Here is a 56927-nt window from a genome sequence, read left to right as displayed (position 1 = left end):
TTTGGTATAATTTGAATACTTAAAAGTGCGTTTGCCATCTCTAAAACCTCCATTTTGATTATGATTCGGGTAAGAATTGATTAGTAAAAGCTTTATCTGAATCTAGTGGCTTTTCCAAAAGCTTGTGCTCGGTCAACCAATTTGCATAATTGTCCCAAACCGTCTTCTTCTGCTCACCCCAACGCGGCGCATCTGCTTGGTACTGCGGACTCAACCATTTCTGGCTGGCTCTCACTAAATCCTTATTAATGTCTGGAACAGCTTTGATTAGTATCTCTGCGGCTTCTGCAGGGTGGTCTATTGCGTATTTGTAGCCCTTTGCAGTTGCTGCGACGAATGCTTTTACTGTATCTGGATTATCTTTAATCATCGTTTCATTCGTAATTAAAACCGGTGTGTAGTAATCCAATTTCTCATTGAAATCCTTAAGATACAGCATATCCAAAGGCTCCTTGCGCAATTCCGCTTCAATCCCGGTCCACGCATAGAAAATCCATTCAAAATCAATATCTTTCTTGATAGCCGTGAAGTAATCCGCATCACCGACGCTTACGCTTTTCAGCTTGCTATAATCAGCTTTAGCATCCTCCATCATCGCTTGCAGCACTGAATTCTCGAATGGAGAGCCAAAACCGCCATAGGTTTTACCTTCATAATCCTTGGGAGTTTTAATATTCTTACTTGCAGGTGCGGCAAACCCTGAAGTGTTGTGCTGGATAATCGCAGCAATTGAAACGACAGGTACATTCTGTGTTCTAGCTTGGGTAAGGCCATCCTGACCGCTTATCCCAAACGGCACCTTGCCGGATGCAACCATTGTATCAGCCCCGCTCTCATTCGGTTGAATGATTTCAACATCTAGACCGGCATCCTTGTAGTAACCTTGATCCAGTGCAGCATAAAGTCCGGTATGATTCGTATTCGGCGTCCAATCCAAGACTATTTTCACTTTATCCGATTTACCACAAGCCGTTAAAACCAATATCATTAACATTACAACTACTAATCCTTGCAAATAAAACTTCTTCATTTCTCTTCCCCCTCCAATTTTACAAACAAAAAAAACGCTCCCTGATCAAGGAGCGGATAAATTAAAGACCACAACAATTAGAGTTGTGGCCCACGTAGGTTAGGTGTAAATTCCCTCCGCCGGCATTATCCAGATCAGGTTCGGTCGAAAGCGATTTAGCTTTCCTCTCAGCAAAGTTTCCTAAGCTCCCGTATTAATATTTAGTTTTCGTAATCAATATACTGTGATTAGTAAATTAAGTCAACACATTAACTAAGTAGATGGACTATTTTTCTCAATCTTTCTTTTTTGTGAAAGAGAACTTTCGTAAACCTTTACCACGTTTCTAACCCCTTCATCCAGCGACCAATAAGCCATCCCCCACTTTTTAGCATTAGCTCCGAGCTCTTTTCTATAGGCTTTATCTCCTAGCAATATATCTAAATTGTAGCATAATTTCTCAACATCTCCTGCGGGCGATATTATCCCTGTAACTCCATGCTCCACCATTTCAGGCAAGCCGCCAGCATCACTAACAATTACAGGCTTTCCGGCAATTTGTGCTTCTATTACGGATAAAGATTGGTTTTCGAGGAGACTCGGTAATACAAAAATGTCTGATCTAGCTAGAATACGAGGAATATCATCTCGTTTTTCGTAGAAAAACACATAATCCGTTAACTCCAAGACCTCACTCTGGACTTTCAGCTCTGCATATTTTTCTCCCTCTCCAACAATCCAGCACACCCAATCCTTACGGATTTCCTTTAACTGACTGAGTGCAGATAATAGGTGATGAACACCTTTGAGCTCAACGAGCCTACCTGTATAAAGAATGACTTTCTTATTTGCTGGACGGACGATTGGACGTTGCAGCTGAATGGCCGATTTATCAATCATTTGACTCAGAAAGGTCTCCACATCATAGCCATAATGCAATATTTTGAGCTTTTTATCCGGAACTTTGAACTCATCCATCAGAATATTCTTTAACCATTGGTTAGCGACAATCGTATATTTAGCAGAAGTAGCACCAATATACTCCAGCTGATCAAAATAAGCCTTTGCCATTTCAAAAGTAGGCGAATTCATTATTTGATGGCGCATCTCATGTGATACACAACCATGGAGAGTAGCTACCAATGCAGTTCCGCTTGGTTTAACACGCTTTAAACATACGGTTGAAAGTACATCTTGAGTATGAATGACTTCATATTTATCTAAACCCAAATAAGCTGCAGCTAATTCAAAAACACGGCTTTCTACTTCACAATATTTCACTACTGGATCTGCGTAATTCTCTGGATATGGTTTTTTGCCTTGTTTTTTTTCGACAAGAGGGATTAACTTGCTTCTTTTTACCTTGCGGTGTTCATTTACGATATAAACATACTTGTTCCCCTCGCCAAAACCAAGGATATCGACTTCGTGACCTAGCAGCTCAAGCTTTTTCTTAAGCTGCCCCATGTAATTCCATACTCCACCAACATGTGGAATAATCCAAAAGGTAGCAAGCAATATTCTCATAAATCTATCTCCTTCTGTTAATGGCTTAATAGTAACGATTCTATGCTCCCTATATAAGTATTAAAGTTATGCTGATATGGTATGGACGGCTATCTTAACCGTTAAGAATTACTTTTTTATATCTTTCTACTATTTTTCAAACTATTAATTATTCTGTCCAATCAAAGGTTGCTAGATTGAATACTATAAGATATGTCACAAGGTGGCATAATACATTTAACAGGAGGTAATTCAAATGCCATTAGCCTTACAAGATTTTACTAGCCCCACTAATACTTTGGTAATAGCAGATACAGCAGCAGGGCCAGGGACACTGCCAACACCTGCAGTTTTCGTAGCTCCAACTACACCTTTTATTGATGGAGTTAACGCGTACATTTGGTCGCCTAATAATGCATCGGGACAAATAGTTACGTTGCGTACTGATTTTTTTGTTGTCGGTCTGCCTATTCTCGCAGTTATCCTGCCCGTGAGCGTTTTTTATGCATATGCAGGTAATGAAACAATTACAGTAACAGCAACACTTGATGTCATTAATATATTAGGTATCATTGTTCTAAGTATTCCATTATTCGTAGATAACAATCTTGGCAATCCCGATAATGTCGCGATAGCTTCGGCGGACGCTTTGCTTGGAGTTGGAATCTTAACTGGCAATACTGTACGTATTAGAGTTGATGCTGTAGGAGTAGCACCGGTAACTCTTCCATATGCACCACCAAACACAGGCCGTTACCTTGGCGAAATCACTGTACGTACTGTCATCTAATTTCAATGAATTTACAGGATATGGGATGTTATTCAATCCCATATTTTGTTTTACATAGTTCAAAATAAACATTTAAACTGGATTTGTTTTAATAACCTATCCATTGGGTAAACACTATTAAGATTTTTTTTAACTGGAGGTTACTAATATGTCTGAATATAATCTATCATTCGATGAAGCCATAGAAAAATGCTTTGACAATGAAGGTCTAATTAGAGGAGAAAACTTTTCAAACGGTAATTATGTAAAAAACATTGATGGAATGTTAGTTTTGATTAATGGAAGCTACTCCCATAAAATGATTGATGATTTTCTGCTAACCAAATCCGTATATTCACAAAAGTATAAATTGTTTTCCTATCCTAACTCGAACCCTGAGCATCCATCTAACATATAATAACGCCTAGATCCTTTAAGGCAGGCGATAATCATGTTGGAAACAATCAACTACAAGCTGGCACTTTTTTTAATCTGCTCCTGTCATCAAACTTATAATCAGTTTCTCGATTCTGCAGGACGCTTTATTGTTCCTGCCGGCTATCGATATATGACCTCTTTCTCAGCTGAAGCTTATGGATTCGCCCAAGAAACATTTGGGTATTTAATCGAGTCCGATGATACAATTGTCCTTGCTTTTCGCGGAACAACATCAGCAGCAGATACTGTATCGGATTTAATCGCACGTCAAATGCCTTATCCTTGGTTTGCCAATGGCGGGAATACTCACCGCGGTTTTACTGAAATATATGCTTCAGCAAGAAAACAAATCCTCGACGCATTAGCTAAAAGTGATTCCCACAAAAAACTAATCATTACCGGACATAGCCTAGGTGGCGCTTTAGCTACCTTATGTGCGCTTGATTTGGCTTATAACACCAAATTTGCATCTCCTATAGTCTATACTTATGGAGCACCACGAGTTGGCGATCCGACATTTGCTGCAGCTTACAATCAAAAAATTGCATTTAGCCACAGAATTGTCATTGAAAGTGACTTGATCCCTCTAATTCCTCCACCCCTTTACAAAATCCCTTCCCAATCCAAAATTTATCATTATCGTCATGTTAAAGGTGGTTTTACTTTACATTTTCTGACGGATTCCTTCTCTAAAAATCATGCGCTGTTTAATTATTTTACTATGCTCGCTAAATATGAGTCGGCCTATGCCATTCATCTCTGCAGTCAGCTCCCTTCAATCTGTCCAATTTAATTTATTATGTGGCAAATCTTAAGATTTGTGAGATAATAAGTTGCTTTGTGCTAAAATTAGGAAGGATTGGTATACCTGCAGAACATCATTAACTTCGAGCTTCATTGTGTGCTATATGTTATGTGTGCTTGCTTGGTCTATTTAATTATTGCCCCTTTATTTATGAATACCAATCTTAAACGCAAACTGCTATTTGTTTACATAATGATAGTTATCACAATACTTTATGTCCTTTTGAAAAAATAGATTCGACTTTATTCGTCTATCATTCGATATTTATTTGTTATATCTATGACCATGTAAAGCGGCAAGAGAAGATGAAAGAAGAGCTCATAAACGCCGATAAATTTCAATTGATTGGTCAATTGGCCGCTTCCATTTCACATGAAATTCGTAATCCATTAACGACCACTCGTGGCTTTCTGCAATTAATGGCACGCGACAATATTACAGCTGAGATTAGAAATAAATTTGTTAACCTTGCAATAGAAAGCATCGTTAGCGCCAATACGATCATTACCGATTATTTGAATTTCGCCAAGCCAAATGTGGAAAAAATTGTTCCGATAGACATTAAAACAGAAATCTCGAATAGTATACCTTTAATCAATTCTTTATTGACCATATCCAACATTGAAATGCATATCCAGCACGCCACAGATCAACCCTTGCTCATCTTGGGTGAATCTAAAAAGCTCCAGCAATGTCTGCTGAATCTGCTGAAGAACTGCATTGAAGCCATGCCCGGTGGTGGTAAAATAATGATACATACATCACTTGAAAGTAATTTGATCCTTATGTCTATCGAGGATACTGGAGAGGGAATGACTCCTTTGCAGATTAAATCATTAGGCTTACCCTTCTATACGACTAAAGATAATGGCACAGGATTAGGTCTTATGGTGGTTACAAGCCTATTAAAAGCGATGAATGGCCGAATATCTTTCTTGAGCAAACCTAACAAAGGGACGACCTGTTTAATAGAATTTAAAAGAATCAGCTAATAATGTTGAGATGGGCTTCATATCATACGAAATACATGGTACTATTAAAGAATAGACTGTGAACGATAGGAGGATTATCTATGAGCTATGCGGAAACAAACTTAGTCAAATTATCACTGACAGGAGATCGTTCTGCTTTTGGACAATTGGTTGAATTGTACAAAGGTAAGATTCATCGACTCGCTTATCGCATGACGAACAATCCGCATGACTCTGAAGATGTCGTTCAAGAGACGTTTATGCGCGTGTATATGAATTTAAACCGCTATGATGAGAAACAGAAATTCTCAACTTGGATTTATCGGATTGGCAAGAACCTTTGTGTAGATCTATTGCGAAAGAAGAAAACGACCTATTCATTGGATGCCGAGATCGCCGGTGAAGATGAATTGAACCACTACGGTATTCTATCCAGTGAAGATAAAAGCCCCGAAATGGCTTTAATGGAAACCGAATTGCAAGATCAGCTTACGCAGGTCATCAATAAAATGTCGGATAAATATAAGGCGATTGCTACTTTATATTATGTCCATGATTTATCTATTCAAGAAATCAGCGAGAGGCTTAGCATGCCGATCACAACAGTTAAGACCCGGCTTTATCGTGGACGTGAATATCTCCAAAAGCGTTGGGGTATGTCGTTCTTAATTAGCCTTATGACCTTCTTTAATTTCATCATTTTATAGATCCGCCATATAATATCTGACTAAGCTGTAGAAGCCTTTGGCTATCTGCAGCTTTTTCTGTTGGCACATGTTGTCCTATATACACCTTTTCTAGCATAGTCTATACTGTATGAATGCTAATCTCTATTAAAGGAGTCTTGTGTATTGCGAACAACTATCTATAATACCAGCCTCTATTTTATCTTCATTTGTGCCCTTATCTATATCTTTCTATTGCTGACGAATCAGCATTTACCCGATATGTCGTGGATCAGCAGCGCCAATATGCAGAACTTCAAAACTATGTTTCTAAGCATTATCTTGGAAGCACTGCCGTTTATTCTACTAGGTGTTCTAATATCATCACTCTTACAGATTTTCGTATCTGAACAAACCATTACACGAATTATTCCTAAAAATCCATTCTTAGCCATTCTATTTGCTTGTTTGATCGGAATTATATTCCCTGTGTGCGAATGCGGCATGATTCCGATTGTTCGCAGATTAATTAAAAAAGGCATGCCCGTTTATGTAGCCGTTGTTTTCATCCTCACTGGACCCATTCTTAATCCTATTGTGTATGCTGCTACCTTTATGGCATTTCGTTCAAGACCTGAAATTGCTTATTCCCGTATGGCATTGGCTTTCGTCGTTGCCTCTGTCATTGGTCTTATCATTTATCGCTTCGTGAAAGGCAACGTTCTGCGTGTCACTGCCGAAGTTCTACATTCACATGCTCACTCTGGCGAACAAGCTCATGTACATGACCATACACATGATCACAGCCATGAGCACGGACAAAGCCACAGCAACAAGCTGTTTTCTTTGTTGGGTCATGCATCGGATGAGTTTTTTGAAATGGGCAAATATTTAATGTTTGGTTCTTTAATCACGGCAATTATTCAAACCTTTGTGGCCCGCGAAAGCTTGGTTTCCATCGGTCATGATGGATTGGGCTCTCACATATTCATGATGGGCTTTGCTTATATTCTGTCACTCTGCTCAACGTCGGATGCTTTTGTAGCTTCTTCTTTTGTTAACACTTTTACGACAGGCTCGCTGCTGACTTTTCTCGTGTTTGGTCCTATGTTGGATTTTAAAGGTACCCTTATGCTGCTCTCTGTATTTAAAGCTAAATTTGTGCTTCTCTTGTCGGGATTAATCGTCATCACCGTGCTCATCGGTTCCCTAATATTTGAACGCTTAATTTTCTAAAAGAAAGGCGGATGCGCCGTGGAACAAAAACGTAGTTTGACAGGCCATTATTGTCTAAGAGCAGCCATCTTAACTGGCTTTGCCATGTATATTCTTTATTTAGTCAAGTCCGACAACATTCTCTATTATATTGCTCCAAGAAATATAATTTATGTAAAGCTGTCTGCGATTGGATTCTATGCCATCGCTGTTTATCAGATTTTTCTGGCAATTAATTCCTATATGGGGCGAAAAGTGGACTGCGAGTGCGATCACCCGCCTTCTCGTTCGATAATTAGGAATACTGCGGCATACAGTCTATTCATTCTACCTTTGTTATTAGGCTTTCTACTGCCAAACAGTGCGATGGGCAGTGCTTTAGCTGCAAAAAGAGGTGTTAATCTAAGCAGCTCGCTAACTAGCAGCAACAGCGTCACGCTTAATAAACCATCGGTTATTCCAACCGCGGCTGAGATAGATCCTAAATTAAAAGCACTGTTTAAGTCTGATAAATATGATGAGGGCTTTGCTCAACTTGGGATGAAGTTATATAAGAAGGACCTAATTCAGGTTAAAGAGGAAGGCTTTATTGAGACCCTCACCTCTTTGGATATGTTCATGAATAATTTCATTGGCAAAAAAATCGAGATTAGCGGTTTTGTCTATCGCGAGGATGATATGCAGGATAATCAATTTGTTGTTGCACGTTTTTCGATTCAATGCTGTACAGCAGATGGCTCGCCTTTTGGCATGATGGTTAAATTCGACCAAGGTCAAAAGCTCGCGAAAGATACATGGGTCAAAATTACCGGAACCATCAATAAATCAACTTATCGCGGCAATGAGATTATGACCTTGGTTGCTGATAAAGTCGAGAAAACCACCCCAGCTAAATCGCAATATGTGTATCCGAATTATGATTACGTCGGCGATTAAAGCTGGAACCGATAGCCTGCGCCCCAAACCGTCTCAATGTATTGTGGATTGGAAGGGTCAAGCTCGACCTTTTCACGTATTTTACGAATATGGACGGTGACGGTGCTAATATCGCCAAACGAATCCATGCCCCAAATGCGATCAAACAATTGATCCTTACTGAAGACCCGATTTGGATTTACAGCCAGAAAGCTTAGCAGTTCAAACTCCTTGGTCGTAAAAGCAACCTCCTCTTCATTCACATGAACTCTGCGTGAGGTTTTGTCAATCAACAAGCCGCGCACACGAATTTCGTCATGCTTATGCTCGCGATTGCCAATAAATCGCTCATAACGAGCCAGATGAGCTTTAACGCGTGCCACCATTTCACCTGGGCTGAATGGCTTGATCATATAGTCATCTGCCCCTAAGCCTAGACCACGAATTTTATCAATATCTTCTTTTTTCGCAGAGATCATGATGATTGGAGTATCCTTCTGACTACGAATTTTGCGACAAATCTCGAAGCCATCTACCTTGGGCAGCATTAAATCGAGAATAATTAAATCATAGGATTCGTTCAATGCTCTCGCTAAGCCCTTATCCCCGCTGTGCTCCATATCCACTGAATATCCATTGATCTCAAGGTAATCCCGCTCCAGCTCAGCAATGCTTAATTCGTCTTCAATAATTAGAATTTTGCTCATATTCATCATCCTTCTCTCTTCTCAAGCTTTTTTTACCGTGAAGAAAATACTTGTTCCGTTACCCAGCACGCTAGTAGCTCTGATTTCACCGCCATGCCCCTCAATGATCTGTTTAACGATCGCTAAACCTAGGCCGCTGCCACCCGTTTTTGAGTTTCTTGAAGGATCTGCCCGATAAAAACGTTCAAAAATATGCGGTAAAGCTTCGTCTGCTATCCCCTGTCCGTTGTCTTGAATCTGGATTAGCACCCACTCCTCTTGATCCGTTAATCTTATCGTAATCAGCCCCTGCGGCTGTTCCATATATTTTACAGAGTTTTCGAGAATGTTCAGCACTACTCGCTTTAGCTTCTCTCTGTCAACCGCCACCTGAAAAGCGGCATTCTTCGGTAAATCCAAAGAAAGCAAAATGCCTTTTTCATTGAAATCAAACTGCAGCTCCTCTGTACAATCCTCCAAGAAACGAACCAGATCCACCTTTTCAAAATGAAACGGCACATTGTGTAAATCGAGTTTGGAGAATAAAAAGAGCTCGTCAATTAAACGATCCATATCTGTAGCTTTGGCATAAATCGTTTTAATGTATTTATCAAGCTTATCGGGTGTATCGGCAACTCCATCCAGAATGCCTTCAACATAGCCTTTAATGCTGGTTACGGGTGTCTTTAGGTCATGGGATATATTGGATATTAGCTCTTTGCGATTCTCTTCATATTGTAATTGCAGATCAACTGAATACTTCAGCTTACCGCGCATTTGTTCGAAGGCCATGAATAATTCTCCGATTTCATCCTTGGAGTTCGATTTGACCACATAATCTAAATTGCCCTCTTTAATTTGTTCTGCCGCTCGTTTTAAAGCTTTCAAAGGGCGGACAATACTACGTGATACGAAGTAAGTCAACAAACCATTGGTAATCAGTAAAATCAATAATAAAGAGATGACTAGAATGAATAAATATTTACCTGCGAATTTCCCTAATGGATTCACATCTGTGACAATAAAAACGCTGCCTTTGCTCTGATCCGCATATTTAAAATCGTAGTGGCTCGAAACAAAAAATTGTTCAATAAAATTTCGTGTGAGCTGGCTCTCATCTGCTTTTCGCTCGCCCATGCTCTTTACAGCCTCTAGGAAAGCAGGTTTATTAATCGAAGGTGAGGAATAAACTACTTCATCATTCTTCTCTACAACCATCCCCATATTAATTTCCTTTAATCTACGGTTCCAGCTAGCCAGCTTAGTTTCATTGCTAATCAGAGATTCGGGATCAAGTGAAGCCAGCTGCTTAATTTCTGTGAAAACCTCTTCCTGCTGCTGGATAAATGTTGCTAACGGATTTTGCTGACGAAAATCAAAATGATATAAGCCGCGCAAATCACCGAAAAAAGCAACGACCACTATCACTACACCAATAATCAATAAAAATAAGGGAATCAATAGCATAGCCAGATAGGATAAAAGTAACCGAACGCGAATGGACATACATGTGCTCCTTAGACTTCTTTTTTATCAAAGAAATAAAATCCAGCCGTAAAACACAATATACTACATGCCGCTATAAACATAAAGATACTTATTAATTTCCCCAGTGCAACTGAGCTGCTCAACCATAGTACATGCCAATCCGTATAGGAGGTTAATGAATATAAGGAAACTTGCGGCAAGAAAAATGAAGCAGCTTTTATCCCCATGTAAAGAATGATACAAATGATTAACGCACCGCTTCCACTGCGGGTAAATTGAGCGATTAAAACCGCAATACAGGTTAAAGCAATAAACGGGATGACCGCTACGATATAAGCAAGAAGTGCATCCAAAATCCCTTGTGGCATCCCGGCTTTCACACTAAAGAACAATCCGGACAATATCGAAGAAATTCCTGCAGCAATTAAATATAACATAGTATAGATACCGAGTGAGATATGCTTGGAAGCATAGATTTTAAAGCGTGAAATCGGGCGTAATAAGACAATTTTTAATGTGTTTGAGGAAGCTTCCCCGGCAAAAGAATCGGCTGCTGCCATAAATACAAACAGCGGTAAGATAAAGCTAGTGAATAAGCCTAGTACTAAGATAGGATAATCAGCAGCCGTTATCGATGCAATTCCTAGCTTACTCTGGAAACTAGCGATTAACAACGCTCCAACAAGAGGTATGAGCGCAGATAAGATCAGAAAGAACACGGTTTTCTTCTTCCAAAACTGTTTCTCGGTCTCATTAACAACATTAGCCACTAAACTATACATAAGAAACACGCTCCCGCTCTTCGGCAATCTGGGCTAAGAAATATTGTTCTAAGGATTCATGTGGACTTTCCAAGAGATCACTTCGGCTAGCTTCCTTTAGAAACTTACCCTGATTGACAATGCCGATTCGACTGCACATTAACTCCATCTCGCGGATTAAATGACTGGAAATAAAGAAAGTAATTCCTTGCTCCCTTGCTAGCTGAATAATCGTTTCTCGTACATCAACCATACCTTCAATATCCATTCCATTGGTTGGCTCATCGAGGATGACTAGCTGAGGTGAAGAAAGCAGGGCAGAGGCTAATCCTAGCCTCTGTTTCATCCCAAGTGAGTAGTGGCCTACCTTTTCTTTGGCAAAGGGTGCTAATCCAACTAGCTCGAGTACTTCATCTACACGTTTACGCGGAAGGCTTGGATAGAATCTAGCTGCGAGCACCAGGTTTTGATAACCGCTCATATACGTATAGGCATCGGCTGTTTCGATCAAACAGCCTACTTGTGCCATGGCCAGCTCAAACTGTGAAGAAATATCATAACCGAATAATAAGGCCTGACCTTTATCTGCTTTACATAACCCCGTGAGGATTTTCATAAGCGTAGTTTTTCCCGATCCATTTGGACCAAAAAAGCCGTAAATCTCACCTTTGGCTACGTTAAAGCTCATATTCTCTATGCCGCGATTATTGCTATATTTTTTGGTGAGTCCGCTGACTTCGATTACATATTCCATGCCTTCCACTCCTTCTTGGTTTAGTTATTATCCTGATTTGCTAATTCTTTCAGGCTCAGGTTTTGCACCTGTTTACCCGTTAAATCTATTACATCTGGCACAGTATTATCTTGATTGCTCAATGTAATGTCGAAATCAAATTCAAGCTCATGCCCAACGCCAGCAGCATCCTTACCATAAATCGTTAACTGTGCGTTCTGGTGATCCAAGCTGTCATCAGCCGTAATATCACCGGTTAATTCTATGGAACGAATGGAAATGTCTTTCACAAGCTTAGGCAGCTCGTTAAGGAAATCTGTATTCAAGAGACCATGTAAATCTTCCTTATGCGCTGCATTCTCAGCAAGGCTTTGACCACCATTTTTAATTAAAATAGAAGTAATTGAATTGACGATTGTCGGTAATTGCGTACCCTTAAGCTCTACCTTAATTTGTTTGGATCCATCTTCATTAGTCTGCAAATTAACTTCATTACGAAGCTTGCCAACCAGTGAATCAATCACATTCTCAGCTTCATTGGCGATTTCGCTGTTCGGCTGATGCTTCTTCCATTCCTGGCGTTTATTGTGCTTGTTATCACCCATATTCAAGATAGTGTAAACCTCGCTATCCCCACGTTTGATGATCTCTTGATTGTCTTGGTTGTATAACTCGAATTGTTGAAGACTGTTTGCGCTCTTCACTTCAACCTTACCACTCGAATGTTGATTCACAGAGTCGAATTTAAGTGTAGATTTAAGCGCTACAATTGACTTATCGTTGTCGGTTACCGATAGATTGAACGCCCCGGTAACACTCTGTGCCGTGCTTGTGTGCTTTAATGCTGTTTTGTAAGCATCATAGCCGGCGTAATCCCCTACCCCTGCATATACAGAGGTTACTAACAAAATACTACCTGCGACACCACCAAGACCCATCCAAACCGTTTTCTTCTTCATTGCGATTGCCTCCTTAGATTAAGTGAGAGCATTACGAATATTAAGCAGTTAGCTTGATGCTATTCGCTCTTCTCCGAGTTTGTTCTCTACCTCTATCATCTTACCTCCCAGCTATTAAGCGCTTCTCAAGCAAATCTAAAGCCCATCTAAACATTTCTAAAATTCCGCTAAACAATTCTAAAATTTTCCTTAAGAAAATAGTTCATCGATTTAATAATTGGCTTTCTAGGCCTCACACATCTAGGTAAATGCACATACAGTGGTAAAGAATACTCATATTGAATTCCATGATAAAATGTAAACCCATATGGAGAGATAAGGTGATTGCATGTCAATTGATCAACGTCCCATAGGAAGGCCGCCGTTTCATCCTTTCCAGCCTTTTCAGCCTTTTCATCCCTATCAGCCCTTTCATCCTTACCAGCCCTTTCATCCAGTTGAACCATTTTACCCGCCTTTTTTTGGTTATCCCCTATATCCCTATTATCAGCAGCCTTATTACCCTTACCAGCCCTATGGCCCTTATGAGCCCTACGGCGATGGATATGGTCCTTACCCTGCTTCACCGCCGCCTTATGTGCCAGGGTACTAAAAAGCAAAAAGGATAAAGCAGCCAAAACATCTGGCGCTTTATCCTTTTTGCATTTAATGACGGTCTAGCTATTAATAAGCTCCGTTATTCTCAAAAAAGCATCTTCAATAGATATAGCTATTTTATCAGCAGGTGTACGGCGCTCTTTAAACTCAACAAACCCATCACCCGCCAGCTTCCCTACGATAACCTGAATAGGAATACCGATTAAATCAGCATCTTTAAACTTCACTCCCGGACGTTCATCACGATCATCAATCAGGACTTCGATTCCTGCACTAATCAAACGTGAGTATAATAATTCACTCAGCTCCATTTGGGTTGAATCCTTAACGGAGACAGGAATCAGATGGACCTGATAAGGGGCAATAGATCGCGGCCAAATGATGCCATTCAGATCATTGCTCTGCTCCACGATTGCAGATAATAACCGCGAAACACCAATGCCATAACAGCCCATAATCATCCATTGCTCTTTGCCTGTTTGATCTAGAAACTTTCCGCCTAGCTTTTCACTATATTTGGTTCCCAGCTTGAATACATGCCCAATTTCGATTCCACGAGAAAAATGCAAGTTGCCTTTACAACGTGGACACACATCATCCTGATTGGCATTTCGGAAATCACCAATCTCTTCAATTGAAAAATCACGAGACGGTTGAATATTTATTAAATGGTAGTCGACTTCATTAGCTCCGACGATACCGCTTGTCATCCCAGCAACTTCCCGATCGACTAGAAGTGGTATAGCTAAATTAAGCGGACCTGCAAAACCAAATGGAGCTCCTGTAACATTCAAGACAATATCCGCATTAGCTAATTCAATCTCTTCTGCACCCAAATAATTTTTCACTTTAGTTTCATTAACTTCATGATCTCCTCTTACTAAAACAGCAATAGGCTCACCATCCGCAACAAAAATAAGCGTTTTAATAAAGGAATTAGCAGTCCGGTCAAGTGATTGAACAAGCTGTTCAATAGTATGTGTTTGAGGTGTATGAATTTTTTCATAGCATGATGCAGGGGATTTATCTGACTCTGTCGCCGTCTCTTGTGACTGAAAGAATTCTGCTTTTTCTAAATTTGCCGCATAATCGCACTCCACACAGCTAATAATGGTATCCTCGCCAATATCAGATAAAGCCATAAATTCATGCGTCTCCCCACTGCCGCCAATAGCCCCGGCATCTGCTTCAACAGCTCGATAATTCAAACCAATACGATCAAAAATGCGGCAATAGGCTCCATGCATTTTCCAATAGGTTTCATTCAAACCTTCCCAGCTTGCATCAAAAGAATAAGCATCCTTCATCAGGAATTCTCTGCCTCGCAGCAGTCCAAACCGTGGTCTTCGTTCATCACGATATTTGGTTTGAATTTGATATATGCTAATAGGCAGCTGCCTATACGAGCTAATTTCATTACGTATAAGGGTCGTGATTACTTCCTCATGAGTGGGTCCTAGAGCAAATTCGCGATCATGGCGATCTCTAAATCGAATAAGCTCATCCCCGTAAACGGCATATCGGCCGGACTCTTGCCAAAGCTCTGCTGGCTGCATGGCTGGCATGAGAACCTCTTGGGTTTCAATACGATCCATTTCTTCACGAACGATTTGAGAAACCTTGTTTAATACACGCCAGCCTAGCGGCAAAAAGCTATAAATCCCAGCTGCCAATTGCCGAATCAAGCCTGCTCTCAGCATGAGGCTGTGACTTTTGGCTTCCGCATCGGAAGGCACCTCTCTTAATGTAGGAATCCATAGTTTACTTTGATGCATCAAAAATCAGAGCCCCTTTTCATAGTTATCTGGCAAAATAAAACACATTCGCCAAGGACGAATGTGTTCGCATTTTGACATTTATATCCTTGTTTTTTACTCACTCATATATGTTCTTATTATCTTTGTATACTAAATTTAGGTATGAAAGTAAGATGCTCCTATGATAAATTGAATATATTCTTGTTAAATACATAAGGTTAGAGTCATCTTCATGAATTAATTTGATTTACTCAGTACACTCAATATAGCTTCAATTACGCGTTCCTTTTCAAAAGGCTTGACAATAAAATCTTTAGCTCCTGCCCGAATGGCATCCAATACCATCTTCTGCTGCCCCATTGCTGAGCACATGATAATATTAGCTGATGGATATTGCTTCAATATTTCCGTAACCGCCTCTAATCCGTCCATTTCCGGCATCGTAATATCCATCGTAACAATATCAGGGAGATATTGTGTAAATAAATTTACTGCTTCTAAGCCATCTTTTGCTTCACATACAACTTCAAAACCGCCTTGGGTCACAATATTACTTAGCATCTTTCGCATAAAGGCAGCATCGTCAACAATCATGACTTTAGTCATACTTTATCTCCCAACCCGTTGATATACTCTTAGTTTACATGATTTACACTCAGTTATAAAGTTATTCTATATTTTTTTGAGGGGAGAACTATAATAATTTACTTTGAAGCTCATTCTGCTGTGATTGGTGAATTTGTAATTTGTAGGTTTATAAGGCATTCGATTGCATTATAAGAACCTTTGTCGAATGGCTTTCCAATAAGAGGACATTGCCTTTTTTCGTGGAAATTATGAGCATTATACAAATAATTTCTATTGTGAAAGGAAAATGATCATGAATAACAAATCAGTTTTACTCGGTTCACTGCTTTTGCTTGTAATACTTTCAGGCTGTACAGCAACTGCTCCCGCTACTGTCTCACCACAATCCTCATCTGCTTCCACACCTCTGCCCACTATGGCAGATAAAGACACTCTTGCAAAAGCGACAACAACGACACCTTCTTTTGAAATAGAAGGGCTGCATAACGGTGATATCATTGCTAATGATGAGGTTAACCTGCAGGTTCAACTTAACAATTTCACCTTAGTAGATCGTAACACAGAGCATACACCTGATACCAATCAAGGCCATATTCATTATTGGCTGGATTCGAATCCAACCGATCCAGGCGCTGCCGTCCAAATTGATAAGGATCCTGAGCATATCCTCCTCTCTAATTTGAAAGCTGGCCAGCATATTCTAACGGTCAAGCTTGTGGGTACGGATCATCAGCCATCTACGGAAACAACTACACAGATTATTACGTTTATGGTCAAACGTGGGAACGCGACAGATGCAGCAACTAATTCAGAGCCACCTAAATCGGAAAATGCATCCCCTACTCCGCAGCCAACAGCGAAGAGCACTGCCAATGAAGCAGATGCGGATAGTGCTGTTTTCTCCATTACAGGTTTGAAAAACGGTGATATTGTTACAACACAGGATTTAAAATTCGCGATAGAAGTAAATAAACTGGATATAGTTAACTACGGCGATAACCCTGAAGCAAAAGCAGGGGAAGGACATATCCATATTTGGTTAGATACAACTTCTACAGAAGCAAAAAACGCTATGAAGGTTTATATCGACCCCAAGCATACTGTCATTAAGAATATAGCTGAAGGCGAGCACACGATTCTTGTTGGTCTTGTTGGCAACGACCACCAAATTATTGGGGACAGACAAGCCATTACTTTTAGCGTAAATCGTTAAGTCTTTAATTCAGATAAGGAATTTGTACAGCAAAGGAATTGCAAAAACCATCGAGGCTCTTATTGGCTTCGATGGTTTTAGTTTTACTATTCGATTGTGCTTTTCAGATACACTAGTGAATGGAGACTAGCGTTTTAGAAGCAGCTGATTCCAACGCGGCAAGTATCACTTTCAATGATTTCATGCCGTCTTCCCCAGTAATGGCTGGAGGCGTGTTAGTTAAGATACTATAAATAAAAGAATCAATAACCCCGCTATGTGTTTGTCCAGTATTGGTAGACATAGCACCTACATCGTATTTATCAATTGTACCATCTGTTCGCTCTACAATCACTTGATCTACAGGGTCTGTACCAATTTTGATCACACCATTCTCACAATAAAGCAAGGTACTGTTATCCTCGCCTTTATAATAGGTCCAGCTGGCTGTTAAGGTGCCAATCGAGCCTTTGCCCATTCGCATGATACAAATTGCATTATCGTCTACTTCCGTATCCTCTTTATGCAAGGTTTCAACAAATGCGCTAATCTCTACAACTTCATCATCCAAGAGCCAGCGGATTAAATCTGCTTTGTGTACGCCAAGATCTCCCATGGCACCTACAATAGCAATATCCTTTTGGAAAAACCAGCTTTCTTTGCCGTCTGCGCTCCAGCTCTCTGGTCCAGGATGGCCAAAGGCTGTACGGAAGGTAAGTACCTTACCCAAATCACCAACTAGCAAAACTTCCTTCGCTTTCTGATGTGCAGGCATTAGCCGTTGATTATGGCCCACCATAAGGATTACACCACTATCCTTAGCCGCTGCAATCATTCTTAGAGCATCAGCCTCAGAAGCAGCCATAGGCTTCTCACAGAGCACATGGAAACCTGCACGAGCTGCAGCAATGCTAATAGGTGCATGGTATAAATTTGGTGTGCAGACGCTTACTGCATCTAATTCTTCATTATGGAACATTTCCAGGTAGTCTGCATAAACCTTACCGCCATATTCTTCTGCCATCAAAGTCGCACGTTCTACATTCGGATCACAAAATGCAACAATTTCAACAGCATCATTATGTGCATATTCTGGTGCATGACGATACTTGGTAATAGACCCACAACCAACAATTCCTATTCTAAGCTTAGTCATTTATATTTCCCCCTACTAATTTCTCATTCTCATTAATTAAATATTCTAACATAATACCCGAAAAAAATACATTTGCACACAAGCCTTCTTTTTGACACAATGTAACAAGAGACGACTAACACTGCTAACGGACAACTTGTTACATTCCCCCTGTTAGCAGTATACCCCTACCATTTAAGGAGATGCTCGCATGAAGCCAACGGTATTAATCGCTAGACCCATTCCGTCCGAAGTAGAAGATTATATTGCGAGCCATTGTACGATTCTTAAATCATCAACCAACGAAGCTATGCCACGTAAAGAAATGCTGAGGCTGCTTGCCGCGGCGGAAGGCTTGCTAACCACTGGCGGCAAAATTGATGAAGAATTACTTAAACATGCCCCGCTTTTAAAAGTCGTAAGCAATATAAGCGTAGGCTACAACAATATGGATTTAACCGCGATGAAAGCCCGTGGAGTGATTGGGACGAATACACCTGAGGTATTGGATGAGACAGTAGCCGATCTAGTATTCTCCTTAATTCTTGGCGCTGCTCGCAGAACGGCAGAGCTTGATCAATATGTTAAACAAGGTAAATGGAAGCAAGGTGATGACGAAAGCTTATTTGGCTTAGACGTCCATCATGCTACATTAGGCATTATTGGGTTGGGGAGAATTGGTGAAGCCATTGCTCGCCGAGCTAAGCTCGGTTTCCTGATGAATGTTCAATATTACAATCGCAATCGCAAGATAGATGCTGAAACAAATCTCGGAGTAATCTATCAGCCGATGAACGAATTGCTTCGTACCTCTGATTTTATTCTATTGATGACGCCATTAACAGAGGAAACCACCCATTTAATAGGAAAAGAGCAATTCTCGCTAATGAAGTCCAGCGCGATTTTTATTAATGCCTCTCGTGGAAAAACAGTAGACGAAACGGCATTAATAGAGGCGCTGCAGAACAAACAGATATATGCAGCAGGCTTAGATGTTTATGACCGAGAGCCTGTAGATATCGATAATCCATTGCTGCAAATGTCCAACGTTCTAGCCTTGCCCCATATTGGTTCTGCTACAGCAAAGACACGCACGGATATGGCTTTTCTCGCTGCTAAGAACTTAGTTAGTGCTGTGTTGGGCCAAACTCCACCCAATCCACTATCATAACCGTTCATTCTTTACTGCAAAAGCCGCTAATTGTACTCGATTGTCGAAAGAAAGCTTTTCCAAGAGGTTTTTAATATGATTTTTCACTGTATTCTCAGCAATAAATAACGATTCAGCAATTTGCCGATTAGTAATTCCTTTGGCAACAAGAGCTAATATCTCATGCTCTCTTGGGGTTAAAAGTTGGACAATCGGATCCTCCTTAATCCCTAACCCTGTTTTAAACCGGTAAAATAAACGATCTGCCATCATTTTAGGAATATCTGAATCCTCTTCCAACAATGCGCCCAAATAATTTACCCACTCCATTGGATCCATATCTTTCAGAAGGTATCCTTGGGCGCCATTCTTAATGGCTGTGAATAAATCTGTAACAGCGTCTGATACACTGAGAATGACCACTTTAATCCGTGCGTTCTGCTCTTTAATTAATCGTGTGGTTTCCAGACCATTCATTCCAGGCATGTGAATATCGAGTAAGACAACATCGGGCTGCAATTGCTCACAGGCTTTAATCGCATCCAAACCATTGGTTGCTTCCCCAATTATGATATAATCCGCTTCATCCTCCAAAAGGGCTCTAACAGCTTGACGTGCTAGCGGATGATCATCCACAATTAAAATTCGATATGGCTTCATACCTTCTGCACCTCCTTGGTTCCTTTAACGATAATTTCCAAGCCACTTTTGTCTATTGTTTGGTAATTTAATTCAGCCGAAATTTCTTCAGATCTTCTTTTCATCATCAGCATTCCATATTTATTCTCGGTCATTCGCTCTTCTCCTAAACCTTGTCCATTATCCCTTATTCTTAAAAACCATTGATTCTGCTCAGCTTGAAGCGAAATATCCACTTGGCTAGCTCCAGAATGCTTGCGTATATTCGTAAAGGCTTCCTGAATAATACTGAGAAGATGTACCTCTTCCATCGTGGAGAAATAACGTTCCTCTAGCTTAAATTCATCCGTAACCGTAATCCCTGTGATTAGCTGCCATTCTTGCAGCCATAACTGAATCCTTTCAACGAAATCGGTGACCTCATCTGGTGAGCTTCGCAGATTAAATATCGCCTGCCTCACTTGATTATTGATGTCCGATACAGCGGCTTTTGCTTCCTCCAAATGGCCTTTCTGCAGCTTAACATGCAAGAAAAATAACGTTTGTGCGATATTATCGTGCAGTTCATTTGCAAGTCGCTCACGCTCCTCATAAACAGATCTTCGCGCTTGTTCCTCCACTAAATGCTTATTGCTTTGCTCAATACGACGAAACATCCAGTTCGCAAAAATATAGGACAAAACAAAGGTTAGTGCGGTTATATAAAAATTCCCAGTTTCCATCGTCATATAATCCAACAATACCTCGTGGCGAATGTATTCAAATCCGCCAATCATTAAGGTTGGAAGAAGTATAGTAATCATTCGCAAGACAACGTAGTTCATCGACACTTCCCTTTCTTTTACCTGATTGTACACTAAAAAACCTTCCCTTTGAATGGGAAGGTTTTTAATAATAAATTAAACTCTGAACTTCGAAAGCGAATTCTGCAGGGAATGTGATAGCTCTTCCAGCTTAACAGATAGGTTTACTAAGCCCTGACTAACATTTAATTGTTCATTACTTAGGGATGCAACCTCTTGAGAAGTAGCTGATGACTCCTCCGATACCGCACTTACATTAGTCATGGCTTCTGTTAATACATTTTGTGATTCATCCAATACCTGAATGGAAATAGTTACACCTGACAATTGTTCGACGAAGCCGCCCATTCTTTCTTGCACCTGTGCAAAAATCAACTCTGCATCTTTTACGGATTTGATTTGCTCTTGGAACAATGGATAGGCTTCAGATAGGACTTTTACCGTTTCATCGATTTCCTTTTGAATGGTGACTGTAATGGTACCTACAATTCCAATATTATGTTTCGATTGCTCTGCTAGTTTACGTATCTCATCTGCTACAACCATAAAGCCTTTACCCGCAGCGCCTGCACGTGCAGCCTCAATAGCTGCATTCAAGGATAAGATATTGGTTTGCTTAGTCATATCATTCAATACATCAAGAATCTTGCGAATGGATGATGTACTATCTTTTAAACGATCGACCTTCTCCACCATGGAACGAGTCATGACCTCTGTTGATGTCGTTTTAGTTGTTAGTTCTGCCATGTACTGGGTACCTTGCTGACTTGCGTACTGCACTTCAGTAGCTGAAACACCCATGTTAGCATTAGCTTCCACAACTTGCTTCATTTGCATACTAATTTCATGAGTCAATCCATTGCCTCTTTCAGCTTCCATTGCAAGACTTGAGGCGCCATTTGCTATCTCTTCTGTCGCAATTGCGATTTCCCGAGCTGAATTGGCCGTCAGATTGGAAGAATTCAAGAGTTCACCCGCTGTAGCAAGCACATCACTTGCCGATTGATTCGTTTGTTTAACCAAGCGAGTGATCTGTTCCATCATTTGATTGAAGCTTGTGCTCAATTGGCCAATTTCATCTTTACTCTTGTGTTGGGTACGAACCGTTAGATTTCCTTGTTCGCCTTCCATCATCAAGTTACGTAGAATTACCAATGGACGACCAATCAAACGTGCCACAAACCAGCCGGCTAAACAGGCAACAATTACGGCAAATAGAACAATCCATAAAGTAGCATTTAAAATTTGACTTGTTTCTTTAACAAGCTCTTCTACAGGTGCAACTGCCTGAATGGTCCACCTGGATTTCTCCATGGTTTTGTAGACTACTAATTGCTTTTCACCATCATAATTACCTGTTTTATTATCGTAATCGTTTGTTAGGTCTTCATCCTTCAATTTATCAGCGTCTACAATAGATGGAATGTGATAAACAGCTTCAATTGCCTCGCTTTTTGAAGGCGTAATCAATTTATTCTGATTGTTAACGATCACAATTTCACTTTTAGTACCTGGCTCACTGCTAATTTTAATTTGAGCCATGCCTTTTATGAGAATATCTTCATCAATTTCCATGACTAGCACAAAATTAATCCCTGACTCTGGTTTCAATAATCGGCCAATAGCAAAGGTTGGTTTTGCACCTTCCGTATACCCTTTTACTTTTGTATCCAACCATGAAACTGCACCGTCTGCTTTAACAATCTGATCAAACCAAGGTTCCTTGACGTACTTATCAGGTTCTTCAAAGGTAGTAGCAGTGGTTAATGGCTTTAAAGTCGGATCAATAGGGAGAATATGTATATTAGTTAACCCTGTCTTCCCGAAAAGTTTTTTGGAAAGCTTATCTAATATCTTGCGAAACGCAGTAAATTTATCAAACTCTTCACTCTTGGCATAGCCGTAAACACCTAAATTATCTGTTATCTCTGAATCTGTTAAAATGTCATAAGTCATATTCTCAAAATTACCAAAAATCAGATCTAGCTTTTCTCCAGCCTGATTAATCGTTTGTTGCGTAGATGAAGCCATTTTCGTCGTTATAATGCCTTTAGATTGGGAATAAGAGAAAAGACCAGTAGCGGCAACTAGTACAACAATACAAAGAAAGAAAATAATAAACAGCTTCATTCCCACTGACTTTAAAGGGTTTTCAACCTTTACATTTTTTAAATTTGTAGTTTGCATCGAAGACGAAAGCGGTTTCCAAACTCGGGATAGCTGTGAAAATTGCTTCTTTATAAATGCGATAAATGCCTTCAAGTTGTCACCATCCTAATATTATAAAATAATTGTTAATTAGTATTTCGACATTATTCTACGTTTCCCTTTACCAAAATGAGAAAATTATCATAATTTGGCAGTCTTTTTTTTGCGCATCCGATCTAGGGGCTTTACGCGCTGCAGAACCTTGATAATCCAACACCAATCTAGCAAAATCAAACTCATTTAGTTTATCCTCTAGTGCAAAAATATGGTCCTTATGATCACAGATTTTGTAAATACTCCTCCAATCCTGCTATATCTTCATTATGAGCATAAATATTAGCTGCAACGAATACCTTCGCACCATATCGTGCTGCGAATTCAACGCCTTCACGCATTTCGTCAAAGCTGAAATTGCCTGCATTCGAACGAAGTCCATATTTCTGTCCACCTATATATACAGCATCTGCACCGTAATGTACAGCAAATTTAAGTTTTTCTAGCTTCGGTAGTTGCTCACCATATTCCGTTTGGAATGAAAGATATTCGTCATCATTTCCGGATTCCAATGCATCGGAATAGCTACTGCTGCATTTCTGGTTGCCATTAATACGGCAGGATCACCAAATATGACGGCATCTGCCCCTGCTTGAATAAGCACTCGTATTTCTGCAATCGAACCAGTTGTGACTAATAATTCAGGCTTTTTCATACCTGAACATCCTTGGCTTGATTATTTTTTAGCGTTGCTTTTAGCAATATTCTTTTTGTGCTGTGCAAAGGTTTCGGCGAACAAATGCCCCGAGGTCCCATCTTTTTTCGTTACATAAAACAAGAATTTTGTCACTTCTGGATAAAGAGCTGCCTTTATGGAAGCCAAGCTTGGGCTGGCAATTGGTCCAGGTGGTAATCCGGTATGCAAATACGTATTATATGGACTTTCAATCAGTAAATCCTTTTCGTATAAACGTTCTTTAGATTCGTCGAATAAATACTGGACGGTTGCATCAATTTGCAAGGGCATTTTATCCTTCAAGCGATTATAGATCACTCCTGCTACTTTGGCCCGTTCTTCCTCAACCACAACTTCACGCTCTACTAAAGAAGCAAGAGTCAACAGCTCGTGGAACGATAATCCTTGTTTCTCTAATTGAGTTTGCCAGTCTGCCGGCAGCTGCTCCAGCTTATTATCCCATTCACAAAGCATCCGTTCTATAATATCTTCCGTTGTGCTATCTTTCTTCATTTCATAAGTATCCGGATACAAATACCCTTCTAAACGGTGTTTAATGGCTTTATCCGATGGAATATCCGCCGTCCAGCCACAGCTATAGCTGCGATCTGAATCCGTGGTTGCTATAAAAGCGGTTTTATCGACAAGCTTCTGCGTACTTAGCTTTGCAGCAATCTGCTCTACATTGAATCCTTCTGGGATGGTAAAACGCATGACTTCTACTTTTACAATATCACCCTTATTAAGATGATCGATAATTTCTTTATTCTTCAGGCCTGGCTTCATTTCATATGTACCTGCTTTAAACTGTATACCTTCTTTTGTGTACTTTAAATAATACCAGAACATCGAGCTGTTCCGAATCAAGCCGTTCTCCTCTAGAATATCCGAGATTTGAGTAGGGTTTGAACCCGTTGGAATCGTAAACCGTACTACCTGTTCTGATGCAGCAACTGGTTTCAGTTCTTTCGTTACATAACGCCATCCATAAAAGGCTAGACCTGCTAAAAGAATTAACAAAATAACGATAACAATGATAATAACTTTGAATACTTTTAACAATCGATTGGGCTTAAGCTTTGAGCTCTGCTCGGAAAAATCCATCACAATCACCTCGGCGGTTATTCGACAAAAAAAGGGACGACCTATTGTCGCCCCTCTTATTCTAACCTATAACTTGTTTATTCGTCAAAGGTGACTGTAAGCTCATCATAGAGTTCGGCAACGGCTTCCCATTCGTCATCATCCATGATGGTTTCCAGCTCAAGCTCACCCTGAGGATTCTCATTAATATAGAAAAGGGATATTTCCTCATTCTTGTTCAATTGGACCGATTCCAACACCGCGTAAAACTTCTCTTTCACAGAAAATTCGGCAAGAATACGATAAGTGATTGGCTTACTATTGCCGTCCTCAAGTTCTATTTCCGTTCCAAAAGCGTTCTGCAGCAAGTGAATAGGCTTTAGGTCTTTCAATTGATAAGAATCCATCTATTTACCCTCTTCCTGCTCCTCTTCTTCCTCGAGCTCAGCCATTAATGTATTGAACGTTTCTTCAACGATTTTCCACTCTTCTTCATCTTCGATCGTGTAGAGCTGAAGGTCGTCTCCGTCTTCTTCATAGCGGAAAGCGTAGACTTCATCGCTTTCTTCATCTTCACTTTCTTCCAACGGAACAACCATCATATATTTGCTGTCGGATCCATCCACTTCAAATTTCATAATCACTTCAAATTCCTCTTCGTTGCCTTCTTCGTCAGGAATATAAATGATTTCCGGTTCTTCAAAATCTGTCATGGTTATCCTCACCTTTTCGTTTTAGAGTCCAAATAGTTTTGCAGAATAAAAACCGCAGCAAGCTTATCCACAACCAATTTACGTTTTGCTCGGCTAACATCCGCTTCCAATAAAGTACGCGTAGCTGAAACCGTGGTTAATCGCTCATCCCACATGTGTACCGGCACCTGAAAATGCTCGCGAAGCGTCTCAGCAAAAGCCAGACATGTTTCTCCACGGGGTCCAATAGTTGCGTTCATGTTCTTCGGCAAACCTACAACGATCTCCGTAACTTCATATTGCTCCATTAGAACTTTCATCCGGTCTTTATCCAAAGCATCGGTTTTGCGCCGAATGACTTCAATTCCCTGTGCTGTCCAGCCAAATGGATCACATATTGCGACACCAATTGTTTTGTCGCCGTAATCCAATCCCATAATCCTCATTTATTATGAGTCAAATAAGAACGCACTAGCTCTTCAATCAACTCATCGCGCTCTCGTTTTCGAATTATGCTTCTAGCATTATTGTGTCTCGGAATGTAAGCCGGATCGCCGGACAGCAAATACCCGACTATCTGATTGATCGGATTGTAGCCCTTTTCTTGAAGAGCATCATACACGGTCAAAATAACTTCCTTCGACGATGTCTCGACGCCTTCCGGTATAACGTCGAACTTCATTGTTTTATCCATGGAACTCATCACAGGCACCTCCCCAAAAAAGTTCATCTTGATATATTCTCTACGGTGAAGATAAATTCCTTTTCAATTTGAAAATTTTACAAATAATCAACTAATGGTTTGCAGTTTAATCATCGCTTCGACAGCGCGTAGTGCTTCTGGTAGCTTGCTTGCATCCTTGCCGCCTGCTTGAGCTAAGTCTGGACGTCCGCCTCCACCTCCACCACAGATAGTTGCTGCTTCTTTGACTATTTTGCCTGCATTAAAACCTTTTGCAATTAGATCAGGAGTAACCGCAGCGACTAAATTAACTTTATCCTCGCTAACAGAGCCTAATACTATAATCGCAGAATTCAGCTTAACTTTCAATTGATCCACAATTGTGCGCAGCGAATCCATATCACCATTGCCGACTTGGGCTACTAAAAGAGTTACTCCGCCCACCTCTTTTATTTGATCTGTTAATTGCCCTGCTTCCACATGGCTCAATTTGCCACGCAGCGATTCGTTCTCTCGATTCAGCTCTTTCAGCTGTGCCAACAAACCATCTACTCGCTTGGGAACATCACTTATATTGGTTTTTAACAATGCTGCAGATTGCTTAAGTAAATCCATTTGTTGTTCTAAATATTCATATGCACTTCGCCCTGTAAAAGCTTCTATTCTCCGAACTCCTGAACCGATTCCACTCTCACTTGCGATTTTGAATAGTCCAATTTGTGCTGTGTTTGTAACATGGCAGCCCCCGCATAATTCGATGCTGTAATCGCCTACTCTTACAACACGTACGATATCACCATATTTTTCACCGAATAAAGCCATTGCTCCTAGTGCCTTAGCTTCAGCAATAGGCTGAAGGGTAATGTTCAAGGTGGTGCTTTGCCAAATTTGCTGGTTAACCCGCAATTCAATTTCTTGCAATTCGTCTGGTGTAATGCCTCCAAAATGTGAGAAATCAAAACGCAAGCGGTCTGCTGAAACCATGGAACCTGCTTGATTCACATGTGTCCCTAAAACATCTTTAAGCGCTTGATGGAGTAAATGTGTGGCAGTATGATGCTTAATAATATCATCGCGAAGTGCTCGATCCACTGTTGCATCTACGGAATCACCTAGTTTTAATTCACCAGATTCGACAGCCACAAAATGTACGGTCTGCCCTAATGGCGCTTTGCCCACTTCTTCTACAATTGCATTCGCACCTGCCGTTTTTAACCAACCATGATCACTGACCTGACCGCCGCTCTCTGCATAAAACGGAGTTCGATCTAGAATCACTTGGCAGGTATCCCCTTGATTCACACTTTCTACAAATTGTTGGTTATGGATAATGGCAATAATTTTTGCAGTTGTTACCAATTCATTATATCCAACAAATTCACTTTTAGTCGTAAAAGTCGAAAGTGGACCGCCCTGTACCTTCATGCTCTCACTGTCGTGACGTGCTGATCTGGCTCGATCCCGTTGGCTATCCATCGCTTGATCAAAGCCCTCACGGTCTACAGACAGCCCCTGCTCTTGTGCATAATCTTCTGTCAGGTCAAACGGGAAGCCGTACGTATCATAAAGCTTAAATGCATCTGCTCCGCTAATTTCAAGTTTGCCTTCCGATTTAGCGCGTTCCGCCAAGACTGAAAGCAAGCCTAAGCCGTCCGATAACGTCTCATGAAAACGTTCCTCTTCTGTGCGAATAACCTTTTGGATAAATTCACTTTTCGCTAGAACTTCTGGATAATAGCTATTCATCACTTCGCCTACAACCGTCGTCAATTGATATAAAAACGGCTTGTTGGTGCCAAGCACCTTCCCATAACGGACAGCACGACGCAACAAACGGCGAATGATATACCCGCGACCTTCATTGGATGGCTGAACCCCGTCTGTGACTGAGAATACGACTGTTCGGATATGATCTGCAATGACTTTTAAGGCAACGTCTTGTTCTTCACTTTCGTTATATTTCACACCAATTAATTCACAGGTCTTCTGAATAATCGGCTGGAATAAATCCGTATCAAAGTTAGAGTCGACGTCTTGCAAAATCGAAGCAAATCGCTCCAATCCTGCGCCTGTATCAATGTTCTTATTAGGAAGCGGAGTATAGCTGCCATCCTTATTATGGTTGAACTCAGAAAAAACGACATTCCATACTTCCAAAAAGCGCTCGTTTTCCCCACCTGGCCAGCATTCAGGATCACTTAAATCACCATATTTGTCGCCGCGATCATAGAAGATTTCTGTACAAGGACCACATGGGCCTTCACCGATATCCCAAAAATTATCTTTATCCAGCTTGTAAATGCGTTCTGCCGGTATCCCTATTTTATCATGCCAATAGCCATAAGCATCTGGATCCTCTTGATAAACCGTTACCGATAGACGGCTTGGCTCAAAGCCAATCCATTTAGGATCCGTGAGAAATTCCCATGCCCAAGTAATAGCTTCTTCTTTAAAATAATCACCAATCGAGAAATTGCCAAGCATCTCAAAAAAAGTGTGATGTCTGCGAGTTTTCCCAACGTTCTCAATATCATTTGTACGAATACACTTCTGTGAGTTCGCAATACGCGGGTTATCCGGTATCACTCTTCCATCAAAATATTGTTTAAGTGGTGCCATCCCAGCGTTGATCCAAAGCAAAGAAGGATCATTATGAGGAACCAATGGTGCGCTAGCCTCAATTCTGTGACCTTTTTCAGCAAAAAAATCAAGCCATTTTTGACGTATGACGCTTGCTTTCATTTCCAATTCCTCCTATTTATGAAAATAAAAATCGCCCCTGTATAAATACAGGGACGAATCAAATTCGCGGTACCACCCTGGTTATTGCTAAATAAATGCCTAAGCAAGTATTCATGCAATCGCCTTAAGTAGACTATAACGGGTCTAACCGGTGGAGATTGTCCACACTCGGAAATTAGCATCGACCACTCTTCAATCGTTAGGTTCTCGCAGCCATGTTGTCCGTTTGAACGACATGAAACCTTATCTCTGTGCGATGGGCTTTGGCTTCATTGATTTCTTCTACGTTTTAGGAAAATTATAAACATCTGCATCCCAGATGTCAACTCTACAATCACTTGATCTACACGGGTTTATGGTGATTGTAGTAAGCGCTGAGATGCTGATAAATCACTTTCAAGACGGCAAAGAATGGTACAGCTAAGATCAATCCAATGATCCCTCCGAGTTCGCCGCCAACCAATAACGCAAATATCACAAAAAGCGGATGCATATGCAAGGTTTTTCCGACTACCTGCGGTGAAATGAAATTCCCTTCCAAGGTCTGCACCAGGATGTTCACTATCGCGACATATAACAGCATCTTCCCAGATATCGAAGACGCCATAATTAATGCCGGAGCTGCACCCAGATATTGACCTATATAGGGAATCACATTGAAAATGGCAACAACACTTGCCAGAAGGAGCATATAAGGCATGCCAATAATCCAGTAGCCAATGTAGGCAAGAACTCCCACAATGATACAAACTATAAATTGGCCGCGAATATAACCTCCCAGTGTTGTATCGATATCCACTAACATTCTTATCGTACGCTCTCGGTGTTTGGCTGGGATGAACGTTAGCACTGTTTTTTCAATAAGCTGAAAATCCTTCAATATGTAAAAAGCCATAAAGGGAATAATAAAGGCAATGAACAGCATATTGATTGTATTGCCAATGCCATGAATATAATTGGATATCATCTTGGAAATTCCATTCTCGAACTTATGTAATGCTGTATGGATGCCCTTTTCAACTGTATCTGGCAGCAGCTGATTATCTTTAACCGTGTTCATCAGGTTTTGCGCTTTAACTGTGAACTCAGGCATATGCTCGTTTAGCTCCTGAAGCTGTTTCATGAAAATCGGAATCAAATTCATTAAGATCACAGTTATAGAAGCTAGGAATACCGTATAAATCAACAAGACGGCAATGGTTCTTGGAACACGTCTTTTATTAAGCAAGCTGACGACAGGGTTTAACACGTAAGAGATTATCATAGCAATGGCGAATGGTGTTAGAACCTCCGCAAGAAAAGTGTAGAGATCTGTCAATAGGGGGCGGATTTGCATCAGCATGAATACAATAAACAAGGATAACAAGCCATAAATCATGCCTGCAAACCAACGATTTTTGGCAAAATAGTCCAATAGAAATTCCCTCCTTTTGAAAAAGGACTAGCTTCTATGAACAGTATATGTAAACTTAACCTGCTTTAAACCAAAAAACATCCGCTTTCAACTAGACTGCTCTAAATTTAGGCAATCTGTTGAAAACGGATGTTTTTTTGATTCGTTAATTGGCGTGGATTTGAGCGATTTCCTCTTCGAAGAAAAGATCATCTAATGAACTTAAAGTACCATCTTCTTCTACTTGATAAACCGACATCTTTTCGCCATTTATGGTTAATTCGATGAAACAGCCCCAGCAATAAAATTGGTGGGAACCTATCTTCCCAATATCCTTGGAGTTGCAATTCGGACAGCGCATATGCTTTCACCCTATTCTTGGTTAAATGTAGCCTTTTATTCTTTTATCCATTTTTATCACTTTTTAAACATCAAGTGACTTATTATTTATTACGTATGCGTTGCACAATGGTTGCAATAACTTGCGTACACTGTTCAATTTCCGCTTCCGTGTTTGTCGAACCGAAGCTAAATCGAATCGCCGAAGACGTTATCCCATCCGGTAAATGCATAGCCTTTAGTACATGGGACACTTCTAAAGAACCCGAAGTACAAGCTGAACCACTTGCTGCAGCAATACCTGCTAAATCTAGGCTCATCAGCATGGTCTCTGTCTCAACACCTGGAAAGCTAATATTCAGGATATGGGGCAGGTACATTTCAGAATGGCCATTTACTACAAAACCCTCATCTCCCAAATGTAGTCTAAGTGATTCCAGCATCGTTTTCCGAAGCGCCTCTAGATGCTGTATTTTGTTAGCCTTGTTGGTAATAATGAGTTTTACTGCTGCCGCAAAGCCTACAGCCCCTGCAACATTTTCTGTTCCCGCTCGGCGTTTGCGTTCTTGTGAACCCCCAAATTGCAAAGGATTCAGCTTAATTTTACTCGAACAAAAAAGCGCACCAATACCCTTGGGTCCCTGTATTTTGTGAGCGGATAAAGACATTAGATCTATCGGAAGAATAGAAAGATCAATAGCCTCCGTTCCCAAACATTGCACAGCATCCACATGGAAAAGAATACCGTGATCATGAGCTATCTTGCCTAATTCTGCGATCGGTTGAATCGTACCGACCTCATTATTCCCATATATGATACTGATTAAAGCCGTTTCCGGTCGTATAGCGGCTGCTAAATCCTTCGTACATACCAAACCTTGAGAGTCCACTGGCAGATAGGTGACGTTAAAACCAAGTCGCTCTAACTGCTCGCAAGAATGAAGCACCGCATGGTGCTCTATTTGGGATGTGATGATATGATTCTTGTAAGAAGCCGTTGAGGCAATCGCAAGCACAGTACCGAATATAGCTAAGTTATCGCTTTCCGTGCCACCGCTAGTCCAGATGATCTCTTTACTCACACAATTTAGAGCACCAGCTAGAACTTCACGAGCATCATTAAGCGCAGAGCGTGAAGCCCTACCCCAAGCATGAATGCTGGAAGGATTGCCAAAAACTTCAGTCCAAAAGGGAAGCATTTGTTCTATGACAATGGGATGTAGCGGTGTAGATGCTGCATGATCCAAATATATAGCCTTCATCTGTTCCACCTAAATATAGAACATATAGTTATCATTTTTTCCTTCATCCTTAAATGAAATCAAATCCAATAACGTGGAAGAATCGAGAACTTCTGCGATAACATCCCGTATACGTACCCATAAATCTCTTTTGGCAGGATCATCTTCCTCCGTGAAATCAACAGGGCTGATCGGTCCCTCTAATACACGAATTACATCACCCGACGTTATGTCCTTAGGAAGCTTCGATAGGATATAACCACCGTAAGCGCCACGAATACTTTTAACCAAGCCACCGTTACGTAAAGGCGCAATCAATTGTTCTAAATAATGCTCAGAAAGCTGATGTTTCTCAGCAATGCTTTTCAGTGAAGTAGGACCTTCTCCATATTTGCGAGCAAGCTCCATCATAATGGTTAAGCCATACCGACCTTTAGTTGATATTTTCAAACAAGCACCTCATCTGCTGCAATTATTGATTCATAGAAACTATATACGCTATTCGACCCATATCTTTATATATGTTATCATAAATCTGCATTTTATGGGAGTCTAACATTGACAACTTCATGAAAATATCTATAAAAATTTAAAATTTTGCAAGTATTATGTTAAAATAAGAGCAGTTGCAAGTAAAGCGAGGTAAATTCATGGATACTCAGACAAATAATAAAAGAATAGTACTAGGCATGTCAGGCGGTGTTGATTCTTCGGTAGCAGCTCTATTGCTGCAACAGCAAGGCTATGAAGTTATCGGTATTTTCATGAAAAATTGGGATGATACGGATGAATTCGGGAATTGTACTGCTGAAGAAGACGCAGAAGATGTTCGAAAAGTGTGCGCACAGCTTGGCATTCCATGCTACACCGTGAATTTTGAAAAACAATATTTTGACAAAGTATTTACTTACTTTTTAGATGAATATAAACAAGGAAGAACGCCTAATCCCGACGTGATGTGTAATCGAGAAATTAAATTTGGTGAGCTTCTACAAAAAGCACAGGACTTAGGTGCAGATTATCTAGCCACAGGCCATTATGCACAAACCGTTCAGGTTGACGGCGAAACTCGTTTATTGCGTGGCAATGATTCCAATAAGGATCAAACCTACTTCTTAAATGCATTAAGCCCTGAGCAGCTCTCTAAAGCTATGTTTCCCATTGGACACCTTCCTAAAACACAAGTACGTGAAATAGCATTAAAAGCCGGTTTAGCTACTGCCAAAAAGAAAGATAGCACGGGAGTTTGTTTTATTGGCGAGCGCAATTTCAAGCAATTTTTAAGCCAATACCTGCCCGCACAACGTGGCGAAATGCGCACGATTTCAGGTGAAATCAAAGGCTATCATGATGGCTTGATGTACTATACCCTTGGTCAAAGACAGGGTCTGGGCATTGGTGGGTCAGGCAATGGCGAGCCATGGTTTGTAGCAGATAAAGATTTAAAGAATAATATTCTTTATGTCGTGCAAGGAGATAGTGATGAATGGCTGTATTCAACTGCGCTTTTTGCAACAGGTGTCAATTGGATAAGCAAGAAAAAGCCGGGTAAAGCTTTTCACTGTACTGCCAAATTTCGCTATCGCCAGCCAGATCAAGAGGTGCAGGTTACTTTACATGAAGATGGTACGGCAGATGTTATTTTTGCTAAGCCACAAAAAGCTGTCACTCCTGGTCAATCCGTCGTATTCTATGACAATGAGGTATGCTTAGGTGGAGGAATCATTGACCAAATTGTAAAAAAGGTTCCACAAAACATTTATTAAAATCAACCAGCTCATTATAAGAAACAGCCAGCCTTCAACTGAAGGCTGGCTGTTTCTTATTTACAGGCTAATGCCCATTTAATTTGGGGCAAGTATCACTTTTGTTCAGAATGGAATAGGCTAAATCATCAACTGAATGGAGGTTTTCAAATGAGTGTAAATCATTATATTTACCCTTACAATTATTACAGAGCCGTTCATCCCTATGCCCACTTATATCCGCCTCAGCCTTATTATCCAGCCGCTCAGCATCCTACTGCTTATCAGCATCCTTACAACCCTCAAATATCCAACTATCATCCCGAACAGCAAATTTCCGATCAACAGCAGCCTCAATCGAATTACCCAGGTCTGCATGGTGTTGGCATACAAGCTAATGGCTATATCGGCAGCATGGGGATAGGTGCTCATGCAAACACCCATATTGGTGGTGGTCAAGGGTTTGGTGTTCATGCTGGAACCCATGTTGGCGGCAAGTATGGTGTTGGCATTAATGCCGATGGAAATATCGGTGGTGGAAATGGAGTTGGGGTGCAAGCAGGTGGTCAAATAGGCGGTGACCACGGTGTTGGCGTGCAAGCAGGAGCACATCTTGGTGCTCATGACGTTGGGCTGCAAGCCGGTGGCAAAGTTGCCGGACATGATATAGGCTTCAAAACCGGTTTTAATTGGGATTGAAGCTTCGAAAAGTTCATATTAAACCCGATCGCCAGATGACGGTCGGGTTTATTTTTTGAAGTAGCTGGATTGCGTCTTCTGTGCCATGAACACAAAGTACCCTTCTTCTTCCCAAATCTTCACACCACCAAATACAGAAATCAATTTATTTTTATACCAATCTTTACGTTTGGTCACCATGAAAAGCTTTCCACCTATTTTTAAGTGATTAAAGCCCTTTTCAATAAAATGCTTAGGCACAGAGAAATCAACATGATAAGGCGGATTGCTTAAGATGAGTGTAAAACCAAAATCAACTATTTTCGTTAACCCATCACTTTCCATAATGGAGACTTCCGAGACTTGATTTAGTTCAGCGTTTTGCTTAGCTATTTTGACTGCTTCTGCGTTAATATCGACCATAACTACCCGCTCCGGCCCAATGAGCTTAGCTGCGAGAATGCCTACAACACCATATCCACAGCCTAAATCTAGAACTTTGTCTGCAGCTGTAAATTCAACTTTCGAGAGCATAACCTCCGTGCCTAAATCAATGGCTTTCGGTGAGAATAATTCTTTGCTAGTCTCGAAGGTTAGCTCAATATTATTAAGAGTTGCTTGAAACATCATGGGTTTTCCTTTTCCAAATCCAATTTTTAATCAAATGATTCCTATAATATATAGCCTCTTCATATCTTCACATCTGTTGCAAATTATTTGACTGGCTATGGAGCCAAAACGATAATCCCAGCTGTAATAAATATTGAAGCTATAATTCTGCTTTTCCCTTGAGGCTCTTTCAGTAAAAAAACACCAAAAATTGTACCAAACACCGTTCCGATTTCACGCATAGGAGCAAGCTGAGAGACTGGCATGAGCTCCAAAGCTTTCAAGAATAGAATGTATCCTGCTGGTGCCAAAGCGCCGCCTAGAATAATCGTCGGCCAGTTCACTTGCCACTCTTTGCGGATTGCGCCTGAACGCAACGCGACCCACGACAAAACTAGTAGATTACCGACATTAGAGAACTCATTGAGTGTAATGGCCGACACATAATGAAGTGCATACTTATCCACCAGCGTATATCCTGTTATCATAACCCCAACCGCAATGGCATAAACCATAGTCTGGTTAAGTGCTTTTCTCTTTAACCCACCGATCAATAATATCCCGAACACGATACTCACTATTCCAACCCAGCCTATAAACTTTAAATGCTCATTTAAAATTAGTACAGCAAATATCGGCACTAGCAATGGACTTATTCCACGCATGATTGGATAAGCCTGTGACAAATCCCCTAAGGTATAAACCTTTGCAAGTAACAGTACATAGACTCCGTGAAGAAGCATGCTTAAGACAATAAACAACCAACCCATTTGGAAATCCGGCGATTTCCCTATAACCTCATGGATGGTTAAAGGCAGAAAAATTAGTACCGCCGTGATTTGGCAAAACCACAAAAAAACAACCTTATTAAGACTTTTCTTCGTAAAAAGGTTCCATATGGAGTGAATTAAACCGGATAGAATTACAAGCAGAACAGCAGTAGAGAACAACTCAATTCACCTTGAGGAATTTTCTCACGCTTATTATTTGTACACAAAGACATAGAATCTCAATCGCTTTCTCCATCTCTGCTACGGTTGGAAAAGTAGGTGCGATACGAATGTTTCTATCTTGTGGATCTTTTCCATATGGATAGGTAGCTCCAGCATTGGTTAACGTAACACCGGCTTCAGCAGCCATCTTCACAACAGCGGCGGCACAGCCCTCTAAAGTATTCAAGCTTATGAAATAACCTCCGTTAGGTTTACTCCACGTCGCAATTTTCTTGCCGCTTAACTCCGAGTCAAGTATTCTCAAAACGGTATCGAATTTAGGCTTGATAATAGCGGCTTGCTTTACCATATGTGTATTTAAACCAGCTAGATCTTTATAAAAACGCACATGTCTCAGCTGATTGATCTTATCCGGACCAATCGTTTGAACGGAAAGCTGTTTTTTAATAAATGTGATGTTATCTTCACTAGCTGCCAGCATGGCAACTCCCGCACCGGCAAAGCTAATCTTGGATGTCGAGCTGAACATCAGCACGCGATTAGGATGCCCTGCAGCTTTACATGCTTCAAGAATATTCTTTAATGGATCCGGCGTATCCGTTAGATGATGCACACAGTAAGCATCGTCCCAAATAATAGTGAAATCTGCAGCCCCACAGCTCATCTTAGCTAGACGATCTACTACTTCATCTGAGTAAGTTACTCCTTCTGGGTTGCTATACTTTGGCACACACCAAATACCTTTGATAGAATTATCTGCCGCTACCAGCCGCTCAATCTGATCCATATCCGGTCCATCGTGTTTCATATCAATTAGAATCATTTCCATGTTAAAAAGCTCGCATATAGCAAAATGTCGATCATAACCTGGACTTGGGCAAAGGAATTTAACAACTGGTAATTTGCTCCAAGGTTTCTCACTCCCCTTTACACCATGCAGCATAGCTCTAGACAAAGTATCATGCATCATGGTCAAGCTGGAGCTCCCACCAATAATTATTTCCTTAGCGCTAACTTCGAGCATTTCTGCGAAAAGTTTTTTAGCTTCAGGTATGCCGTCTAACCCGCCGTAATTACGAGTGTCTGCACCATCTTCTGATTTAAAGCTATCCTCCGCTTTCACACTATCCAGCATACCTCTTGAGAGGTCCAATTGTTCGACACATGGTTTGCCTCGTGACATATCTAATTTAAGATTCTGACTTTTGAAAGCCTCATATTTGGTTTGTAGGTTTAAGTTTAACTCATGCAATTCCGTTTCAGTTAAAGATTGAAAATCATTCATTCTGATTATCTCCCTTGTATTCATCTTGGTTTTGTTTTATTTCACTGTATATCTTAACAAACTTGTAAACAAAAGTCCTAATAAAGCTCCAAAGGTATTTAGAATTATATCATCAATATCAAAGCTGCCCACCTGAGTGATTAATTGAATTAATTCTACACAAAACAAAAGACTTATTATGACTTCTAAAAACAATGTTTTTTTGAACAATCTAATATTCAGAAGAGGTCCAATAACGCCTAAAGGAATAAAAAGCACGATGTTCCCAAATAGGTTCTTTACCCAGGTTTCTGTATTAAAATGTTCACGATGGACAATGTATTGTCTAATAGTTCTAAAAGGAACTATATTGTAATTGTATCTATTCGAAAAATATCCATCCGCCTGTCTTAAAAAAAGCAGTTTGATCATGATCATTGCATAGATTATCGCAGCGGTTAGAATAAACGCATTCCACATTCGGTTATAAAAGAAAGAGCTTCTAAACATTCTCTAACCTCATCTTTATATCATCTATTTCATACTTAACCTCTGAATAATTATGGATCATTAATTGCTCTTCCATTGTGTTTCCAGTACGTTTGTCGATAACTCGTCGCCAAATTTCATTCTGACGGTAGTTTTTACCTGATTTTTGATGAAACTGATGTTTTCTTTCTTCCACGTGATAAGAAAACGGCCAATCTTGATCGTTATATAGGATACCTTTAAGATGCTGCTCCGTTACCCATATCTTGAATTGCAGCTTATGTTGGGTAGGGTTAACGAATCGAAGGTCGACATAATTGTAATATATGCTTGCCCCGCTGCCAAATGGCAGCACTCTTTTCTCATCAGGAAAGGGATCGAAGCGAATGGGCTCGCTAAGCTTTTGCTCGGCAAACTTAACAAAAAGATTTCGAGTCCCTCTCTTTAGCTTTAGCTGAAGAATTCTTAGCTGATAGGCGAAAGGAAGCTTTACTAGAGCTTGTTTGATCATAATAAACCGCCTTTAGAAGATTCACTCTTTGATTCCTCTTATTTCTTATTATTCATTTCTCTTAATTTTTGATTGATTTCATCTAAGGAACGTTGCATTTCATTCATTCTTTTGAGTCCAGAAGTTTGGTTTCCGATTAAGCCAACAAATCCTAAAATTAATATAAATATTATGAGTAAGGTCATTTGATAGCTCCTCTTTCATTACTATATGATATTTCATCAAATAATAGTTTATAATAATCATCCGAATTAGGAACGATATCCTTTAAATATATTTTTCTAGACTCGTTATGGATTTCTTTCTTCGTTTCGTCAAATACGATTCCTTCCGTCTCTATTAGATCAATTTTACCGCTTAGCAGCTGTTGAAAATCTATTAGCTTGATACTAAAAAGACCAGAAATCTCATTTTTCTGAAAATCATACTCTTCCAACAATTTATTGCATCGATAGATAAATATATGGTTGAATTCTCGGTCGATTACGGTTTCTGAGATCATATATTCTCCTTTAATTACCCCACAAAATTGGAGTTCATCAAAAGGAACGGTTAAACCCAGCTCTTCCTGCAGCTCGCGCACACCATCTTCAACGGATTCACCTTGTAATAGATGACCGGCACATGAAATATCAAGTAAATTAGGATAGGTATCTTTATCCTTATGCCGCAATTGAAGTAGTAGATTCAGCTCTCCCTCGAGTGATTGACTAAGAACCCAGCAATGAAAGGTTTGGTGCCACAATCCTTGAGCGTGAACATTTTGTCTGCTTGCTTCTCCAATTTTAACCATCTGCTCATCAAAAACATCAAATATCTCATTTAAGGACATAGGTTAACTCCTTATTCTCATACACTTTTAATCTCTAAACTTTACAGGTATCACCAATTTAATTGCAGACCAAATCTCATCCATTGCGCTAACTTTAACATCAACTAGCTGATTCTTTATCGCTATGGATCTTATTAAATTTTCATTTAAATCTGTCTTTAATTCAGAAGATTTTTTAGGCCATGAAATCCAAATCATGCCTTTTTGATCTATTCGTGTTTTTAATATTTGAATATGCCACTCATACTCTTCCAAAGTTGTTAGAAACACATGTAGAAAATCTATGTTTTCCGTATTAGGATTTACTTTTTCCACGCCTGAAGGCAAACTGCCAAGAAGCTCCCAATAATTATCCGGACCATTAATTACACATATTTTGTATCCCTCTTTAATACCTAGCTTTTTAATTAAGGGTGTTCCTGAGTACCCAGCATTCATATGTCATCTCATCTCTGTTTGTGATCTAGGAATGAACTTATTCATTCATATTCCTAATGTAATTAGGGAGTCTTCTCATAAACCTCTCTGGCTCCATTTCAAAATCGTATTGCTTATATAGTTCATGTGCATCTTTTGTTCCTAATAATCCCAGCAAGTCCTTAAGCTCATCTGAGCTTGTCAGCGCTTCTATCAATTTCTTCCCAATGCCTTTTCCACGGTACTCTTCATCAATAAAAACATCACATAAATAGAAAACGGTAGCATGATCTGTAACCACTCTAGCGTACCCAATTTGCTTACTATTATGATACACACCATAACAATCAGAGTTACGAATCGATTTCTCAGTCCGTTCTTCCGATCTATTGTTCGCCCAATAGCTTCTAGCTAGAAACTGCTTAATCGTATTAATATCTAATAGCTCTTTGTTATCGCTTATTAAATAGTCCTCAAACTTAATTTCCATGATTTTTCTCCTTTTGTAATTAGGTCACTAAAATTTGATGCAGCGCCTTATCGAGTTTATTAAATTTGAACTTAAAACCATCGTTCTCCAACCTCTCAGGAATAACCCATCGGCTCTTCAAGATCAACTCGGCTTCCGTTCTGATCACAATTGCCCCGAGATGAAGCAACCATTTGGGGGAAGGCAGTCCAAATTTAACGTTCATGGCTTTACGGAATTCATCCATAAACTCACGATTAGAAACTGGATCAGGTGAAGAGCAATTGTATACACCATTTAACTCATCTCTATCCTTAAGGAAAAGCATAATCTCAAACAAGTCTTCGATATGTATCCAGCTAAATTTCTGGTTGCCCGCCCCTTGAATCCCGCCTAAACCAAATTTGACCAGCTTTTTAAACGGATTAATCACTCCGCCATCCGCACCAAGTACAATTGCAATTCTCAGAGCTATTTGCCTTGTTCGGGGTAATTGAAAGTAGAAGAAAGCTTGCTCCCATTCTTTGGCCACATCAACTGAAAAACCTGAACCAATTTCGCCATTTTTCTCAGTCATTGGTCGATCTTCAGCGTGTCTATAAATCGTAGCTGTACTTGAATTCATCCAAAGACGTGCTGGATTAATACATTTCATTAAGGCATTTCCAAGTATTTTAGTTGTTTCCGTTCTTGAACTGATAATGTCAGCCATATTTTTTGCTGTATACCGACAATCCACTGACTTCCCTGCAAGATTAATTAATACCGCGGAATTCTCTAAAGCATCTATAATGCCAGCCTCATCATTCCAAGAAATATGATTAGCTTGTCTTGAAATGATTTTCACTTCATAGCCTAATTTAACGAATTCATCTTTGAAATATTTCCCAATAAATCCTGTGCCGCCAGCTAAGATAACTTTCTGTTTCATGCTACCCTCTCACTTCCTAACTAAGTTCTACTCTATTTATTACGGTGTATCTCCTATATTCTAGAAGCTGTGATAAGAAACCTTTATTCACACTTTAAACTCTGATCTTATTTTAATAGAATTACTATATATTATTCCATAGATTTCCGATATAATTTAAGCTAAGATACATAAAACTCATGGAAATGGGAGGGCATAAAATGGATGGAATACATGATAAAAAATTAATATTTGTGTTTACTGGTCCTGATGGATCCGGGAGAAAAACCGTTGCCAAACAAGTAGGAGCATTATGCGAAATACAAAGAGTTTTATCCTATACCACCCGACCAAGCAGACTATATGAGACAGATGGCGTTGATTACCACTTTATTTCTTCAGAGGCATTTGCTGAAGCTGAGCAAAACAATGAATTCATTGAGACGATTGAAATTGAAGGCGTTTTCTACGGAATTAAATCCAAAGAAATCGATACCATGTTTCAAAAGCATCCTTTTGTATATCTCATTCTAAACCGCCAAGGCTCGGATCTTGTAAAAGAAGTGTTCGGCGATAAAGTCATCCGCATTATGATTTATGCAGATCGAAACAAAGTGATGAGTCGCTTGTTAGAACGTGGAGATACGACTGAAGTCATTTACAAGAATTTAGAGCGTTATGAAAACGAAATGAGCTACTTAAAAGAATGTGACGCAAATGTTGAAAATTACGATTTAGATGAAACTGTTGAAGAAGTTACAGAGATCATAAAAAAATATATTTAATTACATTATAGTAAACCTCTTTCCATTTGAGCTTAATTTGGACAGGAGGTTTACTTTTTGTTGTCGATCTCCAATTCAATGTTGGTTTTTATTTAAGATAGAAATCTCTGTTTTACCACTCTGAGTATCAATAAATTTTACCAATAACGAGATGCGATTATCCTGATTTAGTAGATTCCAATAATGATCTCTTATTTTAACAATATCCTCCATTAATTCAACCTCAAAAGGTTCACCAAGATAAGGAGTTAATAGTCCTGCAACTTCGTTATTGTAGGTATGAATACAATGCCCCTGACCAGGTAAAAAGTTATCATAATTATAAAAAAAACGATGACAACCTCCTGATTGATTATGTGCTGTCTTTAGAATGGACAAGGAATACTTGCTTGCTGAAGTGTGGATTATTCCAGATATTCTAGGAGTATAATGAGGCGCATCCGGTTCATACTCCCGCTTAAACAATGAGCTCTCAAATGACTCTCCGGCTGCAATACCTTCCATAATAGTTTCTGTTTGATCACCATTAGTGACAAGATGAAAGTTATCGATAGATTTAATTGGGTAATATATGATTAACGATGGATCTGTCATTTTACTTTCATCAAACGCCATATTCCTCACAAAATGATTTTCTTCTTCCTGAAATACACGATTACGACTATTCTCACTTCTTCCCATAATCCAATATATTTGAACAAAATGAGAACCAGATGGAGTATACCTATAATAATTCCACGTCCAGGATAAGGATTTAATTTGAGCTGATCTTCATTAGCTTTGAATTGTTCTTGAATGTTCATTTAGGTCCCCTATTGTTGATTTGTTTTTCTAAGAAACTTTGTCGACTCTGAAACCACATTAAAATCCCATTTGTTATAAAATTCAATCATATTTTCTGAAGTGTATAAATCAACTCTTTCAATATTTTTTAACAAAGGATGATTCACAAGGGTTTCCATCAATAGCCGCCCTAGACCTTGGCCTTGATATTCTTTGAGAACAATTACATCAAAGATGGTTGCTCTGTAAATATAATCAGTTAAAATTCGGGTAAATCCAACTAATTTATTAGCTTCCTCGTCGATTAAACCAATGATCTTAGAATGAGTGAGCATGCTTTTTATATCTGCTAATTTCCGATCTTTTGTCCACCCTTCTTGTTTGTACAATTCAGCTAGCTCTAAAATTTGCGATTCTGTTAATGCTTCAATTATTTTTATTCCCATGAGACCACTGTCCTCTACTTTTTTATTTTTTCCTAACTACATAGGTCAGGCAGTCACTTTTCATTAGTACTTTTCGATTATTTCTTTCAATTACAAATTCTAGCGGCTTCATTGCTGTGTAGACGAGACTCCACCCTTGATAAGCTTCTGAGAGCAGCTGCTCGGTTTGAATCGTTGTCATATTAAGCTCCATAAAGGGTTCTAATTCATTACCCGTTAAAATATCAATTTCTTGAATGTTAGTATTGATTACGATACAATTTATCCCCTCACCAATCGTTCCTTGAGCCATTCTGTTTAAAACCTCAATAAATTTCAGCTCCGATTCTACATGCTCCAAAGCCGAGACTGCAATTATGTAATCAAATGCTTTATTTGGGATCTGATAATCGCCAATATCTGATATTAGCGTTTCTATGATCTCACTTACTCCATACTCTAGGCTATTATTTCTTAATTTAAGCAGCGCCGATTCTATCAAATCTACACATACAACTTTTCCATTTCGTGACCTAATGGCTTCTGCGACAGGGATACTGTTTCTACCTATTCCACTCCCTAAATCCAGAACTGTTATATGCTCATATGAGTTAAAATACACAAGATTATCCATAACCGTTTTTACTGGTTTGAACAACCATGATCCAGATTCAAAAAGCTTATTATTCTCATAGAGCTCCTCATGATATTTTCTTTCTTCAGCTCTAATCCTTACAATTCTTATGTCCACATTTATCCTTCCTTTTTTGATCTAATATTCTTGATTTGATTTATATGATGCTGGTCATGCTCTATAAAGTCTTTGAGATATTGTGTTACTAGGAAGGGATTTCCGTCCCCGTCCACATAGGTCCCCATATACTGTTCATCTGTGAGAGATCTGATCTGATTGCAAATCTGCACTCGATAAAAAATAGCTTTCTCTGAGATCTCAATTATACTTGTCGTCTTTCCATAGATCTTTGCTTTATTGTTAAATTCATCGAAATCAATATGTTTAACTGCTACGGTCGACTTAGTTGAAATCTTATTAATAGCTTCCTCCAAAAAATACTTATCCCATTTCATAATATGACTAACAACCTCACGAATGCTCCATTTCCCCTCATCTAAGCACAAATCCCATATTTCATCACTTTGATTATTTAGTGATTGTACAAACAAAACCCACTGGTTAAACTCTTCCAATAACTGATTTTTCTCTGTTGGCATATTTTTGTCTCCTCCCAAGTCTTAACTCACAAGAATTTAATTAATTCCAAGTCCGCTCTTTTATCCTCTGCAAACTCTTTATCACCAAAAACCCCACTGATTTTATCAAAGCCAAGCTTGCTCCAGAATCTTAGAGCAGACCAGTTTTTGAGTGCGACATTAATCCGTATTTCTTTATATTGCAGATTTGATAGTTCGTTAGCTAAGGAGTTTACTATTTCCTGTCCATATCCGTGCCCTTGAAATGGAGTACCGATATACAGAAAAGCAATATATGCTATATTAGCTTCTGGGAAGCCATGATAAATCGCAATAAATCCGATTAATCCATCGGTATTAACACTCTTAATGGTTTGAATTTTATAATTCTCTTTGCTGCCATTGGGAGGCAAATCACCTTCAGAAAAGCAGCGACTTATGTACTTAGCATCGTATTCCTTTCCCGCCCACACATTCATATTATTGTTAGTTTCAAATAACTCTTGCACGGCATTTATTTCTTCAATTAAAAGATCGTTGTAAATAAGTCGCGCTGAACCTCGATTACCCTTAATAATATTCAAAAGATCACTCCATCTTTCTTTAGCGCGTGTTTAGCTGTCGTTTCTCTAACCATATTAGCACCTATTCCCTCAACTGAGTCAGTTTTTTAATAGCTTCTTCGTTGTTATTGAAATATAGGATTTTATCTTCAAAAGAAGCTAAGAATTCCGCTATTTTGGGTTTTCTTACTTTCTCGAAATTATGGCTCCATCGTATTAATCTATAGAGATAGGCAAATGATTGCTTAAAATTCCCTTTTTCCATTCCAAGCCTTTGTTTGATAAATCTACTGATGATCTGCTTATCTCTTTGATAAACTTTGAGATCCAGATATATAATCATATCTGCGGAGGATAAGCTATTAATAACCCACTTGTAATGAACTCCTTCTATAATCCATGAGTCCTTCTTTACTAAGTTATTCAGTATCTCATCCCTAAGTTCATCTGGGTTCCGAGTGTCTTTCTTAATACCTCTACTCCATACAATATTGTCTAATTGATAGTGTGGTAAGTTCAATGCTTCTGATAATCTTTTTGCCAGATAAGTTTTACCACTGCCAACTTCACCAATTATATGTATTTTTTTCGCAGCGATCATCTAAATCACTCCTCTACAAGGCTAACTTCATTAGCCTTTCTCTTATCACTAATAATAACTTGTCTTGCTCCTCTTGAGGTATCCATTCTACAAGCCTTGCAGCAGCTACTGGCAATATCCAATTATCGATATCAGAGTATTTCATTTGGGATAGATCTAGGTAATGTTTTATATATACTTTCCTTATTTTGTTCCTCAGAAAACTAACAGCCGCTTTAATCAACCTCGGAGTACCTTCAGGCATAGTCCCATATTCAAATAAAATAACGGATCTAGCAGCATCACCAGCGGGATTTCCTGCGGTTCCGGTCATCCAGTCAATAATCCAGCTCTCTTCACCTATTAATACATTATCAGGATGAAAATCGCCGTGGCATAGCAGGTTACCCTCAGGTAAACTTTCTAAATAGTCCCTTATCCTACTTTTCTCTAGTTCGCTCAGAAACGGAGCTCCTTGAATATTGTTAGCCAGTACCTTTTTTTGCTGGCTCAACACACCACTTGCATCGTAGGAATGTAATTCATAATGTAAAGCCGCTAACTTTTTTGAAAACTTTTTGATCGACCATGGGCTCTTTGACATCATTTGAAGCAAAGTACTTCCAATAATTCTTCGATAGATGATACCCTGTCTATTATCTTGCTGAATTAATTCAAATGGTTCAGGTGTATGGATACCCAGAGCATAAACAAACTTACTAATTAGATATTCCTGATTAATCGCATCTTGTGGGAACCCCATCTTATAAAGCTTAATGATCTTATTCTCTTGCGTTTCAAAAATATCCGCAGTCCTACCTTGGCCAATTTGCTTCAAGTTTGCCAACTCCATTTTAACGAAATTAATCTAATCTATTATCTTCATCAACAAAAACATCGTAAAGCCAATACACCTTAGCTAAACCTTTTATACATCTCGATATTATCTGGAATCGACAGCCTAACCTCTACTCTTGACTCAGAAATGTTTTTTTCCTCTGCCATTTTTTCTAAGAAAGCTAGCATCGCTTTACCTATCCCTTTTCCGCGATATTCAGGTAAAACGGCTACTCTGCCAATGTAAATATAATGTTCAATAAACTTAAACCTTGCCGAACCCGTTGCTATTAAACCATCCCAAGCTATTACAGACCCACCGCCGTGGTTCATCGTATTCAAGATATTTTCAGTTGTTTCTGATAATGCTCCAGAGGCCGGGTTCAGCTTACCCGCATAATCCTTAAAGGCGTCGACCATTGTAGAATATACAATATCTATCTCATCTTTACTTGCTACTTTTATTTCGATCGGCATACTATTCACTCCACTATCCATTTAATGTAAGTCTTTTTTTTCTAAACTCTTGCAAAGTATTTTGTCTCATTTCCTCTAGTTCGTTAATATAAAAATCAAGTGAATGACCTTTAATTTCTTTTCTCCCGAGATCACCTAACTCATATGCAGGCTGCCATTTTTTGATTTCCGCTTCATTTGGCTTTCGCTTCTCAAAAGTATCCAATTGATAACCAAGCTCTACAGCAGCAAGATGCATTAACAGCGCACCTATAGAATTACTATCCGCATCATGCAAATAATCTAATTGATCCACACTAAGACCCTCTATTGTATTTAAAGTGGTTACTCTTGCATAGTTCATCATTGAAACTAATCTTCCAATCTGCGGTGTGAATTCTTCTATATCAGAGACTAAGTAAATTCTATCTAAATTCATTTCACAGGTTCCTTTCCGATTGCACAAACACCATAATCTCTTCTGCACGTACAATAACGGTACTTCCGATTGAAGCTTCTCCCCTGCCTATTACAAATCCTCTTCTGTTTTTTATCACTTCATAATATAAATCTATTCGATCACCTGGGTAAGCTTTTCCTAGAAATTCAATTCCCTTAAAAGAGGAGAGGAAGCCCAGTCCCTTCTCACCCTTCTGTGAAACAAAAGCCCCTAATTGTGCTAGAGCTTCAACAATAATCATACTAGGCACATAATTAATCTCCTCGGTAATAAACCATTCGTTCCTAGTTACGTTTTTAAACCCTTTTGCCCATTTCCCAGATTCAATCTCTAGCACTCGATCAACGAATAAAAATGGGTATCTATGCGGAATAACACTTGGAATATCAATCATTATAGACCTCTACCAATAAAATTGGATGATACTGGTTTTAGCTCCAGCTCTCTTGACCAAATGGAAAGCTGACCAATATGATGAATTTCATGAGCAATAATGTGTCGCAGAATTTCTCCAGCTGTAAAAGATTCATTCTCCATCCAAGAGGGCATGACTGTTTTACGTTCTAATTCTGTTGACCAGGAAAGAATAAAATCTTTTATTTCCTCATTAGAATCTTTAGAAAATTGCACCACTTGTGCTAATGAATTGTAATCCGAAAATTGGGGTGCTATATCTGGTTTACCCTCTATGGCTCTAATCCAGCTTAACTCTGTGTCTACAATATGGAAAAAAGTATGCAAAATACTACCCGCTCCACCAATTCGTTTATGTATTAGTACTTCGTTTGGAACATGAGAACACCACTCAAACCATTCATTTCGGACTTGCCAATTATATTCAAACAATAGTTTCATTATTTAGTTCTCCCTTCGCTTGATTACAAACGCACTACCTCCACAACTTTATCTATATTTTACCTTTTTTTCTAATTGCGCACAAGTGTTCTTACAAATTTAAAATACCTTTTATATCTTTATTATAAAAACAGCAGACTCCAATTTATAAGGGTCCGCTGCACATATATCGCTATGAATTTTGATCATCTGATTTCCACGTATTCAGTCAAAGAATCTATTAATCATTATTTTTTAACGGCCAAGCCAACCGCCATCCACCGTTAACAAACTCCGAATTGATTTACAACTTCCGGTATTGCCGACTTGACCTGCTCTGTGTTTTCCAAATCACAAGATATGATGACGCATTTTCTGCCAAGCTGTTCAATTTGTTCCTTTAGCTCAGCTTGTTCTGGCGATCTCTGGAACCAAAAAAGACTCCTAAAATTTTAATTATGTATGGAGGGATTATCGATCAAGATTTGTCTTTCTGATGAGGGCTCTATAAAAGAGAGTAAGAAAAAACGCCAAGCTGGTCACTACCGTAGGCTTGGCGTATATTTTCGTTAAAATGTTTGTGCAACCTCTATATAGTCCAGTTCTGCAAAGCCAGTGCCTTTTTGCAGTTTTATAGTATTATTGCCTGCGTTTAGCGCCACATTTACCGTTATCAAACCAAATTTGCCCCAACCAGCCGTCACGGGGTAGGAAACAGTGGGACCACTGGCTCCATTAACCGTCATAGTATGTGTTGAAGTACTTCCGCTTCCGTTTGCATAACCTATTGTTAATTTGTATGTACCTGCCGTAGGTGCGTTAATGTTTGCAATTTGGACATAGCTAGTGCTCAGGTCAATGGTCTTTACATAACGAGCATTTGACGCATTTGACGCAGTCCCTACTGTAGCACCCGATATCGTTCCGTTCTCTGCTTCATATCTAGTTGTTATTAAAGCCTGGCTTGATACCAAGAACTCGCCTATATAATCAAGCTCTACAGTCCCTGTACTCCCTTTAGCTAATTTAATCAAATTGTCACCGGGATTTAATACCACACTTACACTCTTGTCGACAAACTGCCCCCAACCTGCTGTCGGCGCAAACGTCACTGCCGTTGCTGTTCCTTCGTTAACTGACATATTCATTGTAGAATTTGCTCCAGTACCGTTGGCATAACGTATATTCATTGTGTATGTTGCAGATGCAGGAACATTTACCCTGTAAGTAACACTGCTGTCTGAATTAGCAATTCCACTTACATATTTACCGTTAGAGGCAGATACGCTGGTTTGAGTCGTTCCGTTAATTACGACTGCCTTTTCCGCTTCATACTTCACGGGGGTAATCAGTGTCAAAGTTAGATCATCGATACATGCCCAAGTTAATGAACCGGTCGTAACTGCCGGTGCATCAAGCCCTATATCGGCACTGGTACTACCCGTGGGCACTTTAAAGGTTATCTCCTTATAAATCCATCCATCCCTTCATGCTGAGATCCATTGCTTTCTGTATATACATGGGTTCCTGCCGTTTTTGACCAGCCTGTAAAGTCACCAGTCTCAAAACCAGGATTCGAAACTACCTTGCTCGTCCCGCCTGATGAGTTATTATTGAGATAGTTTTTACTAGTCACCAATCTGTCCACATTAACATAGGTTCCGGCAGATGCAGGATTTTTATCACTTCTAACTATTAGTTTCAATGTGTGTGAGCCATATGTCAAATACTATTTAACTTGTAAGTATCTGTAATATTCAATACACTTCCGTTAACTGTAGTTAAGCTTACATCAGCCTTATACCCTCCCGTAATTGCAGTAACACTGCTGTATACCTTATATTGCCAGCTTCCAATATTGTTACTTGAATCTAGCACACGAATTCCTGCTGAACCGTCCTTAGAACTCCAAAGTGCCGTTGTACTGTTTTCCAGCTGCAATTTGTAACCATTTAGACCTGAATCAAAAACAAGCTTATAGGTCCTTACACCATCCGAACCGATTGTGTAATCTGCCGCATAAACCGTTACAGATGAAAACACAACCATAATTTGCAGCATCATGGCTGCTATTAGCATTATAGCTAACCTAGTTTTTATTACCCTTTTCCCTATTGACATCACTATCTCTCCTCCTAAAATAGTTATTCTGATACAATTTTATTCTGATGTAAGGGCTTTCATAAATGACTATTTTATAATTGCAATTTCCCTCCTTTCGGAGTGAACTAGCGGTTTGGGGTCAACCTCGCAATCAGAGTCAAAAGGATATGGATTGGCAACTCTATCCATACCCAGTTGTAACTCTAGAGTCTGATCTCCAACCCGTAGTTTCATCCAATGAAATTATATAGTCAACCTTTGATTCCTGTCATAGATATACCCTCAATGATGTATTTTTGGCCGATGAAAAACACAATTAGCGTAGGAGCAAGCACCACAGCTGTAGCAGCCATCATTAAGTGCCACTGTGCCGAATACATTCCCTTAAATAACTGAAGTCCCAATGAAAGAGTAAACTTTGACTCGTCATTCAGATAAATAAGAGGTCCCATAAAATCATTCCAAGATCCAAGAAACGCAAAAAGTCCAACTACAATTAATGCCGATTTCGAAAGTGGCAGTATAATAGTGCTATAAATTCTAAAGTACGACGCACCATCCACAAAAGCAGCTTCATCCAATTCCTTAGGTATAGACATAAAGAACTGTCTGAGAAGAAAAATATTAAATGCTCCTCCACCAAACCAGATCGGTAATGCTAAAGGGATGAAAGAATTCGTAGCCCCGATCTTACTCCAACCTATAAATGTTGGAATCATCGTCACTGCATGTGGCATCATCATGCTTGATAGAATCAGGATAAAAAATAATTTTCTTCCTGTCCAGTTCATCCGGGCAAAGCTATACGCACATATTGAAGCCGCTAAGACTGAGCCCGCAACGACCGAAACCACAATGATCATAGTATTCACAAAAAACTTAAAGAATGGTATTGCTGTTAATGCATCCACGTAATTTGAAAAAGCAAATGGTTTTGGAAACCATATTGGAGGCGTTACGAAAATTTGGGCCATTTCCATTAACGAACTTCTGACAATCCAGTAAAGAGGGAACAGACACATGAAGGAGCCAACAATAAGGATAAAATATATAACGAATTTAGTTAACTTTGTCTCTCTCTTCATATTATTTAACCTCGCCTTCATAGTAAACCCACTTGGAAGATGATCTGAGCACCAGAAGAGTTAGGACGAGTATGATCATAAACAAAACCCAACCAATGGCAAATGCACTTCCGAGCTTAGAAAATTTGAATGCTTCTCTGTATAAATAGAACACATAAAAAAGGCTTGCATTATTCGGACCGCCATCTGTCATAATATAAGCCTGGCTGAATATCTGAAAACTATTGATAAAATTCATAATTAAGTTGAAGAATATCGTCGGTGTCATCAAAGGGATTGTGATATGCAGAAGCTTTTGTACGGATGTACTCCCATCTATTTCTGCAGATTCATAAAGATGGGCAGGAACATCCTGCAATCCTGCAAGAAATATGACAACCTGTCCTCCGATACTCCAGAGACTCATGATAGCTAACGAGGGTATGACTGATGACTCGGCCCATATCCACTGGCTTGTCGGCAGGCCAAGGGTCCTAAGCACACTATTCAGAACACCTAGATCGGGGTCATAGAGCCACAACCAAATCATCGAGGATGCAACAACCGGAACAATCGTAGGTAAATAAAAAATAGTCCGGAATATAGACCTCCCTTTGATATTTTGATTCAGGAGAATAGCTAAAAAAAATGCAAAGATAATCTGAAGCGGTACACTGAGTAATACATAATAGGAAGTTACCCCAAGAGATTTGTAAAAAAAAGGATCTTCCCCGGAAAACATATTGATATAATTATCCAACCCGACGAACTTGGTTTGATTCACAACTGCATAATCCGTAAAACTATAGATAAGACTTATGATCATAGGTAAAAATACAAAAAGCGAATAGCCGAGAATTGCCGGTGAAGCAAATAATATTCCGTAAAAATTTTCCTTTTTGCGATGCTTACTCGAACCAAGATTGAGTTTTTGTATATTTTTATCAACCATTCAAACTTCACACCCTTTATAAATTAAGTAGCCGGGTAATCAAACCCGGCTGCTCTAGTTGAGTCTAACAACTAAGGTCTTTCATATTTACCTTTGATTAGCGGTTGTACTTTAGGTGCAATATCATTTAAAGCCTTTTCAGCAGTTTCTTGACCAAGCCATACCTTATCCAATGCTGGTCCGATTATTGCATTGATATTAGGCACATTTTTAACCGTATAGTCCGGTGAAGGTACACCATTTGCAAAGGCATTGTCTACGATAGCTTCTATATAGCCTTCAGGATGTGCCGCGTTACCCTTTGCCCACTTTTCAAGAAGAGCCGGGTCCGTATACCACTTTTTCAGAATCGGCATCCAGAGCCCGCTTTTTTGTAGATCTAACGTATTCTCAGGATTCCAGAACCATTTAAGCAGCAGATAAGCTTCCTCAGGATGTTTTGTTGAACTAAATATTACAAGTGGATCACCCAGTGTCATAGTCGCCACTTTATTCAATTTAGGAACAATGCCAACGCCTAAATTAACTTTAGCAATCGTTAAATCCTGCAAAGCCCATTGACCGTCAAAAGCTATAGCCACCTTCTTAGATAGCAATGCTGTAGCTGCACCTGCAATATTCTTCTGCTGAGCCGGGGAAGGCATTACATGATATTTGTTCATGAGGTCGGACAATTTCTGTATACCTTCAATTGCCTCAGGCTGATTCAAATTGAATGTTGTACCATCATCGGAAAGTAATGAGCCACCATTCATATAAACAAATTGATTGTATGCCCAAGTTCCGAAATTTACTCCGAACTGTTTAATATTCTTAAAGTCAAAGTTCGGGTCAAGTGCATTCCTTCCCTTTGTATCCAAGGTAAGCTTCTGGCAGACCTCAACAAATTGCTCCCAAGTCAATGCCTTGTCAGCTGATGTTGGCAGATCTGCAACACCTGCATCCTTGAACATGTCCTTATTGTAGAAAAGTCCAAAGGCCTCAATAGCACCATTCATTCCCATACATTTTTCTTTTTCCCAGCAATAGAATGCCTGAGGCAGAATATCAGCTGGAGTTATTTCAGAATCCTTGTTCAGAAAATCCATAATATTCAACAATTTTCCCTGTTCTGCCCAAACCAATCCGAGACTGCCATGGAACAGGGCGGCATCTGGAGCCTGATTAGCTGCTAGCATTGTTGTCATCTTGGTGTCATAGGAGCCATTCTCATCTGGAATATTCATATATTTAACTGTAATCCAAGGATATTTCTTCATAAAACCATTAATTGCATCTTGAGTTGCTTTCCTTTCACCAGGACTTCCCCAACCTGAGTAGGTTAACGTGACTGGCTCCTTCTTTTCTTCAGTAACTGTTGGAGCTGTAGTTGCTATTGGAGCTGTAGTTGCTGGTGAATCGGAAACGCTTACAGAACTGACTGGGGTTTGTGTGCTCTCATCTTTACTAGCACAACCGGCTAAGAGGATAGAAAACGTGAATAACACTACCATGACAAGAGATATCGTTCTTTTCATTTATAAGTCCCTCCCAATTTTTAAAAGCTCAAATCGTAATCGTGAAATAACTCCCCATAATTGAAATAATGAAAAATAAGCTTTTCAGTATTCTGCCAGACATCGCCCCTTCATTTATCATGACTTTACATTAGAATACTGAATGAACATTAACATTAACATTAACGTTAATAACAACATATCTTAATGCTTTATTTTTGTCAACCATTTTTAAAATACTTTCGTCAGTCAGTGATAATGTCGTCATAAAAATCTACAAAGACAAAATCATACTGACATTATGAAACAGATCAGGAGTGCCACAGACGTAGAATTTATCACTTAAGAACTCTTGAAGGAGCTGCGAAACCATACAGCTCCTTTTAGATTAGTTAATACCTATTTATCCGTAATATGTGGTTTTACTTTCCTGTATAGTCGATTTTCCCATCCAAGCAAGTCTATCGGCCTCTCTAGCTGCAACCAGACAGTCATAGAGCCACGCGATCTGTTATTCCAATAAGGGTACGGAATTGCTGTAATATCATTATCCTCTACGTCCTTCGTACGAATAATTACTGCCCCATCAAAGAAGTCATCCAAATACTCCAATTCAAAAGCAGGAGCTACCGGCAGCTTACTTTTCGTGCCCTCTTTATCTAGAGACTCACGAGTATATTGAGCGGCTCCTCGCTTGATCACATACTTTTCATTGTCCATTGACTCAAGACAATACAGCATGGGTCCTCGTTTGATTGCCACTTTGTTAACATGGGATTTCACATAAGGATGGGCTTCGATTAACATAACGGGCATTACAAGATCTAGTTGGATCACGTCACCGCTCTTCCATTCCCTATCGATAACAGCATATCCGTTGATGGTCGTATAATTTATTGAATCTCCATTAACTTTGATCGAATAGTTATCACACCACTCGGGAACTCGAGTACGTACTTTGAAAGAAGCAGCTTGTGCAGGTGATACAACAATTCCAACCGAACCATCCCAAGGATAAGTCGTTTTCTGCAATAGATGGACCTTCACGTCCCCAATAGTAACCTCAGCTTCGCCTTCTACATAGAGATTGACGAAGACCCCTTCGTGATCGAACGCATAGATGAATGACGCTAATTCTGGCAGCATCTTAACAAGCATCGGCGGACAGCACGGACAATTATGCCATTCCCAGCGATTATGCGCGCCATTGCTGACAAGTGGATTCTCATAAGAATATTTATGACCATTCATGGAACGTCCAGCTAACAATATGTTGTAAAGAATGTTTTCTAACGTATCGATATATTTACTTTCACCAGATGCCAAGAAAAGGTTCCAACTAAAATAACCCATACCAACTGCTGCACACGTTTCCAAATATCCATTATCGGGAAGTTCATAGGCTTCGCCGAATTTTTCTTCCAGATGTACAGCTCCTATCCCACCACTTATATGCGATTTCTGATAGGAGATATTGTTCCAGAGCTCCTTAGCTTTTTCAACATACTTTTTTTCACCGGTAGTTAAATAAAGAGAGGTTAATCCTGTATATAAGAGGGTTGCACGAACAGCATGCCCAACGGCTTCGTCCTGTTCCATTAAAGGCTTATGATCTTGTGAATAGGCCTCCCACGAAGGTCTCCCCTCATGATTCCCCCGGTTTTCAATCCAGAACTTCACCAAATCTAGATACTCCGATGCAATAAAAGGGCTGCTAAGTTTCTCCGCCAGTTTCGGTTCATCCATTGCTAACTGATAGAGTTTGAGTAATGCCTCTTCTGGAAGGGAATGGGCAGGTACTATATTCCGTTTGGGAGAAGGTCCCATTAACTCGCTCATATGATTTGCAAATTTGACCGCAACCTCAAGCAATGATATTTTACCTGTCGCTTTATAGTGATGAACACCTGCTTCAACCAGACATCCTGCATTATAGACATCATGCTGCCATCTTAAATTACCCCCATTGTCACCCCAACGTTGGTTTGGTCGGTCTAGCAATGTATATGTGTTGATATATCCGTCACCCACTGCATCCTGTGCCTGAGCAACCTTCTCAATTATTTCATCGACTCTCTGATCCGTTTCTGCATCATAATCCACAGCGAGAATATCCGCTACTCCCCGTATTGTTTCATAAATTAGGCCATCAAACCAAGGCTCACCACAGTGATACCCGCCCTTCCCTTCTCGCACAAAATCAAAATTTCTAAAAGCACCATCGCTTTCAAATTTATCTAGAATATCTTTTATGGATACTTCTCGTAATACTTTTAGCTTAGGTGCCCAAAATTTGTCGGAAATCTTAACATTGGATACCGGAATATTGGATACTTTCTGATATTTATAAGTCGTTTTAAGTACTCTATCTGAGTTGTAGTTTGTCACCGGTCATTCTCCTATTCTTTATATTTTAATGCGGCTCCCGCTTTGATAGGAACGTATTGCTGCATCGGCAACCAATAACGCACGATAACCCGCTTTTGCATGGACAGGCGGTTGTTCTCCTGCTCGCAATGCTTGCAATAACTTATCAATATGATTATCAAAAGTTCGGTGGAAATCCCGATCCTCATCGTTAAAATAACCTGCTTCCCAAACTTCACCGAGTTCATTGCCTAAACCATTGTACGTATAGCGCTTAACTGTATCGTGGATTACAATACGACCCTTCGTTCCGTCTAGCTCAACACGTTGGGTATCTGGATAGGCATAGGAAGAATCATAGGTTCCAATCAAGCTTCCAACTGCCCCATTCGTAAATTTCAAAGCCAGTGACAATGTGCGGAAACCGCCTCCTGTCTTATCCGTCATTTCCGCCATAACGGATTCTATTGGTCCGCATAGGTACTCTAGCATATCAATCCCATGACATTGGGTTTCGATTAAATTGGCATGAGGATGTTCACTTGCACCCTCTCCTCCGAATCTCCAAGACGCAAAAGTCAGATCTCCCAATTTCCCATTCTTAATCGCATCATAGGCTAGCTGGACAGGCTTTGCAAAGCGATGATTTAAGTTAATCGCAAAAAATAGGTTCCGTTTCGCTGCTTCGTTCAAAAGTATATCCGCTTCTTTTAAATCGAAAACAAGCGGTTTTTCAACCAACAACGGAAATCCCGCTTGAATGACTTGCAGCGTTGCTTTGAAATGGTCCTGATTGGGGAGACACATGCTGACTAAATCAGGTGTTTCCTTTTCCAGCATATCTGAAATGCTTGTATAAGAGTTGGTACCGTATTCAATTGCTTTTCTTTGAGTCTTCTCAGGATCACGTCCAACGATCGCACAAAAATCGACATCAGGTCGAGTTGAGAAGATACGCGCATGCTGGTGTCCCCAGCTACCCGGAGACTTGAATCCACCTGATAACCCTTTCCCGTCTGTTGTTCCACCAGCTCCAACTAATGCTACTTTCAATTTACCTTGTCTAGTCATTGCTCGATAATCACCTTCCCAGTATCTCCTTGGAAGAACAGCTCGTAAGCTTCTTGAATTTGGTCTAATCCAAATCGATGGGTAATGATTTGGCTGAGGTAGGGTAAATGTTGTTTTAACAATTCATGGTTTTCCGCGAGTTCATGGTATTGAAAATATTCGCTGCCTAGT

At 39.7% G+C, this 56927-nt stretch carries 69 protein-coding genes and 1 pseudogene (2 of these 70 cut by a window edge); 13 read left to right on the top strand and 57 right to left on the bottom strand.

The window, feature by feature from the left end; all coding sequences use genetic code 11:
- From EHS13_RS11790 to EHS13_RS11780, 3 genes are all read right to left on the bottom strand, one after another.
- Nucleotides 1-38, bottom strand: partial view of a thiamine-binding protein gene (locus EHS13_RS11790; protein WP_155700538.1) — the 5' end (the start) only. Its footprint begins 256 nt before the window's first position; 38 of the gene's 294 nt are visible here — the first part of the coding sequence; it begins with the start codon at nt 36-38; the stop codon falls past the left edge of the window.
- A 20-nt stretch (nt 39-58) separates the two neighbouring features.
- Nucleotides 59-1030 (bottom strand): ABC transporter substrate-binding protein, encoded by a 972-nt coding sequence (locus EHS13_RS11785; RefSeq protein WP_155700537.1) that lies wholly within the window; start codon nt 1028-1030, stop codon nt 59-61.
- A 252-nt stretch (nt 1031-1282) separates the two neighbouring features.
- On the bottom strand, nt 1283-2536 hold the full coding sequence (locus tag EHS13_RS11780) for a glycosyltransferase family 4 protein (protein ID WP_155700536.1): 1254 nt from the start codon (nt 2534-2536) through the stop codon (nt 1283-1285).
- 235 nt (nt 2537-2771) lie between these two features.
- On the opposite strand from EHS13_RS11780, the gene EHS13_RS11775 reads away from it, so the two are divergent.
- The 7 genes from EHS13_RS11775 (at nt 2772) to EHS13_RS11745 (ending at nt 8314) form a co-directional block, all read left to right on the top strand.
- A complete protein-coding gene (locus EHS13_RS11775; protein WP_155700535.1) occupies nt 2772-3305 on the top strand; it encodes a hypothetical protein in 534 nt (177 codons plus the stop codon).
- Nucleotides 3306-3453: 148 nt separating this feature from the next.
- Complete coding sequence (locus EHS13_RS11770) at nt 3454-3702, top strand: hypothetical protein (protein WP_155700534.1); 249 nt, start codon at nt 3454-3456, stop codon at nt 3700-3702.
- A gap of 33 nt (nt 3703-3735) precedes the next feature.
- Nucleotides 3736-4515, top strand: coding sequence for a lipase family protein (locus EHS13_RS11765; RefSeq protein WP_155700533.1), 780 nt, complete (start codon nt 3736-3738; stop codon nt 4513-4515).
- Between the two features lie 317 nt (nt 4516-4832).
- Nucleotides 4833-5519, top strand: coding sequence for an ATP-binding protein (locus tag EHS13_RS11760; protein ID WP_227013899.1), 687 nt, complete (start codon nt 4833-4835; stop codon nt 5517-5519).
- 80 nt (nt 5520-5599) lie between these two features.
- Entirely contained in the window at nt 5600-6205 is a 606-nt protein-coding gene (gene sigW / locus EHS13_RS11755) for an RNA polymerase sigma factor SigW (RefSeq protein ID WP_155700532.1), read from the top strand.
- 144 nt (nt 6206-6349) lie between these two features.
- Nucleotides 6350-7399 carry a permease gene (locus EHS13_RS11750; protein WP_405083558.1) on the top strand — a complete coding sequence of 350 codons (1050 nt, stop codon included), beginning with the start codon at nt 6350-6352 and terminating at the stop codon, nt 7397-7399.
- A gap of 18 nt (nt 7400-7417) precedes the next feature.
- Entirely contained in the window at nt 7418-8314 is an 897-nt protein-coding gene (locus EHS13_RS11745; protein ID WP_227013898.1) for a TIGR03943 family putative permease subunit, read from the top strand.
- Here the strand turns inward: EHS13_RS11745 and EHS13_RS11740 are convergent.
- The 5 genes from EHS13_RS11740 to EHS13_RS11720 are packed head-to-tail and all read right to left on the bottom strand — an operon-like array spanning nt 8311 to nt 12920.
- Nucleotides 8311-9009 carry a response regulator transcription factor gene (locus EHS13_RS11740; RefSeq protein ID WP_227013897.1) on the bottom strand — a complete coding sequence of 233 codons (699 nt, stop codon included), beginning with the start codon at nt 9007-9009 and terminating at the stop codon, nt 8311-8313. The genes EHS13_RS11745 and EHS13_RS11740 overlap by 4 nt on opposite strands.
- A 12-nt stretch (nt 9010-9021) precedes the next feature.
- The gene (locus EHS13_RS11735; protein ID WP_155700530.1) at nt 9022-10485 is read right to left on the bottom strand and encodes a sensor histidine kinase; all 1464 of its coding nucleotides are present in this window, start codon (nt 10483-10485) and stop codon (nt 9022-9024) included.
- A gap of 11 nt (nt 10486-10496) precedes the next feature.
- Nucleotides 10497-11249, bottom strand: coding sequence for a DUF2705 family protein (locus tag EHS13_RS11730; RefSeq protein ID WP_155700529.1), 753 nt, complete (start codon nt 11247-11249; stop codon nt 10497-10499).
- Complete coding sequence (locus EHS13_RS11725; protein WP_155700528.1) at nt 11242-11982, bottom strand: ABC transporter ATP-binding protein; 741 nt, start codon at nt 11980-11982, stop codon at nt 11242-11244. Before EHS13_RS11725 ends, EHS13_RS11730 begins: the two co-directional genes overlap by 8 nt.
- Before the next feature lie 20 nt (nt 11983-12002).
- Nucleotides 12003-12920: a hypothetical protein gene (locus tag EHS13_RS11720; protein ID WP_155700527.1), complete on the bottom strand. Its 918-nt coding sequence runs from the start codon at nt 12918-12920 to the stop codon at nt 12003-12005.
- Nucleotides 12921-13248: 328 nt separating this feature from the next.
- On the opposite strand from EHS13_RS11720, the gene EHS13_RS11715 reads away from it, so the two are divergent.
- Entirely contained in the window at nt 13249-13512 is a 264-nt protein-coding gene (locus EHS13_RS11715; protein WP_155700526.1) for a hypothetical protein, read from the top strand.
- Nucleotides 13513-13576: 64 nt separating this feature from the next.
- Here EHS13_RS11715 and EHS13_RS11710 read toward each other — a convergent pair whose 3' ends face one another.
- The gene (locus EHS13_RS11710) at nt 13577-15292 is read right to left on the bottom strand and encodes a proline--tRNA ligase (RefSeq protein WP_155705313.1); all 1716 of its coding nucleotides are present in this window, start codon (nt 15290-15292) and stop codon (nt 13577-13579) included.
- A gap of 219 nt (nt 15293-15511) precedes the next feature.
- Nucleotides 15512-15880, bottom strand: coding sequence for a response regulator (locus tag EHS13_RS11705; protein WP_155700525.1), 369 nt, complete (start codon nt 15878-15880; stop codon nt 15512-15514).
- Between the two features lie 274 nt (nt 15881-16154).
- On the opposite strand from EHS13_RS11705, the gene EHS13_RS11700 reads away from it, so the two are divergent.
- Complete coding sequence (locus tag EHS13_RS11700; RefSeq protein ID WP_155700524.1) at nt 16155-17075, top strand: hypothetical protein; 921 nt, start codon at nt 16155-16157, stop codon at nt 17073-17075.
- 112 nt (nt 17076-17187) lie between these two features.
- Here the strand turns inward: EHS13_RS11700 and EHS13_RS11695 are convergent, their stop codons facing one another.
- The gene (locus tag EHS13_RS11695) at nt 17188-18210 is read right to left on the bottom strand and encodes a Gfo/Idh/MocA family protein (protein WP_155700523.1); all 1023 of its coding nucleotides are present in this window, start codon (nt 18208-18210) and stop codon (nt 17188-17190) included.
- Between the two features lie 190 nt (nt 18211-18400).
- Here EHS13_RS11695 and EHS13_RS11690 point away from each other — a divergent pair, with 190 nt between their 5' ends.
- A complete protein-coding gene (locus EHS13_RS11690) occupies nt 18401-19360 on the top strand; it encodes a 2-hydroxyacid dehydrogenase (protein WP_155700522.1) in 960 nt (319 codons plus the stop codon).
- On the opposite strand, the gene EHS13_RS11685 is transcribed toward EHS13_RS11690, so the two are convergent.
- The 15 genes and pseudogenes from EHS13_RS11685 to cymR form a co-directional block, all read right to left on the bottom strand.
- On the bottom strand, nt 19355-19999 hold the full coding sequence (locus EHS13_RS11685; RefSeq protein WP_155700521.1) for a response regulator: 645 nt from the start codon (nt 19997-19999) through the stop codon (nt 19355-19357). The genes EHS13_RS11690 and EHS13_RS11685 overlap by 6 nt on opposite strands.
- The gene (locus tag EHS13_RS11680) at nt 19996-20781 is read right to left on the bottom strand and encodes a sensor histidine kinase (RefSeq protein ID WP_227013896.1); all 786 of its coding nucleotides are present in this window, start codon (nt 20779-20781) and stop codon (nt 19996-19998) included. The genes EHS13_RS11685 and EHS13_RS11680 overlap by 4 nt, the downstream gene beginning before the upstream one ends.
- A gap of 96 nt (nt 20782-20877) precedes the next feature.
- Nucleotides 20878-22968: a methyl-accepting chemotaxis protein gene (locus tag EHS13_RS11675; RefSeq protein WP_155705311.1), complete on the bottom strand. Its 2091-nt coding sequence runs from the start codon at nt 22966-22968 to the stop codon at nt 20878-20880.
- Between the two features lie 302 nt (nt 22969-23270).
- A pseudogene (locus EHS13_RS11670) lies at nt 23271-23489 on the bottom strand (peptidase U32 family protein); the annotation flags it as partial.
- A complete protein-coding gene (locus tag EHS13_RS11665) occupies nt 23486-23698 on the bottom strand; it encodes a U32 family peptidase (RefSeq protein ID WP_155700520.1) in 213 nt (70 codons plus the stop codon). The gene EHS13_RS11665 and the pseudogene EHS13_RS11670, both read right to left, overlap by 4 nt.
- Before the next feature lie 21 nt (nt 23699-23719).
- Entirely contained in the window at nt 23720-24823 is a 1104-nt protein-coding gene (gene mltG / locus EHS13_RS11660; protein ID WP_155700519.1) for an endolytic transglycosylase MltG, read from the bottom strand.
- A 77-nt stretch (nt 24824-24900) separates the two neighbouring features.
- Nucleotides 24901-25209 carry a DUF1292 domain-containing protein gene (locus EHS13_RS11655; protein ID WP_155700518.1) on the bottom strand — a complete coding sequence of 103 codons (309 nt, stop codon included), beginning with the start codon at nt 25207-25209 and terminating at the stop codon, nt 24901-24903.
- Nucleotides 25210-25515, bottom strand: coding sequence for a DUF1292 domain-containing protein (locus EHS13_RS11650; protein WP_155700517.1), 306 nt, complete (start codon nt 25513-25515; stop codon nt 25210-25212).
- Nucleotides 25516-25523: 8 nt separating this feature from the next.
- Nucleotides 25524-25940, bottom strand: a complete 417-nt coding sequence (gene ruvX, locus EHS13_RS11645) for a Holliday junction resolvase RuvX (RefSeq protein WP_155700516.1) — start codon at nt 25938-25940, stop codon at nt 25524-25526.
- The gene (locus EHS13_RS11640) at nt 25937-26197 is read right to left on the bottom strand and encodes an IreB family regulatory phosphoprotein (protein ID WP_155700515.1); all 261 of its coding nucleotides are present in this window, start codon (nt 26195-26197) and stop codon (nt 25937-25939) included. The genes ruvX and EHS13_RS11640 overlap by 4 nt, the downstream gene beginning before the upstream one ends.
- A gap of 87 nt (nt 26198-26284) precedes the next feature.
- Entirely contained in the window at nt 26285-28918 is a 2634-nt protein-coding gene (alaS, locus tag EHS13_RS11635) for an alanine--tRNA ligase (RefSeq protein ID WP_155700514.1), read from the bottom strand.
- A gap of 343 nt (nt 28919-29261) precedes the next feature.
- On the bottom strand, nt 29262-30332 hold the full coding sequence (locus tag EHS13_RS11630) for an AI-2E family transporter (protein WP_155700513.1): 1071 nt from the start codon (nt 30330-30332) through the stop codon (nt 29262-29264).
- Between the two features lie 145 nt (nt 30333-30477).
- The gene (locus EHS13_RS11625; RefSeq protein ID WP_155700512.1) at nt 30478-30672 is read right to left on the bottom strand and encodes a hypothetical protein; all 195 of its coding nucleotides are present in this window, start codon (nt 30670-30672) and stop codon (nt 30478-30480) included.
- An 82-nt stretch (nt 30673-30754) separates the two neighbouring features.
- Nucleotides 30755-31912: a cysteine desulfurase family protein gene (locus EHS13_RS11620; protein WP_155700511.1), complete on the bottom strand. Its 1158-nt coding sequence runs from the start codon at nt 31910-31912 to the stop codon at nt 30755-30757.
- A 9-nt stretch (nt 31913-31921) separates the two neighbouring features.
- The gene (gene cymR / locus EHS13_RS11615; protein WP_155700510.1) at nt 31922-32341 is read right to left on the bottom strand and encodes a cysteine metabolism transcriptional regulator CymR; all 420 of its coding nucleotides are present in this window, start codon (nt 32339-32341) and stop codon (nt 31922-31924) included.
- Nucleotides 32342-32541: 200 nt separating this feature from the next.
- Between cymR and mnmA the strand changes: the two genes are divergently transcribed.
- Together mnmA and EHS13_RS11605 are read left to right on the top strand one after the other, a co-directional pair.
- A complete protein-coding gene (gene mnmA / locus EHS13_RS11610; protein WP_155700509.1) occupies nt 32542-33657 on the top strand; it encodes a tRNA 2-thiouridine(34) synthase MnmA in 1116 nt (371 codons plus the stop codon).
- A gap of 150 nt (nt 33658-33807) precedes the next feature.
- Nucleotides 33808-34335 (top strand): hypothetical protein, encoded by a 528-nt coding sequence (locus tag EHS13_RS11605; RefSeq protein WP_155700508.1) that lies wholly within the window; start codon nt 33808-33810, stop codon nt 34333-34335.
- Between the two features lie 48 nt (nt 34336-34383).
- On the opposite strand, the gene EHS13_RS11600 is transcribed toward EHS13_RS11605, so the two are convergent.
- The 10 genes from EHS13_RS11600 to EHS13_RS11560 all read right to left on the bottom strand — a co-directional run bounded on the left by EHS13_RS11600 (nt 34384) and on the right by EHS13_RS11560 (nt 40789).
- Nucleotides 34384-34944, bottom strand: a complete 561-nt coding sequence (locus EHS13_RS11600; RefSeq protein WP_155700507.1) for a class I SAM-dependent methyltransferase — start codon at nt 34942-34944, stop codon at nt 34384-34386.
- Nucleotides 34945-35039: 95 nt separating this feature from the next.
- On the bottom strand, nt 35040-35873 hold the full coding sequence (locus EHS13_RS11595; protein WP_162463074.1) for a DMT family transporter: 834 nt from the start codon (nt 35871-35873) through the stop codon (nt 35040-35042).
- Nucleotide 35874: 1 nt separating this feature from the next.
- On the bottom strand, nt 35875-37161 hold the full coding sequence (locus EHS13_RS11590; RefSeq protein WP_155700505.1) for an aspartate aminotransferase type Ic: 1287 nt from the start codon (nt 37159-37161) through the stop codon (nt 35875-35877).
- A 36-nt stretch (nt 37162-37197) separates the two neighbouring features.
- Nucleotides 37198-37620: a VanZ family protein gene (locus EHS13_RS11585; RefSeq protein ID WP_227014015.1), complete on the bottom strand. Its 423-nt coding sequence runs from the start codon at nt 37618-37620 to the stop codon at nt 37198-37200.
- 22 nt (nt 37621-37642) lie between these two features.
- Nucleotides 37643-38140 (bottom strand): VanW family protein, encoded by a 498-nt coding sequence (locus tag EHS13_RS11580; protein ID WP_155700503.1) that lies wholly within the window; start codon nt 38138-38140, stop codon nt 37643-37645.
- A gap of 38 nt (nt 38141-38178) precedes the next feature.
- Entirely contained in the window at nt 38179-38325 is a 147-nt protein-coding gene (locus tag EHS13_RS36390; RefSeq protein WP_193571495.1) for a hypothetical protein, read from the bottom strand.
- On the bottom strand, nt 38322-38972 hold the full coding sequence (locus tag EHS13_RS11575) for an NUDIX hydrolase (RefSeq protein WP_155700502.1): 651 nt from the start codon (nt 38970-38972) through the stop codon (nt 38322-38324). The genes EHS13_RS36390 and EHS13_RS11575 overlap by 4 nt, the downstream gene beginning before the upstream one ends.
- Nucleotides 38973-38999: 27 nt before the next feature.
- Nucleotides 39000-39410: a DUF3052 domain-containing protein gene (locus EHS13_RS11570; protein ID WP_155700501.1), complete on the bottom strand. Its 411-nt coding sequence runs from the start codon at nt 39408-39410 to the stop codon at nt 39000-39002.
- Between the two features lie 37 nt (nt 39411-39447).
- A complete protein-coding gene (locus EHS13_RS11565; RefSeq protein ID WP_155700500.1) occupies nt 39448-39879 on the bottom strand; it encodes a GNAT family N-acetyltransferase in 432 nt (143 codons plus the stop codon).
- A 19-nt stretch (nt 39880-39898) separates the two neighbouring features.
- Nucleotides 39899-40789, bottom strand: coding sequence for a TIGR01777 family oxidoreductase (locus EHS13_RS11560; protein WP_155700499.1), 891 nt, complete (start codon nt 40787-40789; stop codon nt 39899-39901).
- Between the two features lie 200 nt (nt 40790-40989).
- On the opposite strand from EHS13_RS11560, the gene EHS13_RS11555 reads away from it, so the two are divergent.
- The gene (locus tag EHS13_RS11555; RefSeq protein ID WP_155700498.1) at nt 40990-41553 is read left to right on the top strand and encodes a guanylate kinase; all 564 of its coding nucleotides are present in this window, start codon (nt 40990-40992) and stop codon (nt 41551-41553) included.
- A 75-nt stretch (nt 41554-41628) separates the two neighbouring features.
- Here EHS13_RS11555 and EHS13_RS11550 read toward each other — a convergent pair whose 3' ends face one another.
- The 21 genes from EHS13_RS11550 to EHS13_RS11455 all read right to left on the bottom strand — a co-directional run.
- Nucleotides 41629-42234 (bottom strand): IMP cyclohydrolase, encoded by a 606-nt coding sequence (locus tag EHS13_RS11550; protein WP_264373580.1) that lies wholly within the window; start codon nt 42232-42234, stop codon nt 41629-41631.
- Entirely contained in the window at nt 42174-42356 is a 183-nt protein-coding gene (locus EHS13_RS36740) for a hypothetical protein (RefSeq protein ID WP_227013894.1), read from the bottom strand. The genes EHS13_RS11550 and EHS13_RS36740 overlap by 61 nt, the downstream gene beginning before the upstream one ends.
- A gap of 9 nt (nt 42357-42365) precedes the next feature.
- The gene (locus EHS13_RS11545) at nt 42366-42782 is read right to left on the bottom strand and encodes a GNAT family N-acetyltransferase (protein ID WP_155700497.1); all 417 of its coding nucleotides are present in this window, start codon (nt 42780-42782) and stop codon (nt 42366-42368) included.
- Nucleotides 42783-42804: 22 nt separating this feature from the next.
- Complete coding sequence (locus tag EHS13_RS11540; protein ID WP_155700496.1) at nt 42805-43512, bottom strand: class I SAM-dependent methyltransferase; 708 nt, start codon at nt 43510-43512, stop codon at nt 42805-42807.
- Nucleotides 43513-43514: 2 nt separating this feature from the next.
- Nucleotides 43515-43994, bottom strand: coding sequence for a DinB family protein (locus EHS13_RS11535; protein WP_155700495.1), 480 nt, complete (start codon nt 43992-43994; stop codon nt 43515-43517).
- A gap of 26 nt (nt 43995-44020) precedes the next feature.
- Entirely contained in the window at nt 44021-44557 is a 537-nt protein-coding gene (locus EHS13_RS11530) for a GNAT family N-acetyltransferase (protein ID WP_155700494.1), read from the bottom strand.
- 61 nt (nt 44558-44618) lie between these two features.
- Complete coding sequence (locus EHS13_RS11525) at nt 44619-45137, bottom strand: P-loop NTPase family protein (RefSeq protein ID WP_193571494.1); 519 nt, start codon at nt 45135-45137, stop codon at nt 44619-44621.
- Between the two features lie 13 nt (nt 45138-45150).
- Nucleotides 45151-45954 (bottom strand): phosphotransferase family protein, encoded by an 804-nt coding sequence (locus EHS13_RS11520; protein ID WP_155700493.1) that lies wholly within the window; start codon nt 45952-45954, stop codon nt 45151-45153.
- Nucleotides 45955-46031: 77 nt separating this feature from the next.
- Nucleotides 46032-46430 (bottom strand): GNAT family N-acetyltransferase, encoded by a 399-nt coding sequence (locus EHS13_RS11515; protein WP_162463073.1) that lies wholly within the window; start codon nt 46428-46430, stop codon nt 46032-46034.
- A gap of 13 nt (nt 46431-46443) precedes the next feature.
- On the bottom strand, nt 46444-46848 hold the full coding sequence (locus EHS13_RS11510) for a mycothiol transferase (RefSeq protein WP_155700491.1): 405 nt from the start codon (nt 46846-46848) through the stop codon (nt 46444-46446).
- 1 nt (nt 46849) lies between these two features.
- Nucleotides 46850-47263 carry a 3-hydroxyacyl-ACP dehydratase FabZ family protein gene (locus EHS13_RS11505; RefSeq protein ID WP_155700490.1) on the bottom strand — a complete coding sequence of 138 codons (414 nt, stop codon included), beginning with the start codon at nt 47261-47263 and terminating at the stop codon, nt 46850-46852.
- Nucleotides 47263-47724 carry a DinB family protein gene (locus EHS13_RS11500; RefSeq protein ID WP_155700489.1) on the bottom strand — a complete coding sequence of 154 codons (462 nt, stop codon included), beginning with the start codon at nt 47722-47724 and terminating at the stop codon, nt 47263-47265. Before EHS13_RS11500 ends, EHS13_RS11505 begins: the two co-directional genes overlap by 1 nt.
- A gap of 548 nt (nt 47725-48272) precedes the next feature.
- Complete coding sequence (locus tag EHS13_RS11495; RefSeq protein ID WP_155700488.1) at nt 48273-49154, bottom strand: CBM35 domain-containing protein; 882 nt, start codon at nt 49152-49154, stop codon at nt 48273-48275.
- An 8-nt stretch (nt 49155-49162) separates the two neighbouring features.
- Nucleotides 49163-49408, bottom strand: a complete 246-nt coding sequence (locus EHS13_RS11490) for a hypothetical protein (RefSeq protein ID WP_155700487.1) — start codon at nt 49406-49408, stop codon at nt 49163-49165.
- Between the two features lie 17 nt (nt 49409-49425).
- Nucleotides 49426-49824: a hypothetical protein gene (locus EHS13_RS11485; RefSeq protein ID WP_155700486.1), complete on the bottom strand. Its 399-nt coding sequence runs from the start codon at nt 49822-49824 to the stop codon at nt 49426-49428.
- 233 nt (nt 49825-50057) lie between these two features.
- Entirely contained in the window at nt 50058-50891 is an 834-nt protein-coding gene (locus EHS13_RS11480) for a carbohydrate ABC transporter permease (protein WP_155705310.1), read from the bottom strand.
- Between the two features lies 1 nt (nt 50892).
- Entirely contained in the window at nt 50893-51822 is a 930-nt protein-coding gene (locus tag EHS13_RS11475) for a carbohydrate ABC transporter permease (RefSeq protein WP_155700485.1), read from the bottom strand.
- 71 nt (nt 51823-51893) lie between these two features.
- The gene (locus EHS13_RS11470; RefSeq protein ID WP_155700484.1) at nt 51894-53339 is read right to left on the bottom strand and encodes an ABC transporter substrate-binding protein; all 1446 of its coding nucleotides are present in this window, start codon (nt 53337-53339) and stop codon (nt 51894-51896) included.
- Between the two features lie 378 nt (nt 53340-53717).
- Nucleotides 53718-55706 (bottom strand): glycoside hydrolase family 127 protein, encoded by a 1989-nt coding sequence (locus EHS13_RS11465; protein WP_155700483.1) that lies wholly within the window; start codon nt 55704-55706, stop codon nt 53718-53720.
- 18 nt (nt 55707-55724) lie between these two features.
- Nucleotides 55725-56756, bottom strand: coding sequence for a Gfo/Idh/MocA family protein (locus EHS13_RS11460; RefSeq protein WP_155700482.1), 1032 nt, complete (start codon nt 56754-56756; stop codon nt 55725-55727).
- On the bottom strand, nt 56753-56927 hold the 3' portion of the coding sequence (locus EHS13_RS11455; RefSeq protein WP_155700481.1) for a zinc-dependent alcohol dehydrogenase family protein. Its footprint extends 863 nt past the window's final position; 175 of the gene's 1038 nt are visible here — the last part of the coding sequence; its start codon lies beyond the right edge, outside the window; it ends in the stop codon at nt 56753-56755. The genes EHS13_RS11460 and EHS13_RS11455 overlap by 4 nt, the downstream gene beginning before the upstream one ends.

The sequence above is a fragment of the Paenibacillus psychroresistens genome, from assembly GCF_009728935.1.
In the GTDB taxonomy this organism is placed as follows: Bacteria; Bacillota; Bacilli; order Paenibacillales; family NBRC-103111; genus Paenibacillus_AC; species Paenibacillus_AC psychroresistens.
Note: the sequence above shows the minus strand (reverse complement) of the source record. Positions and strands in the feature narration are given on the sequence as shown.

Coding starts and splice junctions, on each gene's coding strand:
- EHS13_RS11680 (WP_227013896.1), bottom strand. CDS start 20,781: ATGATTACTATACTTCTTCCAACCTTAATGATTGGCGGATTTGAATAC.
- EHS13_RS11730 (WP_155700529.1), bottom strand. CDS start 11,249: ATGTATAGTTTAGTGGCTAATGTTGTTAATGAGACCGAGAAACAGTTT.
- EHS13_RS11740 (WP_227013897.1), bottom strand. CDS start 9,009: ATGATGAATATGAGCAAAATTCTAATTATTGAAGACGAATTAAGCATT.
- EHS13_RS11720 (WP_155700527.1), bottom strand. CDS start 12,920: ATGAAGAAGAAAACGGTTTGGATGGGTCTTGGTGGTGTCGCAGGTAGT.
- EHS13_RS11560 (WP_155700499.1), bottom strand. CDS start 40,789: ATGAAACAGAAAGTTATCTTAGCTGGCGGCACAGGATTTATTGGGAAA.
- EHS13_RS11710 (WP_155705313.1), bottom strand. CDS start 15,292: ATGCATCAAAGTAAACTATGGATTCCTACATTAAGAGAGGTGCCTTCC.
- EHS13_RS11480 (WP_155705310.1), bottom strand. CDS start 50,891: ATGAAGAGAGAGACAAAGTTAACTAAATTCGTTATATATTTTATCCTT.
- EHS13_RS11695 (WP_155700523.1), bottom strand. CDS start 18,210: ATGACTAAGCTTAGAATAGGAATTGTTGGTTGTGGGTCTATTACCAAG.
- EHS13_RS11765 (WP_155700533.1), top strand. CDS start 3,736: ATGTTGGAAACAATCAACTACAAGCTGGCACTTTTTTTAATCTGCTCC.
- EHS13_RS11785 (WP_155700537.1), bottom strand. CDS start 1,030: ATGAAGAAGTTTTATTTGCAAGGATTAGTAGTTGTAATGTTAATGATA.
- EHS13_RS36740 (WP_227013894.1), bottom strand. CDS start 42,356: ATGAACATTCAAGAACAATTCAAAGCTAATGAAGATCAGCTCAAATTA.
- EHS13_RS11725 (WP_155700528.1), bottom strand. CDS start 11,982: ATGGAATATGTAATCGAAGTCAGCGGACTCACCAAAAAATATAGCAAT.
- EHS13_RS11735 (WP_155700530.1), bottom strand. CDS start 10,485: ATGTCCATTCGCGTTCGGTTACTTTTATCCTATCTGGCTATGCTATTG.
- alaS (WP_155700514.1), bottom strand. CDS start 28,918: ATGAAAGCAAGCGTCATACGTCAAAAATGGCTTGATTTTTTTGCTGAA.
- EHS13_RS11605 (WP_155700508.1), top strand. CDS start 33,808: ATGAGTGTAAATCATTATATTTACCCTTACAATTATTACAGAGCCGTT.
- EHS13_RS11470 (WP_155700484.1), bottom strand. CDS start 53,339: ATGAAAAGAACGATATCTCTTGTCATGGTAGTGTTATTCACGTTTTCT.
- EHS13_RS11570 (WP_155700501.1), bottom strand. CDS start 39,410: ATGAATGCTGGGTACTCAGGAACACCCTTAATTAAAAAGCTAGGTATT.
- EHS13_RS11555 (WP_155700498.1), top strand. CDS start 40,990: ATGGATGGAATACATGATAAAAAATTAATATTTGTGTTTACTGGTCCT.
- EHS13_RS11675 (WP_155705311.1), bottom strand. CDS start 22,968: ATGCAAACTACAAATTTAAAAAATGTAAAGGTTGAAAACCCTTTAAAG.
- EHS13_RS11475 (WP_155700485.1), bottom strand. CDS start 51,822: ATGGTTGATAAAAATATACAAAAACTCAATCTTGGTTCGAGTAAGCAT.
- EHS13_RS11650 (WP_155700517.1), bottom strand. CDS start 25,515: ATGACAGATTTTGAAGAACCGGAAATCATTTATATTCCTGACGAAGAA.
- EHS13_RS11580 (WP_155700503.1), bottom strand. CDS start 38,140: ATGATCAAACAAGCTCTAGTAAAGCTTCCTTTCGCCTATCAGCTAAGA.
- EHS13_RS11515 (WP_162463073.1), bottom strand. CDS start 46,430: ATGCCGATCGAAATAAAAGTAGCAAGTAAAGATGAGATAGATATTGTA.
- ruvX (WP_155700516.1), bottom strand. CDS start 25,940: ATGAGGATTATGGGATTGGATTACGGCGACAAAACAATTGGTGTCGCA.
- EHS13_RS11575 (WP_155700502.1), bottom strand. CDS start 38,972: ATGTCCTTAAATGAGATATTTGATGTTTTTGATGAGCAGATGGTTAAA.
- EHS13_RS11510 (WP_155700491.1), bottom strand. CDS start 46,848: ATGAATTTAGATAGAATTTACTTAGTCTCTGATATAGAAGAATTCACA.
- EHS13_RS11600 (WP_155700507.1), bottom strand. CDS start 34,944: ATGATGTTTCAAGCAACTCTTAATAATATTGAGCTAACCTTCGAGACT.
- EHS13_RS11700 (WP_155700524.1), top strand. CDS start 16,155: ATGAATAACAAATCAGTTTTACTCGGTTCACTGCTTTTGCTTGTAATA.
- EHS13_RS11460 (WP_155700482.1), bottom strand. CDS start 56,756: ATGACTAGACAAGGTAAATTGAAAGTAGCATTAGTTGGAGCTGGTGGA.
- EHS13_RS11685 (WP_155700521.1), bottom strand. CDS start 19,999: ATGAAGCCATATCGAATTTTAATTGTGGATGATCATCCGCTAGCACGT.
- EHS13_RS11770 (WP_155700534.1), top strand. CDS start 3,454: ATGTCTGAATATAATCTATCATTCGATGAAGCCATAGAAAAATGCTTT.
- EHS13_RS11500 (WP_155700489.1), bottom strand. CDS start 47,724: ATGAAACTATTGTTTGAATATAATTGGCAAGTCCGAAATGAATGGTTT.
- EHS13_RS11620 (WP_155700511.1), bottom strand. CDS start 31,912: ATGAAGGCTATATATTTGGATCATGCAGCATCTACACCGCTACATCCC.
- EHS13_RS11550 (WP_264373580.1), bottom strand. CDS start 42,234: ATGGGAAGAAGTGAGAATAGTCGTAATCGTGTATTTCAGGAAGAAGAA.
- EHS13_RS36390 (WP_193571495.1), bottom strand. CDS start 38,325: ATGACCTTACTCATAATATTTATATTAATTTTAGGATTTGTTGGCTTA.
- EHS13_RS11525 (WP_193571494.1), bottom strand. CDS start 45,137: ATGATCGCTGCGAAAAAAATACATATAATTGGTGAAGTTGGCAGTGGT.
- EHS13_RS11640 (WP_155700515.1), bottom strand. CDS start 26,197: ATGAGTTCCATGGATAAAACAATGAAGTTCGACGTTATACCGGAAGGC.
- EHS13_RS11780 (WP_155700536.1), bottom strand. CDS start 2,536: ATGAGAATATTGCTTGCTACCTTTTGGATTATTCCACATGTTGGTGGA.
- EHS13_RS11665 (WP_155700520.1), bottom strand. CDS start 23,698: ATGAAAAAGCCTGAATTATTAGTCACAACTGGTTCGATTGCAGAAATA.
- EHS13_RS11705 (WP_155700525.1), bottom strand. CDS start 15,880: ATGACTAAAGTCATGATTGTTGACGATGCTGCCTTTATGCGAAAGATG.
- EHS13_RS11760 (WP_227013899.1), top strand. CDS start 4,833: ATGAAAGAAGAGCTCATAAACGCCGATAAATTTCAATTGATTGGTCAA.
- EHS13_RS11585 (WP_227014015.1), bottom strand. CDS start 37,620: ATGTGGAATGCGTTTATTCTAACCGCTGCGATAATCTATGCAATGATC.
- sigW (WP_155700532.1), top strand. CDS start 5,600: ATGAGCTATGCGGAAACAAACTTAGTCAAATTATCACTGACAGGAGAT.
- EHS13_RS11590 (WP_155700505.1), bottom strand. CDS start 37,161: ATGAATGATTTTCAATCTTTAACTGAAACGGAATTGCATGAGTTAAAC.
- EHS13_RS11485 (WP_155700486.1), bottom strand. CDS start 49,824: ATGTCAATAGGGAAAAGGGTAATAAAAACTAGGTTAGCTATAATGCTA.
- mnmA (WP_155700509.1), top strand. CDS start 32,542: ATGGATACTCAGACAAATAATAAAAGAATAGTACTAGGCATGTCAGGC.
- EHS13_RS11690 (WP_155700522.1), top strand. CDS start 18,401: ATGAAGCCAACGGTATTAATCGCTAGACCCATTCCGTCCGAAGTAGAA.
- mltG (WP_155700519.1), bottom strand. CDS start 24,823: ATGGATTTTTCCGAGCAGAGCTCAAAGCTTAAGCCCAATCGATTGTTA.
- EHS13_RS11535 (WP_155700495.1), bottom strand. CDS start 43,994: ATGCCAACAGAGAAAAATCAGTTATTGGAAGAGTTTAACCAGTGGGTT.
- EHS13_RS11715 (WP_155700526.1), top strand. CDS start 13,249: ATGTCAATTGATCAACGTCCCATAGGAAGGCCGCCGTTTCATCCTTTC.
- EHS13_RS11625 (WP_155700512.1), bottom strand. CDS start 30,672: ATGCGCTGTCCGAATTGCAACTCCAAGGATATTGGGAAGATAGGTTCC.
- EHS13_RS11565 (WP_155700500.1), bottom strand. CDS start 39,879: ATGGAAATTAAGTTTGAGGACTATTTAATAAGCGATAACAAAGAGCTA.
- EHS13_RS11775 (WP_155700535.1), top strand. CDS start 2,772: ATGCCATTAGCCTTACAAGATTTTACTAGCCCCACTAATACTTTGGTA.
- EHS13_RS11545 (WP_155700497.1), bottom strand. CDS start 42,782: ATGGGAATAAAAATAATTGAAGCATTAACAGAATCGCAAATTTTAGAG.
- EHS13_RS11655 (WP_155700518.1), bottom strand. CDS start 25,209: ATGGATTCTTATCAATTGAAAGACCTAAAGCCTATTCACTTGCTGCAG.
- EHS13_RS11505 (WP_155700490.1), bottom strand. CDS start 47,263: ATGATTGATATTCCAAGTGTTATTCCGCATAGATACCCATTTTTATTC.